The 57,671-nt window shown below is 37.5% G+C and carries 57 protein-coding genes and 2 pseudogenes (1 of these 59 running past the window's edge); 23 read left to right on the forward strand and 36 right to left on the reverse strand.

All coding sequences use genetic code 11. From position 1 onward, the window contains the following. Window positions 1–483: 483 nt before the first annotated feature. The gene (locus IC621_RS18495; protein WP_191160183.1) at window positions 484–1,095 is read right to left on the reverse strand and encodes a CGNR zinc finger domain-containing protein; all 612 of its coding nucleotides are present in this window, start codon (window positions 1,093–1,095) and stop codon (window positions 484–486) included. A gap of 118 nt (window positions 1,096–1,213) precedes the next feature. On the opposite strand from IC621_RS18495, the gene IC621_RS18500 reads away from it, so the two are divergent. Then, a complete protein-coding gene (locus IC621_RS18500) occupies window positions 1,214–1,687 on the forward strand; it encodes a hypothetical protein (protein WP_191160185.1) in 474 nt (157 codons plus the stop codon). Between the two features lie 105 nt (window positions 1,688–1,792). Here the strand turns inward: IC621_RS18500 and IC621_RS18505 are convergent, their stop codons facing one another. The 4 genes from IC621_RS18505 to IC621_RS18520 form a co-directional block, all read right to left on the reverse strand. Continuing rightward, entirely contained in the window at window positions 1,793–2,881 is a 1,089-nt protein-coding gene (locus IC621_RS18505; RefSeq protein WP_191160187.1) for a mechanosensitive ion channel family protein, read from the reverse strand. A gap of 351 nt (window positions 2,882–3,232) precedes the next feature. After that, window positions 3,233–3,340, reverse strand: coding sequence for a YhdX family protein (locus tag IC621_RS18510; protein ID WP_191160190.1), 108 nt, complete (start codon window positions 3,338–3,340; stop codon window positions 3,233–3,235). A 255-nt stretch (window positions 3,341–3,595) separates the two neighbouring features. Further along, on the reverse strand, window positions 3,596–4,996 hold the full coding sequence (locus tag IC621_RS18515; RefSeq protein WP_191160192.1) for a sensor histidine kinase: 1,401 nt from the start codon (window positions 4,994–4,996) through the stop codon (window positions 3,596–3,598). Beyond that, complete coding sequence (locus tag IC621_RS18520; protein WP_191160194.1) at window positions 4,986–5,684, reverse strand: response regulator transcription factor; 699 nt, start codon at window positions 5,682–5,684, stop codon at window positions 4,986–4,988. The genes IC621_RS18515 and IC621_RS18520 overlap by 11 nt, the downstream gene beginning before the upstream one ends. A gap of 431 nt (window positions 5,685–6,115) precedes the next feature. Here IC621_RS18520 and IC621_RS18525 point away from each other — a divergent pair, with 431 nt between their 5' ends. The 3 genes from IC621_RS18525 (at window position 6,116) to IC621_RS18535 (ending at window position 8,695) form a co-directional block, all read left to right on the forward strand. Then, a complete protein-coding gene (locus tag IC621_RS18525) occupies window positions 6,116–6,529 on the forward strand; it encodes a MerR family transcriptional regulator (RefSeq protein ID WP_191160196.1) in 414 nt (137 codons plus the stop codon). 20 nt (window positions 6,530–6,549) lie between these two features. Beyond that, window positions 6,550–7,236 carry a zinc metallopeptidase gene (locus IC621_RS18530; RefSeq protein ID WP_191160198.1) on the forward strand — a complete coding sequence of 229 codons (687 nt, stop codon included), beginning with the start codon at window positions 6,550–6,552 and terminating at the stop codon, window positions 7,234–7,236. 133 nt (window positions 7,237–7,369) lie between these two features. Continuing rightward, the gene (locus IC621_RS18535; RefSeq protein ID WP_191160200.1) at window positions 7,370–8,695 is read left to right on the forward strand and encodes a hemolysin family protein; all 1,326 of its coding nucleotides are present in this window, start codon (window positions 7,370–7,372) and stop codon (window positions 8,693–8,695) included. A 418-nt stretch (window positions 8,696–9,113) separates the two neighbouring features. Here the strand turns inward: IC621_RS18535 and IC621_RS18540 are convergent, their stop codons facing one another. Continuing rightward, window positions 9,114–10,190 carry a copper resistance D family protein gene (locus tag IC621_RS18540; RefSeq protein ID WP_224752639.1) on the reverse strand — a complete coding sequence of 359 codons (1,077 nt, stop codon included), beginning with the start codon at window positions 10,188–10,190 and terminating at the stop codon, window positions 9,114–9,116. Then, window positions 10,191–10,769, reverse strand: a complete 579-nt coding sequence (locus IC621_RS18545) for a copper resistance CopC family protein (protein ID WP_191160202.1) — start codon at window positions 10,767–10,769, stop codon at window positions 10,191–10,193. 222 nt (window positions 10,770–10,991) lie between these two features. Between IC621_RS18545 and plsY the strand changes: the two genes are divergently transcribed. Then, window positions 10,992–11,570: a glycerol-3-phosphate 1-O-acyltransferase PlsY gene (plsY, locus tag IC621_RS18550; RefSeq protein ID WP_191160204.1), complete on the forward strand. Its 579-nt coding sequence runs from the start codon at window positions 10,992–10,994 to the stop codon at window positions 11,568–11,570. An 85-nt stretch (window positions 11,571–11,655) separates the two neighbouring features. Here the strand turns inward: plsY and IC621_RS18555 are convergent, their stop codons facing one another. Next, window positions 11,656–12,387 (reverse strand): nucleotidyltransferase domain-containing protein, encoded by a 732-nt coding sequence (locus IC621_RS18555; RefSeq protein ID WP_191160206.1) that lies wholly within the window; start codon window positions 12,385–12,387, stop codon window positions 11,656–11,658. A gap of 324 nt (window positions 12,388–12,711) precedes the next feature. On the opposite strand from IC621_RS18555, the gene IC621_RS18560 reads away from it, so the two are divergent. Further along, complete coding sequence (locus tag IC621_RS18560) at window positions 12,712–14,202, forward strand: FAD-dependent oxidoreductase (protein ID WP_191160207.1); 1,491 nt, start codon at window positions 12,712–12,714, stop codon at window positions 14,200–14,202. A gap of 28 nt (window positions 14,203–14,230) precedes the next feature. Further along, window positions 14,231–14,830, forward strand: a complete 600-nt coding sequence (locus IC621_RS18565) for a TetR/AcrR family transcriptional regulator (RefSeq protein WP_191160209.1) — start codon at window positions 14,231–14,233, stop codon at window positions 14,828–14,830. A gap of 38 nt (window positions 14,831–14,868) precedes the next feature. On the opposite strand, the gene IC621_RS18570 is transcribed toward IC621_RS18565, so the two are convergent. Further along, complete coding sequence (locus tag IC621_RS18570) at window positions 14,869–15,075, reverse strand: hypothetical protein (protein ID WP_191160211.1); 207 nt, start codon at window positions 15,073–15,075, stop codon at window positions 14,869–14,871. Window positions 15,076–15,159: 84 nt separating this feature from the next. Between IC621_RS18570 and IC621_RS18575 the strand changes: the two genes are divergently transcribed. After that, window positions 15,160–15,420 carry a hypothetical protein gene (locus tag IC621_RS18575; protein ID WP_191160213.1) on the forward strand — a complete coding sequence of 87 codons (261 nt, stop codon included), beginning with the start codon at window positions 15,160–15,162 and terminating at the stop codon, window positions 15,418–15,420. A 244-nt stretch (window positions 15,421–15,664) separates the two neighbouring features. Here IC621_RS18575 and IC621_RS18580 read toward each other — a convergent pair whose 3' ends face one another. From IC621_RS18580 to IC621_RS18590, 3 genes are all read right to left on the reverse strand, one after another. Further along, window positions 15,665–16,429: a DeoR/GlpR family DNA-binding transcription regulator gene (locus tag IC621_RS18580; protein ID WP_191160215.1), complete on the reverse strand. Its 765-nt coding sequence runs from the start codon at window positions 16,427–16,429 to the stop codon at window positions 15,665–15,667. A gap of 908 nt (window positions 16,430–17,337) precedes the next feature. Then, window positions 17,338–18,084: a type I methionyl aminopeptidase gene (map, locus tag IC621_RS18585; RefSeq protein ID WP_191160217.1), complete on the reverse strand. Its 747-nt coding sequence runs from the start codon at window positions 18,082–18,084 to the stop codon at window positions 17,338–17,340. 397 nt (window positions 18,085–18,481) lie between these two features. After that, complete coding sequence (locus IC621_RS18590) at window positions 18,482–18,874, reverse strand: VOC family protein (RefSeq protein ID WP_191160219.1); 393 nt, start codon at window positions 18,872–18,874, stop codon at window positions 18,482–18,484. Window positions 18,875–19,155: 281 nt separating this feature from the next. On the opposite strand from IC621_RS18590, the gene IC621_RS18595 reads away from it, so the two are divergent. The 3 genes from IC621_RS18595 to pepF all read left to right on the forward strand — a co-directional run bounded on the left by IC621_RS18595 (window position 19,156) and on the right by pepF (window position 23,271). Then, window positions 19,156–20,022 (forward strand): cation diffusion facilitator family transporter, encoded by an 867-nt coding sequence (locus IC621_RS18595; RefSeq protein ID WP_191160221.1) that lies wholly within the window; start codon window positions 19,156–19,158, stop codon window positions 20,020–20,022. Window positions 20,023–20,239: 217 nt separating this feature from the next. Next, window positions 20,240–21,100, forward strand: a complete 861-nt coding sequence (locus IC621_RS18600; RefSeq protein WP_191160224.1) for a Cof-type HAD-IIB family hydrolase — start codon at window positions 20,240–20,242, stop codon at window positions 21,098–21,100. 374 nt (window positions 21,101–21,474) lie between these two features. Further along, window positions 21,475–23,271, forward strand: a complete 1,797-nt coding sequence (gene pepF, locus IC621_RS18605) for an oligoendopeptidase F (protein ID WP_191160225.1) — start codon at window positions 21,475–21,477, stop codon at window positions 23,269–23,271. Window positions 23,272–23,387: 116 nt separating this feature from the next. On the opposite strand, the gene IC621_RS18610 is transcribed toward pepF, so the two are convergent. Next, window positions 23,388–24,203: a YihY/virulence factor BrkB family protein gene (locus IC621_RS18610; protein WP_191160227.1), complete on the reverse strand. Its 816-nt coding sequence runs from the start codon at window positions 24,201–24,203 to the stop codon at window positions 23,388–23,390. A gap of 148 nt (window positions 24,204–24,351) precedes the next feature. Beyond that, window positions 24,352–25,539, reverse strand: coding sequence for an MFS transporter (locus tag IC621_RS18615; protein WP_224752640.1), 1,188 nt, complete (start codon window positions 25,537–25,539; stop codon window positions 24,352–24,354). Between the two features lie 269 nt (window positions 25,540–25,808). Here IC621_RS18615 and IC621_RS18620 point away from each other — a divergent pair, with 269 nt between their 5' ends. Next, window positions 25,809–26,129 (forward strand): ArsR/SmtB family transcription factor, encoded by a 321-nt coding sequence (locus IC621_RS18620; protein ID WP_191160229.1) that lies wholly within the window; start codon window positions 25,809–25,811, stop codon window positions 26,127–26,129. A gap of 167 nt (window positions 26,130–26,296) precedes the next feature. Here the strand turns inward: IC621_RS18620 and IC621_RS18625 are convergent, their stop codons facing one another. Continuing rightward, on the reverse strand, window positions 26,297–26,809 hold the full coding sequence (locus IC621_RS18625) for a PCYCGC motif-containing (lipo)protein (RefSeq protein ID WP_191160231.1): 513 nt from the start codon (window positions 26,807–26,809) through the stop codon (window positions 26,297–26,299). 163 nt (window positions 26,810–26,972) lie between these two features. On the opposite strand from IC621_RS18625, the gene IC621_RS18630 reads away from it, so the two are divergent. Beyond that, a complete protein-coding gene (locus IC621_RS18630; protein WP_263575998.1) occupies window positions 26,973–27,359 on the forward strand; it encodes an MmyB family transcriptional regulator in 387 nt (128 codons plus the stop codon). Between the two features lie 297 nt (window positions 27,360–27,656). Here the strand turns inward: IC621_RS18630 and IC621_RS18635 are convergent, their stop codons facing one another. Continuing rightward, window positions 27,657–28,187 carry an SRPBCC family protein gene (locus IC621_RS18635; protein ID WP_191160233.1) on the reverse strand — a complete coding sequence of 177 codons (531 nt, stop codon included), beginning with the start codon at window positions 28,185–28,187 and terminating at the stop codon, window positions 27,657–27,659. Between the two features lie 107 nt (window positions 28,188–28,294). Then, the gene (locus tag IC621_RS18640; RefSeq protein WP_191160234.1) at window positions 28,295–28,624 is read right to left on the reverse strand and encodes an ArsR/SmtB family transcription factor; all 330 of its coding nucleotides are present in this window, start codon (window positions 28,622–28,624) and stop codon (window positions 28,295–28,297) included. Between the two features lie 264 nt (window positions 28,625–28,888). Between IC621_RS18640 and IC621_RS18645 the strand changes: the two genes are divergently transcribed. The 4 genes from IC621_RS18645 to IC621_RS18660 all read left to right on the forward strand — a co-directional run bounded on the left by IC621_RS18645 (window position 28,889) and on the right by IC621_RS18660 (window position 33,329). Next, window positions 28,889–29,851: a cation diffusion facilitator family transporter gene (locus tag IC621_RS18645; protein WP_191160236.1), complete on the forward strand. Its 963-nt coding sequence runs from the start codon at window positions 28,889–28,891 to the stop codon at window positions 29,849–29,851. 400 nt (window positions 29,852–30,251) lie between these two features. After that, complete coding sequence (locus tag IC621_RS18650; protein WP_191160237.1) at window positions 30,252–31,733, forward strand: potassium/proton antiporter; 1,482 nt, start codon at window positions 30,252–30,254, stop codon at window positions 31,731–31,733. 115 nt (window positions 31,734–31,848) lie between these two features. Beyond that, complete coding sequence (locus IC621_RS18655; RefSeq protein WP_191160239.1) at window positions 31,849–32,895, forward strand: NAD(P)H-dependent flavin oxidoreductase; 1,047 nt, start codon at window positions 31,849–31,851, stop codon at window positions 32,893–32,895. A gap of 128 nt (window positions 32,896–33,023) precedes the next feature. After that, window positions 33,024–33,329 carry an MGMT family protein gene (locus tag IC621_RS18660; protein WP_191160240.1) on the forward strand — a complete coding sequence of 102 codons (306 nt, stop codon included), beginning with the start codon at window positions 33,024–33,026 and terminating at the stop codon, window positions 33,327–33,329. Window positions 33,330–33,443: 114 nt separating this feature from the next. Here the strand turns inward: IC621_RS18660 and IC621_RS18665 are convergent, their stop codons facing one another. The 4 genes from IC621_RS18665 to IC621_RS18680 form a co-directional block, all read right to left on the reverse strand. After that, window positions 33,444–34,649: a glycoside hydrolase family 88 protein gene (locus IC621_RS18665; protein ID WP_224752642.1), complete on the reverse strand. Its 1,206-nt coding sequence runs from the start codon at window positions 34,647–34,649 to the stop codon at window positions 33,444–33,446. Window positions 34,650–34,685: 36 nt separating this feature from the next. Then, window positions 34,686–35,564 carry a carbohydrate ABC transporter permease gene (locus IC621_RS18670; protein ID WP_191160242.1) on the reverse strand — a complete coding sequence of 293 codons (879 nt, stop codon included), beginning with the start codon at window positions 35,562–35,564 and terminating at the stop codon, window positions 34,686–34,688. A 36-nt stretch (window positions 35,565–35,600) separates the two neighbouring features. Further along, window positions 35,601–36,497 carry a carbohydrate ABC transporter permease gene (locus IC621_RS18675; RefSeq protein WP_191160243.1) on the reverse strand — a complete coding sequence of 299 codons (897 nt, stop codon included), beginning with the start codon at window positions 36,495–36,497 and terminating at the stop codon, window positions 35,601–35,603. A 265-nt stretch (window positions 36,498–36,762) separates the two neighbouring features. Beyond that, entirely contained in the window at window positions 36,763–38,067 is a 1,305-nt protein-coding gene (locus tag IC621_RS18680) for an ABC transporter substrate-binding protein (protein ID WP_191160245.1), read from the reverse strand. Between the two features lie 239 nt (window positions 38,068–38,306). On the opposite strand from IC621_RS18680, the gene IC621_RS18685 reads away from it, so the two are divergent. After that, the gene (locus IC621_RS18685) at window positions 38,307–39,704 is read left to right on the forward strand and encodes a sensor histidine kinase (protein ID WP_191160246.1); all 1,398 of its coding nucleotides are present in this window, start codon (window positions 38,307–38,309) and stop codon (window positions 39,702–39,704) included. Window positions 39,705–39,737: 33 nt separating this feature from the next. After that, on the forward strand, window positions 39,738–40,421 hold the full coding sequence (locus tag IC621_RS18690) for a response regulator transcription factor (protein WP_191160248.1): 684 nt from the start codon (window positions 39,738–39,740) through the stop codon (window positions 40,419–40,421). Window positions 40,422–40,926: 505 nt separating this feature from the next. On the opposite strand, the gene IC621_RS26900 is transcribed toward IC621_RS18690, so the two are convergent. The 6 genes and pseudogenes from IC621_RS26900 to IC621_RS18715 all read right to left on the reverse strand — a co-directional run bounded on the left by IC621_RS26900 (window position 40,927) and on the right by IC621_RS18715 (window position 46,360). Further along, window positions 40,927–41,454, reverse strand: a complete 528-nt coding sequence (locus tag IC621_RS26900) for a DUF3231 family protein (protein WP_318153086.1) — start codon at window positions 41,452–41,454, stop codon at window positions 40,927–40,929. Further along, window positions 41,434–41,859 (reverse strand): annotated as a pseudogene (locus tag IC621_RS26905) (DUF3231 family protein); the annotation flags it as partial. The pseudogene IC621_RS26905 and the gene IC621_RS26900, both read right to left, overlap by 21 nt. Before the next feature lie 406 nt (window positions 41,860–42,265). Then, complete coding sequence (locus IC621_RS18700) at window positions 42,266–42,895, reverse strand: cell wall hydrolase (protein WP_191160251.1); 630 nt, start codon at window positions 42,893–42,895, stop codon at window positions 42,266–42,268. 235 nt (window positions 42,896–43,130) lie between these two features. Further along, window positions 43,131–44,048 carry a DUF1835 domain-containing protein gene (locus IC621_RS18705; protein WP_191160252.1) on the reverse strand — a complete coding sequence of 306 codons (918 nt, stop codon included), beginning with the start codon at window positions 44,046–44,048 and terminating at the stop codon, window positions 43,131–43,133. A gap of 420 nt (window positions 44,049–44,468) precedes the next feature. Then, window positions 44,469–45,479, reverse strand: a complete 1,011-nt coding sequence (locus IC621_RS18710; protein ID WP_191160254.1) for a bifunctional transcriptional activator/DNA repair enzyme AdaA — start codon at window positions 45,477–45,479, stop codon at window positions 44,469–44,471. 251 nt (window positions 45,480–45,730) lie between these two features. Beyond that, window positions 45,731–46,360, reverse strand: a complete 630-nt coding sequence (locus IC621_RS18715; RefSeq protein WP_224752643.1) for a GyrI-like domain-containing protein — start codon at window positions 46,358–46,360, stop codon at window positions 45,731–45,733. Window positions 46,361–46,463: 103 nt separating this feature from the next. Here IC621_RS18715 and IC621_RS18720 point away from each other — a divergent pair, with 103 nt between their 5' ends. After that, window positions 46,464–46,865 carry a hypothetical protein gene (locus IC621_RS18720; protein WP_191160258.1) on the forward strand — a complete coding sequence of 134 codons (402 nt, stop codon included), beginning with the start codon at window positions 46,464–46,466 and terminating at the stop codon, window positions 46,863–46,865. Between the two features lie 77 nt (window positions 46,866–46,942). On the opposite strand, the gene IC621_RS18725 is transcribed toward IC621_RS18720, so the two are convergent. Both IC621_RS18725 and hmpA read right to left on the reverse strand, forming a co-directional pair. Next, window positions 46,943–48,352 carry a SpoVR family protein gene (locus tag IC621_RS18725; RefSeq protein ID WP_191160260.1) on the reverse strand — a complete coding sequence of 470 codons (1,410 nt, stop codon included), beginning with the start codon at window positions 48,350–48,352 and terminating at the stop codon, window positions 46,943–46,945. 234 nt (window positions 48,353–48,586) lie between these two features. Next, on the reverse strand, window positions 48,587–49,813 hold the full coding sequence (hmpA, locus tag IC621_RS18730; RefSeq protein WP_191160262.1) for an NO-inducible flavohemoprotein: 1,227 nt from the start codon (window positions 49,811–49,813) through the stop codon (window positions 48,587–48,589). 256 nt (window positions 49,814–50,069) lie between these two features. Between hmpA and IC621_RS18735 the strand changes: the two genes are divergently transcribed. Beyond that, a complete protein-coding gene (locus tag IC621_RS18735; protein ID WP_191160264.1) occupies window positions 50,070–50,501 on the forward strand; it encodes an Rrf2 family transcriptional regulator in 432 nt (143 codons plus the stop codon). Between the two features lie 141 nt (window positions 50,502–50,642). Here IC621_RS18735 and IC621_RS18740 read toward each other — a convergent pair whose 3' ends face one another. Then, window positions 50,643–50,978 (reverse strand): DUF3889 domain-containing protein, encoded by a 336-nt coding sequence (locus IC621_RS18740; RefSeq protein ID WP_191160266.1) that lies wholly within the window; start codon window positions 50,976–50,978, stop codon window positions 50,643–50,645. A 212-nt stretch (window positions 50,979–51,190) separates the two neighbouring features. Between IC621_RS18740 and IC621_RS18745 the strand changes: the two genes are divergently transcribed. Beyond that, window positions 51,191–51,442 carry a YhdB family protein gene (locus tag IC621_RS18745; protein ID WP_191160268.1) on the forward strand — a complete coding sequence of 84 codons (252 nt, stop codon included), beginning with the start codon at window positions 51,191–51,193 and terminating at the stop codon, window positions 51,440–51,442. A 289-nt stretch (window positions 51,443–51,731) separates the two neighbouring features. On the opposite strand, the pseudogene IC621_RS27210 reads toward IC621_RS18745, so the two are convergent. Together IC621_RS27210 and IC621_RS18750 are read right to left on the reverse strand one after the other, a co-directional pair. Continuing rightward, window positions 51,732–51,857 (reverse strand): annotated as a pseudogene (locus tag IC621_RS27210) (FMN-binding negative transcriptional regulator); the annotation flags it as partial. 24 nt (window positions 51,858–51,881) lie between these two features. After that, a complete protein-coding gene (locus tag IC621_RS18750) occupies window positions 51,882–52,784 on the reverse strand; it encodes a DMT family transporter (protein WP_191160270.1) in 903 nt (300 codons plus the stop codon). A gap of 160 nt (window positions 52,785–52,944) precedes the next feature. Between IC621_RS18750 and IC621_RS18755 the strand changes: the two genes are divergently transcribed. Further along, window positions 52,945–54,321 carry an aminotransferase-like domain-containing protein gene (locus IC621_RS18755; protein WP_191160272.1) on the forward strand — a complete coding sequence of 459 codons (1,377 nt, stop codon included), beginning with the start codon at window positions 52,945–52,947 and terminating at the stop codon, window positions 54,319–54,321. Between the two features lie 305 nt (window positions 54,322–54,626). Here the strand turns inward: IC621_RS18755 and IC621_RS18760 are convergent, their stop codons facing one another. The 4 genes from IC621_RS18760 to IC621_RS18775 all read right to left on the reverse strand — a co-directional run. Further along, a complete protein-coding gene (locus IC621_RS18760; RefSeq protein ID WP_191160274.1) occupies window positions 54,627–55,160 on the reverse strand; it encodes an NADPH-dependent FMN reductase in 534 nt (177 codons plus the stop codon). A gap of 20 nt (window positions 55,161–55,180) precedes the next feature. Continuing rightward, window positions 55,181–55,819: a response regulator gene (locus IC621_RS18765; RefSeq protein ID WP_191160276.1), complete on the reverse strand. Its 639-nt coding sequence runs from the start codon at window positions 55,817–55,819 to the stop codon at window positions 55,181–55,183. A gap of 17 nt (window positions 55,820–55,836) precedes the next feature. Continuing rightward, window positions 55,837–56,958 carry a GAF domain-containing sensor histidine kinase gene (locus IC621_RS18770; protein WP_191160278.1) on the reverse strand — a complete coding sequence of 374 codons (1,122 nt, stop codon included), beginning with the start codon at window positions 56,956–56,958 and terminating at the stop codon, window positions 55,837–55,839. Between the two features lie 362 nt (window positions 56,959–57,320). Continuing rightward, window positions 57,321–57,671, reverse strand: partial view of a phospho-sugar mutase gene (locus IC621_RS18775; RefSeq protein WP_191160280.1) — the end only. 1,398 nt of this gene lie beyond the right edge of the window; 351 of the gene's 1,749 nt are visible here — the last part of the coding sequence; the start codon falls outside the window, past its right edge; the stop codon is at window positions 57,321–57,323.

A 57,671-nucleotide genomic window follows, 5' to 3' on the forward strand; every position in this document is an offset into this window, starting at 1 on the left:
CCGGAAAACCTCCGCTTATTTTAACTATCACTGGTTCCTCTATTAAGGATAAGACTTCTTATGTTTCAAAAAAACCAAGTGAACCTCATTTTGATGGTGTTGTGGGGAGGCTTCCATCTGTGGGGTCTCCTCAGCCCCACTAATCCTGAAGAAGTCTAAGTGCTCGTGAACGTTACCCATTAAAATTAAATCCAACAATCTTTGTCATCGCAACATAATCCATGTACTAAATCACAAAGAATTCACAAACCCTCTAATAATTATTTCATACCCTGTGATTTCCTATGTGAATTAGGAAATGATAAGCGATGAAAATTCGCCAAACGCACTGTGAATTATATTGTGAATTCAAGTGCGTTTTCCTATGTGTTTTACAATGTTTGCACCTCTAAAGTAAACCCGTCTGTTAACATAGACGGTGTTTTTAATAGTTTTTTAATATCTCTGTATTGTGAATTACATTGCTTAAGTGACCAATATTGGTCACTTATCTTTTTGATAGAAGCGTCGTGCTTTGGCACGGTTGCCGCAATCCGCCATTGAACACCAGCGGCGGCTTCGGTTCCGGCTCGTATCGAAGAACAGCCAACCACAAAGATCCCCCTCGCATCGTTTCACCCGTTTAAAATCACTTTTGGAAACGAGAAGGTCGACTGCTGACTGCAGGATTGGTGGCAGCATACCCTCCAATGGGTTTTTGGAGCACTTGAACTCCAATAAAAAATGATCTTTTTCTTGGGATAGCTGCAGCAATTGATAATATTGACGCACGAACACATTGAACAGCTCAATCTCTTCCTGCAATGGTTCCTGCTCCATTGAAATGGTACGAAAGATCCGGTACATCACTTCACGCAACTCGATCGCCTGATTGAGAACGTGTGCTGATTCAGCGGGTTTCTCCTCAGCTTTTATGATCAATTCTTGTGCTTGTCTCTCTGTTAAAACGTCTGCATGAATGCTCCAGTCCACCAATTTGGCATAACTCGTAAACCAATCGCTTCGTTTCTGTGCGCTTTCCCGCCAACTGACCGTGTTGATGTAATCCATGCATAAGCGCTCACCGACCATCATATATGGGTTGGATTCTGACATTATAAAAACTCCTTTTCTATAACCATCATAATACATATTGACAGTTAGAAACAACTCAATTACAATATAACCATCTAAAGTTATTTTGATAGTTATATATGATTCAGGAGGGAAAGTGATGAACAATCCGATGTTGGAAGCTGTGAAGACGTTGTTGAAGGAAACATTTGAGGGACCGGAAGAAAATGCAAGCTGGTACACAGAAGCAAAGCCTGGTAGCGGTTTGTTTGGGACGCTCAAGCAATTATCGTCAGAAGAAGCCTCAATTTCAATATATGGGACGTCAATCGCTGCACAGACGGATCATACCCGTTATTATTTATGGGTTGCAAACTCCTATCTACAAGGTGACGTACCTGAAAAGGATTGGGAAGCATCCTGGAAAATCACATCAGTTGATAAAATCACTTGGAAGCAATATAATGATGAACTTCAACAAGAGTATCAAACACTTTTCAAAACCATTGATTCACTCGACTCCTTAGATGAACAGACATTCAATGGAATTTTAGGAGCAATCGCTCACTCTGCCTACCATCTCGGTTCCATACGACAAATGAGCAAAGCCATCAAGGTTCCAAGCCAAACATAAGCAAAAAATCTCCAAGGAAATTATTCCTTGGAGATTTTTTTCATTCGAGTTATTATCCTGAATTACCATTACTGCGACGCTTCCGTGCTTTTCTAGTTTTAAGGGTTAGCTGTATTGCCTTTCCTTCTGCTTCTCTTCTTCCTTTACATTCTCTACATAGAGAGTTTGGCTAGGGAACGCAAATTCTACGTTTTCTTCTTTTAAGATCTTCATAATCTCAAAATTCACATCTTGCTTTGCTTTTAAGTGCTCGGCCCATACAGTCGAGTTAGTAAAAAAGTAAAGAAAAATATCTAAGCTGCTTGAATTAAACTTATCAAAGGAAACAAGAATAACCTCGTTATTAATATCCTCATGATCTCTTAGCATTTCTTCTATCCTCTTAACACATGTTTTTACTTTATCCTCAGGAGTGTTATAAGTGACACCAATTGAAAAATTAACCTGTCTTTTCCCCATCTTTGTCCAATTTGTAATAGGTTCTCTTACTAGAGTTGAATTTGGTACGGTAACTAAAGCTTGGGGGAACGTTCTAATCCTTGTGCTTCGAAACGAAATATCCTCGATAACCCCTTCTACACTTGGAGTTTTAATCCAGTCCCCAATTGTAAAAGGCTTTTCCGTAATAATAATAACTCCTCCAAAAAAGTTGCCAATTGTGTCTTGGGCTGCAAGCGCAAAAGCCAGTCCCCCAAGGCCTAGACCTGCAACAAAGCCGTTCACATCATAGTTAAATTCTTGAGCAATAATGCTGAAGCTAAGGGCAAGTATAACAAATCGGAAAACCTTTGATAAGAATGGAGCGACAATATCATCCATTTCTAAATCAAGCCGTTTATTCATCTTTTGAAAGAGCATAGATGAAGATGCTGTTAAATTGTATAGTCCCCAAGTAATCAATAATACTAAAGAGGCTCGATAAAATTGATTAATGACCTTCATTTGCTCATCAAAAAATGGTGAATATCGAATGGCCAAATAGAGCCCGATGAGAATAAAAAACCATCTAAGAGGTTTTTCAAAGGCTAGCAGTACATTTCTAAATAATTCAGTCGGTGTTTTATCACTAAGCTTCATGATAAGCTTAAAAACATATTTCACAAAAATCTTCCTCAACAATAAAAAGACGAGCAGGATCGCGGCACTTATTCCGACTTCTCGTGCCATTTCTAACGTAAACATCGTTTCTTCCATTTCTTTCTCTCCTTTATAGTAGACAGAAACTGATTATACTAAATTGTACGAATAAGTCATTCTCTAAATGTCCTATTTCCCAGGAGATTTTACTCTAATCTTAATGAACCGTACTCAATCTTCAATAGATAGTTGGGAGTTATCATCCCGTAGGCCTCACTGGTTCAAGAGTTTTGGTCATTCATTAGAGAGATAACCTAAAAGCAGGAATGAAGTAAAATTCCCTTGGTACTGGAAGATCCTTTATTTCCACATGGAAGAGCTCTACCGTTTTGCAGTAGAGCTCTTTTTTTCATTCATTTCTATCGTTTTTCTTAGGAGTTCCATAAACCGAGTTTCAGGGCAGCCTAGCTATTTCTCTTTTTCAGATTGATTAGCCTCCATTAGAGTGGCTTCATAGATTTCGTCATCTGTTTCATTTTTAATCCATTCTTCAACTCTAATTCTACCTTTACCCATTATCTCGCCTCCTTTACAACTATGATAATTGTTCTGAATATTTTGTAAACATATCAAAAGTCCCGATTTTGAATTTTGTCGAAAAGTATCGGACATTCAACTTTGTTTGTTCGTTCAGGCAAAGACCATCTTTTCAAGAGTGAGCTCTCCTAAGTGAGAAACTAGCTATGACAAGAAGCAATCGGGGTACCCGCTTACTTTTGATTAAAGGAATCTCATTTGTTTACCGAACAATTTCTTGAAACATTAGAAACTTCATTTCGGCAGCAGAATGATAAACTTTGTACCTTTTCCCTTTTCACTTTCTACAGAAATTTCCCCATTGTGAAGAAGCACAAGCTGCTTTACAATCGATAAACCAAGCCCGAATTCGCCATATAAATTGTTCGATCTGGAAATATCAGCTTTGAAAAATCGTTCCCAAATCGACTCTATTTCCTGCTTGTTCATCCCCATACCAGTATCTTCAATTTCAATAATTGTTCCCTCTTTGTGCATTCGTGCTCTTAACCAAATCTCACCGTGTTCTGTAAATTGAATACTATTTTTAGTAATATTAATAAGAATTTGGATTAACCGATCATAGTCCGCATAAACCTCCACTTCTTTCCCTGCCTCAATGTGCATACGGTTTTGTTTTTCAAGCAGCTGAGACCATAGCTGCTCCTTAATAATTTCAAATGCCTCATCAAGAGCAATCTTTTCTTTATTCAGAGTGATTTGATTGGAACGTATTTTTTCATAATCTAAATTTTCATTAACCAACCGAATAAGCCGCTTCGTCTCTTTTTCAATTAAAGCCATGCTTTTTTCACGGTCAACATCAGGAATCATGTCATTTCTCAAGCCTTCCATCAAACCGCTCATAGTCGTTAAAGGCGTTCGGAGTTCATGTGAAACGTCAGCCATAAACTGCCTCCTGCGTTTTTCCAGCCTTTCGATTTCATCGTTAGAAAGCTTCAGCTTTTCCGCCATTCGATTAAAATCCTTTGCCAAAGCTCCAATTTCATCCCATCCATTTGCCTGAACATCTACATTGTAGTTTCCTGATGCGACCATAGAGGTTGCCTCCCTCATCCTTTGAATTCTTTTTTCATAAAACTTAGACAATACAAAGCTGAGGATAAAGGCAGCCGTTAGAGCTATGATCATTGTAAAGACTAAATACCGGTTAATTTGGTTTACCACATCTTCAGAACCACTAATTGGGGAGATCAGCAGGATCCCGCCGACAAATTGATTATTTTGAAATTGTGGAAGGGCTACAAATGTCACATCTTGTTCATACCTTTTAAAATCACGTTTAATCGTCAGCTTATTGCCTCGCTTTAATTCAGCCCATTCCTCGTTTGTAAAGTTCACAATTAATCTTTGTCTAGTTGGAAAAAGCACCTTGCTTTCATGGTTAAAAATTGCAAATTGAACCTTGCGAGCACTTAGTACCTCATTATAATGATCCAGTTTTTGCATAGAATCAAAATTAAAAGAGTTTAGCTCGTTTAAAATGGACTCACCATGTGTTGTTAATTCTTCTACTTTATTATCAAAAATAAATCCTTGTACAAATTGAGAAAACATGGCAGTTAAGATAAGAAAAGCAATAATAAGAATACTAATATGGCTTGCTAGAAGCTGATAAAAATACCTAATTTTCATTTTGGGACACCGTTTCATCAAATTTGTAGCCTACACCCCATACCGTATGTACAAAAGGCTGTTCCTGGGTCCCGATTTTATTTCGAAGACGCTTCACATGAACGTCAACCGTTCTTTCATCCCCATAAAATTGATAGCCCCATACCCTCTCTAACAGCTGTTCCCGAGTGAATACCTGACGGGGATGCTCGATAAAAAAGGACAGTAAATCGAATTCCTTTGGAGTTAGGTTAGTCACTAATTTTTTATGTAGAAAGACTTCACGGGATTCTTTACGAATATTGAAGGCACCCTCATTTTTCCCTTGAGATTCCTGAGAAGTTTGCTGGAACCTTCTTGCCACTGCCTTTATCCGTGCCATTAAAGTTAGAGGACTGAAAGGTTTGGTAACATAATCGTCCGCCCCCATTTCAAGTCCGAGTACTTGGTCTGATTCACTATCTTTCGCTGTAAGCATAATAATGGGAACCTTGCTGCTTTCCCGAATTTTCCGGCAAAGACTGACTCCATCAAGCCCAGGCAGCATCCAGTCAATGATAAGCAGATCCCATTCCTGCTTTGATTCTGTAAATACTTTAAAGCCTTTAGATCCGTCATGGACAAACGTACCTTCAAATTTCTCTTTAGAAAAAAACATTTCAAGCATGGAACAAACACTTTCATTATCTTCTACTACTAGTATTTTCATCTTTACTCCCTTCTTGATCTGTTCAAATTTCATATATAAACTGCTTTATTAAAATGGATGTAGATCATGATTAATTATAAACAAAATAAATCATAGGGCGAAACTGCTAAGCACTTTCGGATTCTTCTGAGATTTAGTGTGAGTTCCATTTTTCTTCTAATAATATGAATCGTACTGTTAATCAAACACTTTCACAGAAATGTGACCGTAATATGTGTAATTTATTTATAACTTAGTGCTTCTTTAAACCAACTAAAATCAATTCATAGAAGGTAATTAATGATTAAAGGAGGATCGGTTATACTAATGTCAAAAAAGAAAATGTCTTTCAATTTGTGAAACTTTTCTAAACAAAATCTATTTTGCTTGCATAAAGGCTTCCTAATAGAATAAGATTATCTCATATACCATCACGTTATAGTTAGGAGTGATTGGATGGGGCAGAGACGCTGAGAATCGGCGAACTGGCAGTTAAAGCGAATGTAACCAAAAGAACGATTGATTATTATACTAATATGGGCTTGTTGGAAGCGACACGTTCCAGTTCTAATTATCGCTTTTATAATCAGAATGAATTAGATAAATTAATGTTTATTGAAGCATGCAAGAAAAAAAATATGACATTAACTGAGATCAAAGACGAACTTATCAAGCGAAACGAATGCTTGCAAAAGCTTGATGATATCGACCAGCTAAAAGATCAGATCCTTCATTTAAATAAGGATGTTGGGCAAGTCTTAAAAATGATTGAAAATCTTGATCCAGACGAGCGCAAGCTGCTTAGAAAACAGTTAACACAGGATCATTTGGCGCTTATACAGTCATTAGTTCTATTACTTATGTAACTTTAGGAGGAAGATCATAGATGTTTTTTCATCCCATGGATTTTTTAATCCTGATTGCGTTTGGAATCTCGATTTGGGCGCAATTTAGAGTAAAAGGGAGTTTTAATAAATGGAGCGAAGTTCCTACCCGCACTGGCTTAACAGGTTATGAAGCGGCAAGAAGATTGCTCGACGAGAACGGGCTATATAATATCCAAGTTGAAATGGTCAGAGGCAGATTAACAGATCATTATGATCCTATTAATAAAGTAGTCCGTTTATCTGAGCCGGTTTATGCAGGCCGTTCAATTTCAGCCATTTCAGTTGCTTCCCATGAGGTTGGCCATGCGATTCAGCATAAAGAAGCATACGGGGCCCTGACTTTACGGCATAAAATGTTTCCAGTAACCAATATTGCTTCAGGGATCGCACCATTTCTTTTACTTGGCGGATTACTACTTGGACAACTTAACTTAATCGGCTTAGGAATTATATTGTTCTCAATTGCAGTTGCTTTTCAATTAGTAACATTACCTGTTGAATTTAATGCAAGCTCCCGTGCACGCAACTTGATGCTTAGCACTGGAATTTTATACAATGAAGAGGAACATGGAGTAAAGAAAGTGTTAGGAGCTGCAGCTTTAACATATGTAGCTGCTGCATTAATTTCTCTATTAGAGCTTATTAAATTTGTGATGATTTTCTTCCAAGGATCCGGAGAAGAATAATAGGATCCTATTGTTTGACTGGGAATAGGCATGCGGAGCTATATTACAAATGCTTTTCCCCTTATTCATTAAATCAGACATGATTTTGAAATTATTAGGAGGTGAATCCTTTACCTTTTTGGTAAAGGTCTTTTTGGACATAGTTAACCTGTTGCTTGTAGCCGTATTGATTGCTTTAACTGCATTTTTCGTTGCATCGGAATTTGCGGTCGTAAAAATTCGCAGTTCCCGACTTGATCAACTGCTTGCCGAAGGAAATAAAAATGCCATTGCTGCCAAAAAAGTAACCTCAAACCTTGATGAATATCTTTCTGCCTGTCAGCTCGGAATCACTGTGACAGCGCTTGGTATTGGCTGGCTGGGTGAGCCAACGTTTGAGAAAATGCTGCACCCGCTTTTTGAACGATTACAATTAGATGATACTATCGTTACCATTTTGTCATTTGGTATTGCATTTGGTGTTATTACCTTTTTACATGTTGTAGTAGGTGAGCTTGCACCTAAGACATTAGCTATCCAAAAAGCTGAAGCTGTTACATTAGCTTTTGCCAGACCCCTTATTTTGTTTTATCGAATTATGTATCCATTCATATGGGTATTAAATGGTTCAGCAAGATTTCTTTCAGGATTGTTCGGTCTAAAGCCTGCATCTGAACACGAAGTCGCACATTCTGAGGAAGAATTAAGGATTATTCTTTCGGAATCCTTTGAAAGCGGTGAAATTAATCAGTCAGAATTCAAGTACGTTAATAAAATTTTTGAATTTGATGACAGAATCGCTAAAGAGATCATGAACCCGCGGCCTGAGATCGTAAGTATTTCAAAGGATGCTAAATTACAAGACGTTATGGGGATTATCATCGAAGAAAAATATACCCGATATCCTATTGAGGATGGGGACAAGGATAACATCATCGGGCTTATTAACATGAAAGAGGTTCTGACTGCTTCTTTCAGTGATGACTTTGATCCTGAACAAACGGTTGAGGTTTTCATTAAACCAATCATTCATGTGATTGAAACCATTCCTATTCACGATCTGCTTCTTAAAATGCAAAAGGATCGCATTCATATGGCTATTCTTTCAGATGAGTACGGAGGCACGGCCGGCTTAGTAACTGTTGAAGACATCTTAGAGGAAATTGTTGGCGATATTCGTGATGAATTTGACATCGATGAAGTATCAGAAATTAGAAAAATAAATGATCAGCACTATATATTAGATGGAAAAGTACTAATAGATGAAGTAAATGATCTATTGGGCATTGACCTATCGAATGATGTGATGGATACTATCGGCGGATGGATACTTGACCAAAAGTTTGAGGTAGAAGTCGGAGACGCAGTTGAAGAACAAGGTTATGTTTTTACTGTAAAAGAGTTAGATGGTAAACACATTCTCTATGTAGATGTTGAAAAAGCACATGTGGCTGTTAAAGCTGCAGAAGGTGAAGAATAATGAAATGCCCTCTTTTTTAGAGGGATTTTTTTATTTTAGCCAGTATTAATGACCTAAAAACGTGAAAGTGCAAGGACTTTGTTCAGCACATGTCGCTATGCCTAGCGTTTCACACAAAAATTGTGCAATTTAAATGATTTAATACTTTATTTAGCTTAAACTTTGATCCTAGAACGATAATAAACACTATTTTCTCTTGGTGAGCCGACTAATGTTCAAATTTATCTTCGAAATCTGAAATATAATCTTCGATTTTTTAATTTTATCTTCGAATTCGGCTGATTTATCTTCGAAAATTTCAATTTATCGATTATTCGACAAAAGTTGACACATACTAATAAGTGTACGCATATTAATCCTTTAATTAACTTAAACTTTCAAAATTTCTATTTAAAAAAGGACCCAATCCAGGTCCTCTTCACACAGTGATATTCAGCATAATTCCCAAATAAAAAGCGATCATAAAACAAATCCCGAATAAAAGAGCGATACTTGCCTTTGTTTTTTTATAAAAGCTGACAAAAAGTAAGGCAAAGAAAAAGATCGCCATAATACCAACTAAAATTCCTTGCAGGCTAGGTGAAAATTGAATTTGAAAAGGTGCAGTTATTTCTTTGCCAATAAGCGATACTACCCAGCTTGCAGCCCCGTCAGATTGTATCGTAAAGTTTACTTGGTGCGGCGGCTGAAGTGTGCCCATAATTCCTGTAAAGAAGAAGGCAAACATTAAAAATATCGTTTCCGCTTGGATCCATTGCTGCGGCTCGAAATCTTCGTTTTCTTTTATCTTCTTTGCAAGTATTCCATTTATAATCGCAAATGCTAGAATTGGGATAATGCTAATGTGCTTAAGCAATAGCATCTGACCATATGTTAATGCCCAGCTATTCGCATAATCTCGAAAATCCACCATCAGCGACATTACGGTAAGACCGCTTGCCGTTAATAATAGCAAGCAGCCGATTGCGAGTGGAGTAAACCATTTTAGAAACGCACCCCACACCTTTACCTCTTTGGCAATCCATCCAACATGCAGTAGAATTCCTGTCCACAATGTGACCGCAAAGAAGTGAACAGAGTGGGATATAAAACCCGGCCAAAAGGCCAAAGACGCACCATGACTTGCATACCCCACCGCTAATATCATCAGTAGAATGAGAAAGGCCTGAATATATTTTGACCCTTCAACATAAATGGTCATCCAGAGCAAGGTTGCCATAAATCCAATGAAAATCCAAGAAATCCCCACTTCAAATTGTGTAAAAAGAGAAAGAGTTTCTACTCCAAATCCGTCCCCAAAATAGAAGACAACCTGAAGAGCCGGCGGCAATGAAAACACAATAATCCCGAGAGCTGCTAGAAGCAGCACCGGTTTTGGAATTTTAGTAACTGGCTTTTTGGATTTAGGGACAAATTGCAAAGCAACATGCCCTGTTAAAAAAGAAAAAAGGACATACGTAATAAATTCTGTTAATGGAATAATTGATTCTATCATCTATTTCTTCCTTTTAATTAAAACTCCTGCTCCAGCAATTAATACGATAGCTAGAACAATAATTAAAACTGTCGTAAAAAGAGAAGATTGTCCTTCATTCTCGTTAGATTCTTCTTCATTTTCCAAATCGGTTTCCGGCTGTTCCTCTGCTGTTTCATCGGACCCTTCTGCCCGATTTTCATTCTCTGTAGTTTGTTTTTCCTCTTTCTTAGCAGTTTCTTCCTCTTCCTGCTTAGTTTCTACTGAGAAAGTCAGCTGTCCTTCTATCGGATGACCGTCCTCGCCTACAATATTCCAATTTACTACATATGAGCCATTTTCAAGAGGCTTATCTAGCGATCCTGTCATTTCATTATTTTCAACATTCATTTCACTTAACTGGACTTCATTCCCATCTCTTGTCACCGTCATTTTACTTAACTCTTCAATTGGTGTACCAAAAGTAAGAACGATTTCATTTAATTTCTCTTTAACGACCTGTCCCTCTTTGGGATTTGATGTTTCCAAATGTGTATGAGCACTAGTAACAGCAGGAACCATAAGAAAGATTGCTGTTAGCATTACAATAATATTTTTCATATTAAAAACTCCCTTCATAATCCATCATATCACCTTGCTAAAACAATTTTGCTTGTAATTCTAACAATTCTATGAAGGAAAACCATATCACTTCAGTATAGTATATATCATTCCCACCAGAAATTAGTATAATAATATAGGATGTTTCATTTTTCTCTCATTGGATGAATAGCTTCTCTATTTCCTTAATAGTATTAAGAAACCAAACGAGGAGGTGTATGTATGGAAGCTATATGGTATTTACTCGCCTATGGCTTAGGCTCAATTTCTTTTGCAGTTATTGTTAGTCATCACTTTCACAAAACCGATATCCGTACTCTAGGAAGCTTCAACCCAGGAGCAACCAATACTTATAACACATTGGGCAAGAAAGCAGGCTTGATGGTTTTACTTGGTGACCTTTTAAAAGGAAGCATTGCCTTGCTTTTACCGCTTTATTTCCAGGCAGATGTAAATCTTCTATATGTAGGCGCATTTGCCGTTATTGGTCATTGCTTTCCAGTTTGGTGGGGATTTCGCGGGGGAAAAGCTGTCGCTACCACTGCAGGGGTTTTGCTTGTTTATAACCCGCTGTTGGCTTTATTCACTTATTTAGGAGCCACTTTAGTCGTCTTGCTGACAAAATATGTATTTATGGGATCCATTTCTATCGGTATTATTCTATTTTTTTACTCTTTACTATTAGGTGAGTATGAATTATTCTTTGGTATCTTTATCATTCTTCTACTGTTTTTACACCGTTCTAATATTCGGAACTTCAAGAACGGATTAGAGCCGAGGATTACTAAAAACAAGAAATGAATAATGAAGAGCTGATCTTTTTTGATTAGCTCTTTTTTTCCTTACAAATAAAAATTCGACCTTTTATAGTCTCTTATTTCAAATTCTATGAATCACATTTTTTCTTGCCTAGAGAGAATCCATCAAATAAGCGCCCGCCGTATGGCTCCAAGATCTTATCTATTAATTGAACTACCTGGCGCTTCTCCCCTGTTTTATAATATAGATTAAAAGCATCTACGTACTCTTCAGTAAACTCCTCATCAAATTGCTTCAAAGCACTAATAATCCACTTCGAGGCACCTATCCAATGACGATTCGTTCTTAAAACAAATTCGTGGACAAGCTCAGCTAACGTGTTTGCAATAAATATTTCTTCTGCGCGATTATTACATCCCAAAAAATCATCAAGTGCATCCGTAATAAAATATCGTTTTGTACGTATTATTTCCTCTGACCATTCTTCAGGCCCTTTCTCCAATATACTTTTCGCCTCTTGCTTAATAGAATTTAAGATTCCTTCATCTTTCAAAATAATCCCTTCTGAGATCATTTTTGGCATAGAAGGCTTTGCAGCTTTGCAATCCATTTCGAAAAAATGTTTATATGAAGTGAGATTATGGACAAAAACCTCTATCGCCCATCCAAAATCAATCATTGCCTCTCGATAAGATGAAGGAAATCTTTTATCAAAAATAACTATATCAAGATCAGAGGTTTCTGTTTCCTCATCTCTGACAATACTCCCGGCTAAAATGGCTCCTTGACAATCTGGAAAATATTTCTTAACAAATTGTACTGCCGCCTCTTTGGGTTTCATTCTTTTTAACTTAGTCATTACTATCACCTCTGAAAACGTTGATTTGATCTTGATTATTTCTTATTAATTATTCTGAAGCAATTTCAAGTTAATTACTACCAACTGTTTCCCCTCAAAAAAGATTTCATTCATTATCTTCTGCTTTTACTATAAGATTTCCTTTTTCAATGACTGTCAAAGTTAATGCCACTCATTGAATAACTGTTAATTTTTTTGTTGACTTTTTATATCATGCAATTTATTCTATTGATGAGTGAATGGTTCATTCATTTATGAATAATTTCATTACAAGCTCATTTTTTATCACCATTTTGAATGAATAAATTATTGGGGGCGAAAGGTATGAAAACAGGGGAAACATTAACAAACAGGAGTTGGGAAAGAGCAATTGTGATTGGTGGAGGAATGGCTGGATTATTTTCTGCAAGAGTGCTTTCTGAATACTATGAAGAAGTACTTATCGTAGAAAAAGATGATTTACCTGAAAAACCCGATAACCGTGCTGGCACTCCACAAGCTCATCACCCACATCGTTTCACACCTCGTGGTAAGATGATTATGGAACGATTCTTCCCGGAATTTAGTGATGAATTATTGTCTTACGGCGCTCCATCGACACTGAACAAAATGATTCATCAGACCAATCCATATGGAAGTCTTGAAATGCCCAACACCGAAAATGATGTAACATTCAGCCGAGCATTGCTTGAGTGGGGCTGTCGTCAGCGCGTGAAAGGGATTACGAATGTTCGCTTTCTTACAAAGATCGACGTAAGCGGTTTGCTCATGACATCAGATCAGACAGCTGTAACAGGTGTTCATATACGAGAACGCGGACAATTAGATCAGCAGAAAACACTGACAGCAGACATAGTGATTGATACGAGCGGACGTTCCTCTAAACTGGTAAAATGGCTTCAGCACCTTGGGTTCGATATACCAAATCCAGATATCCTTAAAGTTTCACTTGGGTATAGTACTCGGCATTATAAGATCCCTTCAAATTTACCAGTAAAATGGGATGCCATTCGAATTGCAGGAGATCCTTCTAAAAAGACTTTAACTGCGGTATTTTCTGTAATTGAAAATAACATAGCAGAAATTGTGCTTTATAGTCCTGGAGGGCATTATCCTACCACGAACGCTGATGAATATGAACAGGAGGTCGAAAGCCTTGCTAATCCGTTAATTGCAGAAGTGCTGCAAGAGCTTGAACCCATTACAGCTCCTCGAGGTTATAGAGTTTCAGAATTATTCCGTCATCACTTTGAAGAAATGGAGCAATGGCCATCTGGATTGTTGGTTTTAGGAGATGCTTTCTGTAATTTTGATCCGATTTTTGGTCAAGGAATTACAATGGCTGCAATCGAGGCAGAAATGTTAGAAATCTGCTTGCGTGAACAACGGGACCTTCCAAAACCTAATTTTGAAAGAAACGTCCTCCAAAAAATGAATGAAATTGTTGAACCCGCCTGGTGGTTGAATTGTGCTGCGGATCTGCCATGGCAGGGCGTAGAATATGCAGGTAAACCGTTGAAAGGAATTGAATTTGCCCAAAAATACTTTGATTTGTATATTAAACATGCCACGACTAAACGTAATTTTGAACGATATGGTTTGTATTGGGCGGTGAATACATTATTTTTACCACTGGATAAAATAATGAATTCACAAATGGTAGCTGACATTCTTGCATCTGAAGCATCATCTGAAGGAAAAGAATTGCTCAGTGAACTATCAAAAGGATGTGGTCAGACACTTGAAGAACAATTGTCACAGATTATACCTTCCTTTTCCTCAACAGCTTATGAACATTTGATTGCTCAAAAATAACAACAATAATCGTAGGAGTGAACCAACATTGTCACCTTTAAACGAAGAACAGTTGCAGCAAATTCGTGATGAACGAAAAGAACAAATTATGGACGCGGCCCTTAAGGTCTTCGCCAGGCGAGGGATTATTGGTACGAAAATGAGCATGATCGCCAATGAAGCTGGAATTAGTGCTGGGCTTTTGTACCGCTATTTCAAATCTAAAGATGAACTATTTATTACGCTCGTTCAGCAGGCAGTAGACGAATCAATTACCGGTATTAAGAGCATCTATGAACTACCTGGTTCTCCATTAGATAAAATAAGAACGTTGACTGGTGAGATACTTGATGAAGGCTCTCTGCTTTATTTCATGTTGATGCATCACGCCCGTACGTCAGACGAAGTACCGGAGACAGCTAAAAAGCTTATTGGAAAGAATTCAATGAAAACTTACATCGACATATTGGAACCATTATTCATAGAAGGACAGAAGAAAGGTGAACTTGCTGAGGGCAATCCTAGCGAATTGATTTCATGCTATTTATCTGTTCTTTCCGGGCTAATGACGTTGAATATTCACGGAGATGAAAATTACCAGATGCCAGAAGTCGATTTATTATTGAGAATTGTAACGAGGCAAACTTAATTTAAAAATGAAAGCAATCGGTAAATCGCCGGTTGATTTCATTTTTCAAAGGGATCTGCTTTGTTTATAGTAACAATCACTTTGGAAAGAGCTTTTTCCCAAATAAACTGATGATTTTTATTTATTAAGTACTCCACATTCGGGATGACAAAATCAGCTAGCTTTTGCAGTTCTTCTTCAGAGCCGACACCTGATAGTACTCCTATTGCATAGCCTGCCTCATTGTTTTTAGCGGTTTTTTTCAAAATCTATCCCCATTTCCTTTTGCATGAGCTCTCCCCATGTCTTAACTCCCGGCTGTTTTTTTCCGTAATAAACAGAGTTCGTAAATGCCAACAGCTCCCCATCTAAAGAGCAAACCTCTAAACGAAGCCATGAAGAAAGATGAGGAATTTAGCGCAGAAGATTTTGTTCCGACATTTTTACAATTAGGGAAATTAAATGAGAAACTATATGGGTTGCCTGTTTATCGAACTACTCAAGTTATGAGAGCAGGTAACATAAACAGTACGATTATCGGAACTATACTTGCTCTTCGACAATACAAACCGCCTCCCAACCCAAATAACTACACTTTTCAAAATAAATAACATCATTTCCACACAATAATACATAATTATTGTTAATTAATTGTTAATACACAGTAAATATTTGTGTGTTAATTGTTAAAAAACAACTTTCCACCTATTTTTACAACATAAAGAACAAAAGCCTATGACTTAGATCGTTAGGCACAGGTTATGGAAAATCTTCTCCAAATAATTAACTTAAATTGAGCTAACAAAAAAAGAGAGGAAAAGCAATCATAGCCTTCCTCTCAGGAATAATATCCGTTTATTCATTTACAATTTCAATTCCTTCTTTTGTATACTTTTCAAATACCTTATCTAGTAACTTTGAATCGGAGATAATCCGGTCAATTCTATCGAAACTACAAACCTTTAAGAGTGAAGTTACATCAAATTTGCTGCTGTCTGCTAGAACAATACAGTTTCTAGAGTTCTCCAGCATTTTCATTTTCACTTGGTATTCTCCAATTCCGTAATCAGTCAATCCTTCCGATAATGAGATACCGCTGACACTCATAAAAAATGTATCAATATGAAAGCCTTTAATAAAGTCTACTGCCATATGTCCTACCATGCACAATTCTTCATTCCGAAGGACACCACCAGGCATAATAATGGTGTAATTAGGCATCTCAGCAAGTTCATTTGCAATGATTAATGAATTTGTTAAGATTGTAAGCCGATGAAACTTCTCCTTTAAACATCTGGCAAACTCAGTATTCGTCGTACTAACATCTAAGGCAATGGATTGCCCTTCTGAAACATAGCGTGCAGCAATGTGGGCAATCTCAATCTTTTCATTGATGTTTTTTGTTTCCCGAAAAGTAAAGTTCATTTCTTTACTGTTTACATCATCTAATACCGCCCCTCCACGCACCCTTCGCAAATAGCCTTCCTTCTCTAAATACTCCAAGTCTCTCCGTACAGTTTCAGTAGAAACCTCAAACATTTTTGTAGCAGAAGAAACTTTTAACGATTTATTTTTCCTTAACAGCTCCATAATTTTTTCATGACGATCGTGCGCTAACATTACTTTCACCAACTTTATTAATGTGTGTATTTTACAAATAACACATCTTTACACATTATCACAAGTGATTTTAGAGGGAAAATTAAAAATGTTTTATCTTAATAACGTTTTATTCTATTTTAGTTATCAAATAAACCATCTAGCCTTTACTATTTTTCATCCATAAAATAACTTTTAAAAACCTTCTTAAAGATCGTTCGATATTTTCATCAGGAGGGGGGTGCTGCTTCCTTTCAGCGGGTCCATGTTTTCCAGAAAATGCATTATAGTGGCTTTACAGTAAAATAAAGTGTAAAATTACACTAATAGTGAAAAAGTTTTTTAGAAAGGAGAAACAAATGAACTTTTTAGCTTTTACTATGCAACTTGCTGTTAGTCTAATTGGGTTTTTATGTTTTTCATTTTTAGCTGGTATTGTAGGAAGCTACGCAATCGAGTTCAAGAAAAACCCCACTATCATTGATAAAGCGGCTTACGCGTTCAATTTTTCTTCCTATCCTTATATAGCATGTGGGTTTTTGATATGGACGTTCATTATAATTGTCCTGTTCTTGAAGCTAAAAAAGTAGAGCTAAGTTCCATCTGGGGGGTTTTCTCATCTTCACTGATAGTTAGCCTGATACTCACAGGCTGCGGGTCACACTATCAAAGACATCAAGCCGTGGCAGTAATCAGGTTAATTTTGCGCTTATCAAAATAATTGCACCGTCTTTGATTTATTTACACTCTTATCTGAATAATTGCACCTAGAACTCTCCCATATTCTTGTCAGCTCAGTTTGCATGATCTCACAAAAAAAGGCGGCAAAAAGCAGCCTAATCTTGATCAAAGCCAATTGATAAAGAATCATCCTATCTGTTAGCCATCCTCAACTTGATTCAGCACCATAAATGACTGATAAATTACTATTATTGTTGAGTTAGAATCAATGGTCCATTTTTCGTTATAGCTATTGTATGTTCATATTGTGCTGATAACTTACCGTCAATAGTTCTTGCAGTCCAGCCATTTGAATCCATTTTGCTATGCCATGCTCCCTCGTTTACCATGGGTTCAATTGTGATAACCATACCTTCTTTCAGTCTCATCCCTGATCCTTTTGTACCAAAATGAGGTATTTGAGGTTCTTCATGTATGGTTGGTCCAATTCCGTGTGCTGTAAAGTTGCGCACTACAGAAAATCCTTCTGCTTCAACATAGAATTGAATTGCATGCCCAATATCTCCAAGTCGATTTCCGATCAACGCTGCTTCAATTCCTTTTTCCAAAGACTGCTTGGTTACGTTTAACAACTTTCTAGTTTTATCTGAAATGTTCCCAACAGCATAAGTCCACGCAGAATCAGCTAAACCGCCATTTAAATTGACGACCATATCAATCGTTACAATATCACCATCATTTAGAGATTCTCCCCTTGGAAAACCATGACATATTTCATCATTAATCGAGGCACAAGTGGCAAATTGATAGCCATTATATCCCTTTTGTTCAGGCGTAGCACCATGCTTCTTCAAGTATTGCTCAACAAAATGATTAATTTCTAAGGTGGTTATACCTGGTGCAATTAACTTTGCAATCTCTTTATGGCAGGAAGCCAATAATTTTCCAGCTTCATACATTAAATTAATTTCTCTTTCTGATTTTAACGTTATCAATCGTTTCACACCTTTATTTAAATGTATCTGAAACCTTTTACATGAGGCTTGCACCTAATAAAGCTTTCAGTCAATTCTAATACATTTAAGCCACTCACATTTTAATAAATATAGCATATTATCTCATTCTTACTAAAAAATGATAATCAACTATAGAGAGCTCTTCAAAAAATTACTCAACCACCTGGCTTTTTATAATGATCCTTTCAATTCTAACAGAAACTACCTTCAATAACTTGAGGATTCTGACCATTTTAAAACAACTTAGGAACAAACAATAGCAGCAAAAAGGAGAACGACTTAGTTGATTTAGGACTTTTCAAAAGTGCGAAATAATTAAAAAAGAGGTAAGCCAAAAAATTATGGCTTACCTTTTAATTGTCAATCTGTCTAACTGCTACATTTGACTAAGAGCACAAATTGCCCCTTTAGGATATTCAATCACTGCATAGCTGCCGATGCCTGTCCCACTTGGTTCTCTAAGTACCTTGCCTCCAAGTGTTCGACAGGTTGTCAGACTTTCCTGTAAATCGCTTACCTGGAAATAAACGAGCCATACTGGCGGCAGTCCTTCGTTTCCTCCTGCTTGATGACAAACACCCGCTACCGGCTGACCATCTGGGGTTGTCATTAAATAATCTGAATAGCCTCCCATATTTACTTCTGTATGCTCCCACCCAATAACCTGCTTATAAAAGTTACGGACCTCTTCTGCTTGGTTGACAGTCGAATCAGCTGAAATAATTTTCCCTAGTTGTGCAGCTAAGCTGTTTTTTTGATTTTGTTCCATAATCACTTCCTCCTTTTTCTCCAATCGAAAATTAATTATCAATTAAGAATTCGAGACGAAGTTATTTTTTTCCTTTTCAACAAAATATCCTGTACAGCAGGCGGTATTTGAAAGCAAGTTTTCTTTTATCTCCCCTCTTCACCACAATTAAATTTGGAGAATTCAATGGCCTATCCCTTATATTTAACCTGCGGGTGTTAATGGAAAATGGTAAAATTGGTGATAATAGTCAAAGCGTGCGTTAAACCTAAGACGACCTTAAATGTTGGAGGCTTTCCGTGATGGATTATTATGAACAGTCAAAGCAGGCAGAAAGAGGGGCTTGGATAAGTCTCAGTGCCTATATTTTTCTTTCCACTATTAAATTGATCATTGGATTTACGGGTAATTCAGAAGCTCTGCGGGCAGATGGTTTAAATAACGCTACAGATGTTCTTGCTTCTGTAGCAGTCATTATCGGACTCAAAATCTCTAGAAAACCTCCGGATCCTGATCATCAATACGGTCACTTTCGTGCAGAATCCATCTCTTCCTTGATCGCTTCCTTTATTATGTTCATGATCGGATTACAGGTTCTCTTTGAAGCAGGGAAATCTATTTTTGCAGAAGAAATGGCAAAGCCTGATATCCTTACGGGTATTGTGGCATTAGGCAGTGCCGTCTTTATGTGGGGGATCTATGTTTATAATCTGAAGCTATCTCAGAAAACTGAAAGTCACTCCCTGTATGCGGCTGCACAGGATAATCGTTCAGATGCTTTAGTAAGCTTAGGAGCTTTTGTAGGGATAATCGGTGCTCAGCTTGGTTTATATTGGCTTGATCCTCTGGCAGCTTTGATCGTTGGACTCATTATTCTCAAAACAGCGATCGAAATCTTTAGAGATGCCAGCCACTCCTTAACTGATGGATTTGAACCAGGAGACCTCGATAAGTTTCACGAAACCATCCTTTCCGTAGAAAACGTAAAAGAAATAAAAGAGTTAAAAGCAAGGTCTCATGGCAATAAAATACTTCTTGATGTCACTATCCTTGTGGATTCAGGGTTAACTGTTAAGGAAAGCCATGAAGCAACTGATAAAATTGAGGAAAGGCTTGAAAAAGAGCACAATATTATAAATTCACATATTCATATTGAGCCTTATGAATAATAATGGTTATTTATACAGTAACAATTGCCGGCGTTTTTTAAATTATCATGTCCTACCTCTGGTTCGCATTCTTAATTAATGATAGATTATTTTAATCTATCTTTCCTCAAATATTAAGCTTTTGTAAAAATATTTTAATAAGCAGTAACAGATGAAGTGAGGCTTGCTAATATGCTAGAATATTTATTATGAATTAAACCTAAGGAGACCTGAAACAATGAAATTATTTGCAATAGACCTTGATGGCACGCTTTTATCTTCAAAAGTAGAAGTCTCATCTGAGAACAATGCTGCGATTCGTGAAGCCCAAGAGGCAGGGCATAAAATTATGATTTGCTCAGGAAGAGCACCAGAGGATATTTCTAACATCTTGGAACAAGAAAAATTGGATTGCCCTGTAGCAGGCAGTAATGGCACAGTCGTATGGGTGGATGGAAAAGAATTAAGCACGATTTCTTTAGATAAGAAAGATGCAGCTGATGTTTCGAAACAGTTAGATGAACTTTCAATTCCTTATCGTGTTTATACAAATAAAGGCATTTACATACCTTTTTCTTGGATGGACAGAATGACTTCAGCTATTGATCAAAACCCCATCATAAAAGAAACGGTTTCTGCTGAAGAACTAAAAAGAATGACGGAGCAGCCAAAGGAAACAGACACGGTCAAATTATTCGATTCGATAGAAGAACTTTTAAATGACGAAAGTCTAACCATTCAAAAATTTTTCACGCTAACGATTAATGCAGAAGTAAAAAAACAATTAGCTGGAAAACTGCAAGAGATATCCGGTATTGCGATCACTTCATCCGGCCTATTCAATATCGAAGTAATGGACATTAACGGGCATAAAGGAAATGGATTAAAAACGGTTGCCAGCTACTTTGATATTCCTTTAACAGATACTCTTGCGATTGGAGATAACTTTAATGATATCCCAATGCTGGAACAAGCTGCTTTCTCAATTGCAATGGGAAATGCTGATCCCAAGGTTAAGGAATTATGTGACGCTGTTACATTAACAAATGATGAAAACGGAGTAGCACACGCAATTCATAAGTATTTGTTAGAAAAATAAAATAAAATGATTGAAAAATAATAAAGAGTGCTGCAATAGTTCGTTGCAAGCACTCTTTTTTGGGGTCCACACTTTTACCCTGTTGCATGCATTTTTTTCTGTTCCGGGCAATTATCCTGATAACGGCAATTTTTTGTTTCGGCAATTATTCTGTTGAGCGTTTCCCGATGACGGTGTAATTATTGCATGAAACTATTTTCGCCGTGTTGTTTCAAAAATCTTTCCACCTTAACTCCGTTCACTCATTCCACCGCCGCATTCTTCTGCTATTTGTCTGAAAATAACATATCCGATGTATTTTTTAAATAGAAATGGAAATAGCAGCCCTATTTATTTGAATACTCTGATAAAATGGGTACAAAGGAGTGAAATGGATGACCCAGTATCAAAGCCGTGATGATGTCCCTTTAAATGAGAAATGGAATTTACAAGATATTTATTCATCAATAGACGAATGGAACGAAGATTATCGTGCAGCAGAAAAATTAAACACCGAACTGAAAACATTTGATGGAAATATTAAAAATGGTGAGGAATTATATGACTATCTCTATAGATCGGAAGAGTTAACAAGCCGATTTCATAAGCTTTCGGTTTATGCTATGCTGCAAATTGATGAAGATACTAGAGTCTCTTCCTCTCAAGTCTTGCAAAACAGAGTTACTCAGTTAGGGGTCAAAATTACTGCTGCACGTTCTTTTTTTCACCCATTTTTATTAAGTCTTCAAGAAGAGACATTGGAGGGTTACATAAAAGAAGTAAAGGAGCTGGAATATTTTGAAAGGGACCTTTTAGAATCCTATCGGTATCGAGATCATGTTTTATCGAAAGAACAAGAAGAGGTGATCTCACAATTTGGTGAAGCCCTTTCCTCCCCAGGAAAAACGTTTGGGCTTTTGAACAATGCCGATATCAAATTTGGAAAGGTAACAAATGAAGACGGGTCTAAAATAGAGCTGACCAGAGGAATGTACAGTAAATTATTAGAGGATAAAGACCGCACTAAGCGAAAGGAAGCCTTTAAATCTTATTTTTTACCTTATGTTCAATTAAAAAATACGATCGCTTCTACTTTAACGTCTGCTGTAAAAAATAATGCAACTACCTCTAAGTTAAGAAATTATTCTTCCTCTTTGGAGAAAGCTTTATTTCCAGACCTAGTTCCAAAAGCCGTTTATGAGAATCTCATTCAAACGGCCAGAGATCATTTGCATCCACTTCATCAATATATGACAATTCGAAAAAATGCACTTGGACTAGAAAAACTGCGTCAGTATGACCTGAGAGTACCTTTGCTTTCTGAAGCAAGACAAACGATATCGTTTGACGATGCTTATATGTTGATGCTCAAAGGACTGGCACCTTTAGGTGAAGAATATGTTTCCAGATTAAAGGAAATTAAAGATAAACGTTATATTGATATTCGAGAAACACCAGGCAAACGGTCCGGAGCCTATAATTGCGGTCTTTATGGCATACATCCATTTGTACTTTTAAACCATCAAGATGACCTTAATAGTTTGTTTACCCTTGTTCATGAAATGGGACATTGTATGCACAGTTTGTATTCATCAGAAAATCAGCCAAGAATTTCTGCAGGCTATTCTATTTTTGTGGCTGAGGTCGCATCAACAGTCAATGAAGTCCTGCTGATTCATTATTTACTGAAACATACAGATCAGGAATCAATAAGAAAACAACTATTAAATCAATACATTGATCAGTTTAGAGGAATATTCTTTACACAGGTCATGTTTGCAGAATTCGAGAAATGGATGCATGAGATGATCGAGGGGGGAGAATCCCTAACAGCTGAATCACTTTGTCAAAAATACAAAAATCTTTATCAAGCCTACAATGGGACAGAACTGACTTTAGATGAAGAAGTCCAATACGCTTGGGCGCAAATTCCTCATTTCTATCGTCCTTTTTATGTATACAAATATGCAACCGGCTATATTTCTGCCATCTATATTGCTGATCGGCTCCTGCAAGATGATCAAGAAATGCTTACGAATTATTTAGAATTTCTAAAGAGTGGATCTTCTGATTATCCTCTGGCTCTCCTCAAAAAAGCAGGCGTTGACTTAGAAAAACCTGAGCCTTTCGAAAAAGCGTTAGGCACATTTGCTGAAATTGTCGATGAGTTTGAAGAAGCTGTATTAAATTGAGGTTAAACCTTCTTGCAGATTTCAGGTACCTTTTCAGGTGCCTGGCACCACGTGTTAGGAGGTAAAATCGGGGATGCCGCCAGGCACCTGTCTGTATATGGTGCCTGGCACTCCCTTTAATCTATACATTTCTTGCCGATTCTTCTGCATTGTTTGATCGCGTTGATTTCTCCGCCAATGAGAATCGAAAAACCTGATAAATACAGCCATGTCAGCAATACGATTACACCGCCTATGCTTCCGTAAGTTGCATTAAAATTCCCAAATTGTGACACGTAAAAAGAAAATGCCAATGAAATAACCTGCCACAAAACTGTCGCAATTATGGCCCCTAAATATACATCTTTAAACCGCACCTTCTCATTAGGAGCGAAATAATATAAGACCATTAAAACGAAACACATCATTAAAAACGAGAGAATATATCTCATAAAATTAAGAAACAGTTCATTTTCACCAATAATCGGTAAGAAAGTTCCAGCAGATTCAATTAGAATACTACCAAATACAGGAAGTATTAACGTTAAGACAAAGGTAAGAACTAAACCAATTGTCATCACAATTGCTTCTAAGCGAATGATCCAAAAAGGCCGCGTTTCTTCCACCAAAAATGCTTTATTTAAAGCTCGAATAAGAGCATTTGTAGCATTGGATGCTGACCAAAGGGTTCCGATAATACCAAAGGAAAGCAAGCCCCCGTTTGGCTCTTTCAAAATAGTTTCTACATGTTCCGTTAACAATCCACCTGATTCTCCAGGAGAATATTGATCCAAAAACGTTAAAGCAGTACCTATTTCAACCTGAAAATACGGCAGCAACGCCACTAGAAAAATAAGCAGCGGAAATAACGATAAGAGAAAATAATAGGCCAGTACTGCGGCTAAATCGTTCGTTTCATGCAATTGTATTCTTTTTATCAATTCTTTTACCATCAAACTCCCCCTCTCGATAGTACTAATTTAGCCTATTAGCGTTTGCTTGAAACCTTTCGTTTTGACGGATGCATGCGGTACCAGGTACCGTTAAATACTGTAAAATCAAAAAAACCCGATCGTTCATTAAAACGACCGAGGCTTATATTTAAGCGGAAGAAAGGACCAGCTGTTTTTCCTCCACTCTAATGGTAATGACAGTGATCGCAAGTCCAAGAATAGTCATTCCTGCTCCAACAGACGTGAGCGTAAGAAAGCTGGCTCCTTGATCAAGTATAAACGTTCCAATCAATGCGCCTAAGGCATTTGCTAAATTGAAGGCCGATGCAGCGAATGTGCCTGCAAGGGATGGAGCCTCCTGCCCTGCAATGATCATCTTTGCGTTGAGAAGAGGGACAGTCCCAAAAGCGAAAAGACCTAACAAAAAGCTTGCTAAGAATGCTGTCGGAGCAAACTGAGCTAAGAACGTAAATGATAAGATTACTAACGTTAATCCTGCCATTACCATGAGAAGTCTTTTTGTTAATATTTCCGGGCGTACCCTGCCAGAGACGAAGTTGCCAATCACCGCTCCGGTTCCAAAGCAAAACAAAGCACCGGTAACGCTAATCACACTAAAACCGGCAATTTCACGCAGGATTGGTTCTTTAAACGTATAAGTCGTAAAAACACCTGAATAACCAAAAATAACAATCGCCATTACGAGTAAAAGATTTTTGTTTTTTAAAACACGCAGTTCTTTTTTTATAACAGGCACTTCAAGAGGCTTGTCGTTTGGAATAGTTAACATGAGTCCTATTAATGAGATTGTCCCTAAAATAGCGACAAGCCAGAAAACGGAACGCCAGTCTAACATTCCTCCTAGATAGGAGCCGAAGGGAACCCCGACCATAATCGCAATCGTGAGACCACTGTTGACAGCTGCAAGAGCACGTTGCTTTTTTGCCGGCTCGGCCATTTTATAGGCCAGGGCCATACTTAATCCAAAAAAGGGAGCATGCATTGCCGCCGAACAAAGGCGAGAAATTAACAGTACTGTAAAATTCGGAGCTACTGCCGCAATGACATTACTAAGCACAAATATAAACATAAAAGCGACAAGCAATGGTTTTGTTGGCAGCTTTAAAGTAAAAATACGTAGAATCGGCCCGAACACCGCAACACTAATAGCATACACGCTTAACAATAGACCAGTTGTTGAAATCGGTACGTTCAAATCATTAGACAACTGTGTTAAGAGACCTGTAACAACATATTCAGTCATACCAATAGCAAACGTACAAATCATAAAAATAAATAATACCATTCTAGTTGAACCGAGAGACTTAATCATCATTAATAGGCACCTCCTGTAAATTAATTTTTTCAAGCAAATGCGATTTTATGATATTAATAGCGGGATGTCTACCCTTTTTACGTAAAAAAATAGTTAAATTTTAAAGTCTGTTTCCTAACCCTTTTGTGAGGGTAATAAGGTAGGGTAAAATCAAAAAAGTGTGATCATGATGTTAGAGAAAAGGTGGACAATAGAGTGGACATTTGAGCTACCCTCTTGTTTTTCTTATAATAAAATTAATTAGAAGAGATACATTAAAGGAGAAAAAAATGACTGAGGCGAATTCCTATCTAAACGAACATGACCTTGATGAAGAAACATTGTTTATTGTCTCGCAAACTTTTAAGGCTTTGTCCGATCCTACGCGGCTTCGAATTTTAAATTTATTGTTTCAAGGAGAGCATTCCGTTAATGAGATTGCAGATAAGCTTAATTTATTGCAATCCACAGTCTCTCACCAACTTCGATTTTTAAAAAATGTGAGGCTTGTAAAGTTTCGAAGAGAAGGTACAACTATTTATTATTCTCATGATGATGAGCATGTCATCGATTTGCTAAAACAGTCCATCGATCATGCACGTCATATTTAAAGGGCTGACCGGCACATTTTTCTCGGTCAGCCCTCTATTATTTTAAACTTCATTAAGTCCAATTTCAGCACTTAACATTTAAACTATTTTCGATGAACCTTTACTTTTTTATAGCTTCAAAAGAATTCGGCACTCTCGCCAATGTCATTAACACTGGCTTCTATCTTCTAGACCTCTGGTGTCGGAGTAGGCTTGGCATACCCTTTTTTATAAGCCTCGTCTACTTTATCACGAATTTCCTTAATCGACATACCCTCTTTATAATCTAGGACAGATTGAGCAGCAATTTCAAGACAGACTCCGCATTTTGTTCCGTGATCATCCCAAACAACCGCACCGTTTTCTTTATTCTCATTAATAAAGCAATCATAGTTATTTTTGTGATTGGCTGATTCGCCGCAGCCGCAATAACAAGGGATTTTTTCCAAAAGCTCTTGGTGCTTTCCTACCGCACTATAAATTAATTTCATATCCTCTGGCTTGTCATTTAAAAATTTCGGGAGGATTTCATTGCTTGTTGTTTCTTCTCGTATATCACCCGACACATGCTCTGAGTGCTCTTCGTGCCCTGCATGTTGATCATCATTCACTGCTGGCTCAGCCTCTTCTTGTTTCGAACATCCGGCAAAAATCAAAATGGACAGCGATAAAGTACCTGTCAGCATACTTTTCCATTTCATCTTTTCATCTCCTTATTCATATACAAAACCACTATTATGGTGCTAATGAACACAGCTGCTTCTTTCTCCATATAAGAATATTCTCTTATAACCTTCCTTTAATATCAAGGCTTTAGTAAGCTGGAATAAAGCTGCTGCCATGGTTTTCGGAGACTTTAATAATATGGATGACCGGAATCGCAATGCAGTCTGGCGTTGCTTTACCTCAAAAGAATACCGAGCGCTATTTCTTAATTGGGAAGACCATGCACAGCGCTTAATTGCTCAATTTCGCCTAGCCTATACTCGTTTTGTCGGTGATGTGTGGTTTAAAGAAATCATTCAAGAACTTACCGACAAGAGCCCCGAGTTTCGTACTTGGTGGCCAATGCATGAAGTTCTAGGCACTCCTTGCGGCCAAAAAACAATTCTGCATCCTTTAGTTGGAGAAATGATTATGGACCATATTACCCTTCAGGTTTACGATACACCTGAACTAAAATTAACCATTTACCAGCCCAGCCAAGATGGAGAAACAAAGCAGAAAATGAAGCGTTTGTTAGACTGGTAAATAGACCTGCAATAAAAAAGTGGTATTTGAGTATGGAAAATTGCCATCAATCTAGGAGAGGAGCGAAGAGAATTTGATGTCTAAATAAATTCTGTCTGTTGCATACATCATCTTCGTTTATGGAGGTCAGAATTTTAGCTTGATGACGATTGGCTGCACCCTAATGAAATAAAAAATAGACTGAATGTAAAAACCAATCAGTCTATGAATCATGATCTAATTGACTAAAAGAACTCGAAGATCAAAGGCTGCCTGACATCGTTCAGCCTAATTGAACTTTGGCACTAAGTTGTGTAACTACCCTTGCTGGACCTCTTTCAGATGTTCGTCGAGGCAGTCGTAATGTGAGGCAGATCCTTCGACTACACCCATGTCCAATACCTGCTGAAGGGCCTCGATTGAAACGTATTGAGAACGCGAAATGAGTTTCGTCTTCCCTTCATGTTCAACGAACTCCATTGTAATCTGTGTCTCCGGCATTCCATCCACAGCATTTCCTTCCTCATCTGCAAACGAATCAGTGTAGACAATCTTCTCAGGGACGACAATCTCATGATAAACAGCTTTACCCCAAGATTCTTGGCCATACCATTCTCCTTGGTTCTTATCTATACACTTCATACAATAATGCCATACGCCGTTAGGCTTGAACTCAAATTTTCGATTTTCGGTTTGCCATCCTCTAGGTCCCCACCAATTCGCCAAGCGCTCAGGCTCCGAAAATGCTTTAAATACGAGATCCCGCGGTGCATCGAAAATCCTCTCCATGATAAGAACTCGACCTTCTGCTTTCGTTTTCAAATTGGTTGTTGCATTGTTATTGGACATTTCAATTCCTCCTAATTAAAATTATTGTTTTAATCAGATAAAAAGAAACAATCCTCCTCCCATAAAGTTTTGAATAGCACTGCATTTTCTCCACTAAGTACTATTCCTTAGTCGCCATGTTTCTTTTCCTTTCCTTGCAGTCCCAATAGGTAATTGTCCAATCGATCGAATCTTTCATCCCAGATGCTGCGGAAGGATTTCAGCCACCCGTCCAGCTCTATAAACGGCTGAGGCCGCAGCTTGTAGATCCGCCTGTTGGCAATCGGTTGTACCTCAACAAGTTCAGCATCACTAAGTATGCGGAGATGCTTGGAAACTTGAGGCTGGCGAAGCCGAAGTTGATCGGCGATTTCCCCCACTGTTCGGGGGCCATCACGCAAGAGTTCAATGATGTGTAAGCGGTTAGGTTCGGCAAGAGCACTCAATATTTTCTCCATGAGTTAAATATACTCTATATAGAATATTCCAGTCAAGGAATATATTTGTTTCTTTAAAATTAATAACCTGACGTCACTACAGGGGAATTTATACTCTTCTTTGGTTTTAATTAGTTGTTTTCGATTTGTTATCAACCTTCAACAGGGTAACCTGCGTATTGTGTGATCTTTCATTAAAAATTCTAGAAAAATGTGGTATTCTTTTTTATAGAGTAATCGGAAAGAATGTACATAAGAATACAAATAAAGTAAGCAGGTGAATAGATGTCTTTTATAAGTTTATTGAAAAAAGGCAATAAATCTTCAGGGATTGCAGCACTTGGGAATACAGCATTGACTATAGCTAAAGGCACTGCTGCAGCCATCAGCGGGAGCGGAACGATGTTTGCCACAACCCTGCACTCTGCCGCAGATGCCTTGAATCAAGGCTTTGTCTTCTTTGGAAGTGCATTAGCAGAAAAAGAAGCGACAAAAAGATTTCCATCAGGATTTGGCAGGGTTGTGAATTTATTTGTCCTTATTGCGGTTATTGTGATTTCTATCATGGCCTATGAGACGATTCTCAAAGGTTGGGAATTAATTCAACACCCTAAAGCATCTGCTAATATTTTGTTAAATACCTCTATTTTAGTTCTTGCAGTTCTTATTGATGGGGCAATACTTTGGAAAGCAATGAAGGAGATTGCCCATGAAACGAGAAGCGGCGATAAAGGGTTTGCCGTCATGAAAAATGCTTTTAAAAATGTTAATCTTGCTGCGCCGCCGACAAGGCTGGTATTTTATGAAGATATTATAGCTACCTTTGGAGCTCTGCTCGCACTAGTATCGGTTATTGTTGCTTATTTGACAGGCCTCGCTATTTTAGATGGGATTGGAACTCTTCTTATCGGTGTATTGCTTATTGGAATTGCAATTAAAATTGGCTACGAAAATACGTTAGGCTTAATTGGTGTTGCAGCTCCCAAAGTTGTTGAAGACCGGGTAGCAGGTATCATACTAGCTGATCCGGATGTAAGAGATATTAAGCAAATGAGAATTATCCAGGAAGGCAGGAGATACCACGTGGAAAGCTATCTGGAATTAAGAAAAGGATTAACCCTAGCGCTTGCTGATGATATTAAAATAAGAGTAAAAGAAGCTCTTTTAGCCGACCCAGATATCGGCGACGCTACACTTGGAATTTTTGAAACCGATGATATTCAAAATTGGCCGGTAGATAAACAATAGCTTAATAAAGGCTCGGTTAAACTAAATGAATAAAAAGCTCAGGAGTGTTGACTAAATTAGAGGGCAATCACAAAAACTTCCTTGTGAAAAGGCTGTTCCTGCCTTTTTAGGAGAAGCTTTATCTCGTTAATAATATCATTCAAATATCCTAGTGCAGCCACCTGTACTAGGATATTTTCTTTTAAGATTTTTATTTAATAAGGTTTTATTTCTCCCATTCATTATGAGCAGATTACAACATGGAACAGCGTTTTTCATATATACTATACTTAAAAAGTATATTTTCTTCATTCCTTTTTCCTCGACTTTTAAAAAATCCATCATTCAAATTTTCCTTTCCAAAGGAAAACCTGCTATATAAACTCCAAATTATTAATTTCACAGCGAGGTGTTTCATTCATTGGAATTTTCTATTAATGGTATTATTTTTTTACTATCTGTTTTATTAGTCATTGGTGTACTAACAGCCAAATTCTCTTCAAGATTAGGCTTGCCTTCCTTAGTATTCTTTATTGTGGTCGGAATGGCACTTAGCAACTATATCTATTATGATAATGCTGAATTAACCCAGTTGTTTGGGATTATCGCTCTGATCATTATCCTTTTTGATGGGGGGATTCAAACGAAGTGGGGAGATGTCAAAAAGGTGCTGGCCCCATCTGCTTCACTAGCAACAATTGGCGTCGTCATTACAACTGTAGTGATTGGTGTATTTGCAAAATATATACTGGGCTTAACATGGCTTGAAGGATTATTGTTTGGAGCAATCGTTGGCTCTACAGATGCTGCAGCTGTTTTTTCAGTATTGGGAAATAAAAATATCAGGCAAAGATTAACGTCTACCCTTGAAGCAGAGTCAGGTTCAAATGATCCGATGGCCATCTTTTTAACCGTGTCGATTATTCAATTGATTCAGCAGCCTGAGTCGTCTTTTTTCCTGTTAGTTTTAAACTTTTTCTGGCAAATGGGACTCGGATTACTAATGGGACTTTTATTTGGTAAACTTTCTGTCTGGATTATTAATAAAATAAACTTGGATTCATCAGGATTATATCCTGTCCTTTCTTTGTCATTAGCTGTTTTAGCCTATGCCCTGACAAGCTTAATGGATGCAAGCGGGCTATTAGCGGTTTATATTATGGCTGTAATGATTGGAAACGCAGACTTAACCTACCGGCACGCGATTGTACGCTTCAATGAAGGCTTTGCCTGGATGATGCAAATCATGATGTTTATTTTGCTAGGACTCTTGGTTTTCCCAAACCAATTGGTTCACATCACTTGGCAGGGAATCTTGCTCTCATTCCTCCTAATGCTTGTTGCTAGACCTTTAGGTGTTTTCATCAGTATGGCTTTCTCAAAATACACGATGAAGGAAAAGCTGTTTATATCATGGGCAGGCCTTAAAGGAGCTGTTCCGATTGTCTTGGCTACGTACCCAATGATTGCTGGTCTTGAAAACGATACACTTATATTTAATGTAGTCTTTTTCGTTGTCCTGTTATCAGCTTTATTACAGGGTGCCACCATCTCTCCTTTTGCTAACTATTTAAAGCTATCGGAAGGAGACTCAAAATCAGTTCCTCATAGTCTTGAGCTCGTTTCAATGGGAAAGACAAAGAGTGAAATGATTGAAATAGAATTGAATGAAGATGCTGATATATGCGGAAAAGAACTAAAAGATATAGAATTGCCTACAGACACGCTCATCACTGCTGTCATCAGGGGTGATAAGCTGCTGACTCCTCGCGGAGACACCCGCCTTGAAGCAGGCGATACGCTATATATCCTACTATCAAAGAAAAACCGCGAAAGGATTAAAGCTCTCATTCAAAAAAAGAAGCCGGAAGAAAAAGGTCCAAGCTTCGAAAAACAAGCTTAGAAAGATAATAAAAGGAAAAATCAGAAATCTCCTTGAAAATCTGGGGCGTGCACAAGGATTCTAAACTTTAATAAAGAAATTAAACTAATAAACTTTGAAAAATTGGAGTGTTTCCATGAAACCTGATATTAAAGAGATTCTATCGATTAAATATCCTATTATTCAAGCCCCGATGGCCGGAGGAATTACGACTACAGAATTGGTAGCTTCCGTCTCAAATGCAGGTGGATTAGGAATGATTGGGGCAGGATACATGAGCGCCTCTCAGCTGCAGGCACAAATAAAAGAGGTCAAACTTCAAACTTCAAACCCATTCGGAGTCAACCTCTTTATCCCAAATCAATTCGAGAATTCAGCGCAAAAAAATGCGGAAGCAGAAAATCTGCTAAAACAAATAGAAGATGAGCTGAACATTACTGATAAATATGTTGACCTTCCTGCTTTTAAAGAAGAGAGAGAAAGATTTTACAACCAACTACAAATACTTATTGAAGAAAAAGTACCAATTTGTTCATTTACTTTTGGTTTGCCAGAGAAAGGTATTTCTGACAATTTAAAAAAACATGGGATACTTCTAATTGGGACGGCCACTACTGTTAAGGAAGCACAACTGAATGAAAAGAGTGGAATGGATGCTGTCGTCGTTCAGGGCATGGAAGCAGGCGGTCATCGCGGCTCGTTTACCTTAGAAGGCGAAGAGAAATTAATCGGACTCATGTCACTAATTCCACAAGCTGCAGATCACGTAACGATTCCAGTCATTGCTGCTGGAGGAATAATGGACAGAAGGGGTTATCTTGCTTCTTTTTCTTTGGGTGCCCAAGCTGTTCAAATGGGAACCGCCTTTTTATCCTGCAAAGAAAGCGGCGCCCATCTACTTCACAAAAAAGCAATTCTGAATGCATCAGATCAAGATACTGTTTTAACGGCTTCTTTTTCAGGAAAACAAGCAAGAGGGATTCATAATCGATTCATTTCATTACTGCAAAAGCACGAGGATAATCTCCCTGACTACCCTATTCAAAACTCATTGACAAAGAAAATTAGAGCAGCTTCTGCAGCACAAGGTACATCAGAATACATGTCTTTATGGTCAGGCCAAAGTCCAATGCTTGCAAAAGACCAAACTGTTAAGGAACTAATAAACAATCTGATAAGGTAATTCTTCCATCATAGGGAGTTTTCTTCATCCCTTTTGATGGCAGTAACCCCCACCTATCTTAATTTTTTATAGAGCAGGGATTTACTGCCCGTTAATAATGGGATGAATTCTTAAGAGGAGGATACCTATTGACAGCATTCACTGAGAGAGTCATTCATATTATTCAGCAAATCCCGCCGGGAAAAGTGATGACCTATGGACAAATTGCTAAATTTGCCGGAAGTCCGCGAGGAGCCAGACAAGTAGTTCGTATTCTTCATTCGATGAGTAAAAAATATAACCTTCCATGGCATAGAGTAATCAATGCAAAAGGTGAGATTAGCATTAAAGATGAAGAGCTGTTTCAAGTCCAAAAGATGTCACTTGAAAGTGAAGGCATTATGTTTAAAAGTCATAATTGTATTAGCCTTGAGGACTATCTGTATCAGCCATAAGATCCTTTGTATACTTGTGTCATCCTTCCCCACTTTGTCCTTTTGCCCAATGGATCATCCGATCATCCAGAGTGTAGAATTGAAAAGAGGCTGAGTCATTCAGCCTCCCATTCCTTACCAATACATTTTCCAATCTTTCAGAAGCCTTACAAGCGCTTCAAAATAAAAGTAGTCCCCCCAAATGCAGCTTTCATCGACTCCCATATTTCCTGCTTTGTAATATACACCGTGCTTTAATAGTCCATTTGCTTCTGGTTCTTGAGCGGTTGTATAGTACTCAGATAGGGATTGGACGATGCTTAGCGCAGCATTATCATAATACATTTTTAATGAATCTGTAAGAGGCAAGGATTTACTTAATTCCAATAGCCCGCAGGCGCTAATAGCTGCTGCAGAGCTGTCTCGTTCTTCTGTCCCCTCAGTAAAAATAAGATCCCAATAACAAATATGATCTTCAGGAAGTCGGTTCAAGAAATAGTTTGCCAGCTTTTTGGAAAGGGTGATGAATTCATCATCTTGAGTATAAGAGTAACTTAATGGAAAACCGTAGATTCCCCAGGCTTGCCCCCTTGCCCAACAAGAATCATCAGAGAAACCTTGATGTGTGTTGCCGTATAGTGGTCCTCCGTGTTCAGGGTCCATGTAAAACGTATGGAAAGTAGAAGCATCCTTTCGCACAATGTGAGCAGCGGCTTTTTGCACATGCTGATAAGCCATATCATAATAGCTCTGATCCCCTGTGATCTCACTTGCCCAATATAAAAGAGGCAGATTCATATTACAATCGATTATCATCCGTCCTCTTTGCTTCGGATCTGACAAATCACCCCAAGCCTGAATAATACCTGCTTTTTCATAATAGCGCGTACTCAAGTGTTTTGCTGCTCCCAACGCTGCCTCTTTTGCTGTCTCATTTTTTGTCAGCTTATAAGCGCTCACAGAAGACAAAGTATAAAGAAATCCTAAGTCATGATGATCAACATGGATTTTCTTTTCGATTCTATTTTTGAAACTTTCCACGTGTCTTTCTGCCACTTGCTTATATTTCTCATCCTTTGTGATTTCATAAGCAAGCCACAGCATCCCGGTCCAAAACCCTGGTGTCCATTCCACATTTTCTGTCTTAGGATAAACAAGATTTTTACTGCTTGCATCCGGGAACATGTTTGTAAATTCATCTAGATTCTGATCGATTTTCTTCAAAACGTAAGCACATGCTTTCTCTACAAATGCCCTGTCAACCTCAGGTCTAGTTGCATACCTCTCTTTGTTCATCAGCCCTTCATCTGATACTGTTTGAATTGTTGGATTTTGTTGCATGCAATAATCCCCCCTGTTCGAAAAATTTCATAAAATCTATCCTTTAATCCCTGAACTCGCCACACCCTTCACGAAATGATCCTGTGCAAAAAAGTAGACGAGAATCGTCGGCAGGATCGCTGATACAGCTGCAGCCATTAATAGAGCGTATTCCGTGTTATAGGAAGTGACAAAATACTGCATACCAAGCTGTAGTGTATATAGATGGTCAGATGTTAAATAAATTAACGGCCCCAAAAAATCATTCCATGTATGCATGAACGAAAAAATAACTAGAGTAGCAATTGCAGGCTTTGAAAGCGGCAGAATAATTTTAAGGTAAATCCCAAATTCACTTAATCCATCAATCCTCGCAGCTTCAATCAACTCATCCGGAATTGATAAGAAAAACTGCCGGAACAAAAATACACCAAAAGGATTAAAAGCTCCAAGCAGGATCAAAGACCAATGGGAATTCACAAGGCCCAATTCTTTCATCATCATAAACTGAGGAATCATCATCACTTGATATGGAATCATCATCGTTGTTAAATATAGAAAAAACAACTTATCGCGTTCAGGGAACTTGATTTTTGAAAAAGCATACCCTGCAAGTGAACTTGTAATCACGAGCAAAATGGTGGTAAAGACGGCAATTTTAATGGTATTTAAGTAATACAAATGAAAAGGATACCTTGTCCATACTTCTGTATAGTTGCTCCAATAAAAAACTTCAGGGATCCATTTGATCGGAAAACCAAAAATTTCAGATTCAGCTTTCAAAGAAGCAGACAGCATCCAAACAAAAGGCAAAACCATTAGGATGGAAGCGATAATGATGAGAAAATATTTTAAAAAGATGAGAAAATAGGATTTATTTTTATTTTTCTTTGTTTCTTGAAGATAAACTGGCGTACTTTTTGTGGTGATTTCCATTGATCGATCTCCTTTCTAAAGGTTTGCTTTACTTGCTTAATAGTTCACCCATTTTTTCTGTCCTCTGAATTGAATAAAGGAGAACACCATGATTAATAGGAACAAGATATAAGCCATCGCTGAGGCGTACCCGTATTCATATTGTTTAAATGCGACATTATAGATGTCGTAAACAAGTACACTTGTCGACCGGCCCGGTCCCCCTTCGGTTAGTACATAGATGAGGTCAAACACCTTAAACGAGTTAATAACGCCAATAACCATTGTAAAGAAGATAATTGGCGATAATGTTGGAATTGTGATATAAAAAAACTTTCTAATCGGACCTGCACCATCCAGCTCCGCGGCTTCATACAAGTAATCCGGAATATTTTGCAGTCCTGCTAAATAGAGAACCATGTAATAGCCAATGGAATGCCAAATGTAAACAATGGAGACGGAGAAAAGGGCCCATTGAGGAGAAGATAGCCACTCTGGAGGACTAGTGAATCCAAAGCTCATTAATGCTTTATTAATCGGTCCCATTGTCGGGTTAAAAATCAGCTGCCAAACAGCTGCGACGGCAATTGTTGCCGTTACGTACGGCAGGAAAATGGCCGTTCTGAATACTTTGACAAACCGGACTCCTCGATTAAGAAGAGATGCACAAAGTAAAGAAAGAAATAAAGTAACCGGTACAGAGATCAGTGTAAATAAAATACTATTTATAAATGAAATGATGAAATTAGTATCACTAAGCAAAGCGATATAATTATCAAGAAAAACAAATTCAATTTGCCCAAACCCGTTCCAAGACGTAAAGCTCATTAAAAACGAAGCAATGACCGGAAATAAAATAAAACAGAAAAATCCGAGAATGCTTGGCAATAAGAAGGTATAAGCAATGATTCGATTCCTCTTAATAAGAGGAGAGCTTTTTTGAACTCTCGGCATGAATAACACTCCCTATCGTTAACATTGGCAGGAAAAAGGCATCTTCAGCTCATGCAAGCATGGAACGATGCCTCCCCGATTACAAGAATCTTTTTTTCAAAAACAGGAAAACTGTTTGTGTCGCCTTTTACATATTCCTTTTAAACTTTTTTAGAGTCAGCAACTAAAAACAACGAGTGCTGTTTCTAATTACTCAGTCTCACATTTGACCACTTACCTCATGGCAATGTCTTAACTTGCGAAGTGGCAGTCTATCACGAAGAGATTATTTTCCTACTTCGTATTTGCCGTCATATTTACTAGCCCACTCATCTTTCACACGTTTTTCAATGTTATCAATTGCCTTGTCAACCGACTGTTCTCCTAAGAGGGCGAGTTCCCCTTCTTCCTGATAAATCTGTGACAACACAATGCTTCTGACACCAGGAATCATTGGATACTCAGGGTATTCTTTAGTTTCAAAGAAGTAATGAGCATTTTCAGGTTTTAAGGATCCATCTCCTGCATATGCTTTTTTCACTTCTTCATCCATGTACCCTGTCAAATAACCATCAGATGCAAATTTAACTGCTCCTTCTTTTCCAGTAATATAGCTTAGGAATTCAAATGCTTCGTCCTTCGCTTTACTATTTTTGTTCAAAATCAAAGATACCGGCAAAGCAAGGGAAGTGTTTTTTGCAACTCCTTCAGGGTGAGGAATCGGTACAACATCCCAATCGAAAGAAATTTTCCCTTCTTCTTCAGCTTGTCTGAGCTGGACAACATGCCAGTCACCAATTAAATTCATGGCTACATTCCCTTTTTGGAATGCCGCATTATAGTGAGCCCCTGTTGAAACCTGTTCAGACCATTTCATAATAGAACCGTCTTTTTCAAGATCAATCCGGTATTGAAGGGCGTCTTTAAAAGGCGATAAATCTTTATCGACAATCGTTGATCCATTTTGAACTGCTTGCATGTACCAAGTTTGCGGCCATTGCTGTATATATGCACCGTAAACCTTATTCTCCCCTTGTCCGCTTGTCATTTTCTTGGCAAGCTCGCGGAAGTCGGCCCATGTCATATCATCACTTGGATACTCAATCCCTTTTTCATCAAATAGATCTTTATTGTAGTACAGCATCCAATTCGATTTACGATAAGGCAGGCCGACAACATCACCATTTACTTTCATGGCATCATACATCGGTCCAAATCCTGAAATATCTATACTTGATTCTTTAATTCTGTCATTCAGCGGCTCTGCAATCCCAGTATCAACCAAGGAATCAATTTGTCCTGCTACAAGATCATAGCCTTCTCCGCTTGAGAGCTGCAGGCGGACTTTCTCATAGTATTGTTCCATTGGAAAGGAATCAAATTTGATGTTAATGTTCGGATTTTTTTCCTTGAAATCCTCATATACTTTTTCAAATGTTGGCAGGTCAGCAGGGAAAACTGCTACCTTTAAATCGACTGATCCAGACCCAGATTTTTCTTCTTGTTCTGTTGTTCCAGTTGACTGATTACAAGCAGATAGGACTCCAATCAATAAAAATAATGCGAAAAAACAGGCAAAAAACTTTTTCATTTTTCCATCCCCCTTTTTAGTAAAGCCTGTATAATATGATTGTAAGTGCATTCATAGAATGATATAAGTCGAAAGTTTTATACCCCCTTTTTTAGATTTTTCTGAATTTTCATGAGGTGATAGCGATTATTTTTTTCTCAGTTGTTCTATTATTCTTATTTTTATCCGTTTTTTTCACCTATAAAAAAATTAATAGTCTCTCAGTTTGTTTTGTAAATGGTATAATCTTAGGATTAATAATGTCCTATATTGCGTTTATCCTCTATCTAAGTAAATTTAATTACTACTATAACCTAGTTAACCCGTTCTTTGATATCAGCCCCGGTACCTGGAATAATCTTGTCGTTCTTAATTTGCACCCTGAAACAATTATCCGCTTATTAAATGGAGGAGTTATTCTATTTCTTTTTTCCTTTATCAGCTTTGTGATTTCGTTTACGACCAGCCGAAAGAAAACGAAAAAAACAATCCATTGGATTATTTTCTTTGGGACGATTTTCTTATTACAGTTTTTATATTACGATCCGGCAATGAACCTGTTTTTGCAGGACTACACCTTTGAAACCGGCTCAATCACAGCTTATCAAACATTCAGCCAAATAGGTGATATCTTTTTTCAATTTTATAATGCCTGCTGTCTTCTCATCGGGCTATTGTTAATGGTCTTTTACTATTTCCGCTACTCCCATATCCGTTTCATGCGAAATTATACGTTGTTTAGCCTCCTTAGCTTGCTGCCTCTAGCAATTATTCATTATTTGCTGTTTTCATGGGCGCCGGAAAATTTAGTGAAAACCACTTACAGCATGCAATTTCGTAACTATTTGCAGCCAGACTTTAAGCTGTATCTGGTTGAACTGCAGCTTTTCCCTTTTGTCACTTTGCTCTCTTTAGGATTTATGATCTTTAATGTTTACAAATATAATTCGATTGAAAGCTATCATCGTGATTTAAATGTCCTTATCAACCGGAAAATTGACACAGCATCTCTTGGCATTCGTGCATTCACTCACTCTGTCAAAAATCATTTGCTGGCCATCCAATCTGAAACTGAATTCCTGTATGATCGCTTCAAAGATGACGAAGAAGCTCTATATAGTTTGTCACTTATTCAATCTTCATGTGAACAATCGTTTCAAAGCATCAATCATTCAGCCGAGATGCTAAAACATATTACCTTAAACATGAAACCCTCTTTGCTGGATGTACCTGTTGAAAAAGCGATTAAGGGTTTTCAGCCTTTAAAGAAAAACATTCGAATCTATTTAGAAAAGCCTCAAAAATCTATTAAAGTCTATCTGGATGAAAAGCTTATAATTGAAGTCATTCATAACATGATAAAAAATTCGATTGAAGCAATTGGAGACAGGAATGGAGCCATTTATCTCGAAATAAAACAAGTAGATGACTGGGGAGTTCTATCTATTACAGATGACGGTCCCGGGATTGAAACCGAAAATCTTAATGAAGTCTTTACTCCTTTTTATTCAACTAAATCACCTGTCACCAATTGGGGAATCGGCCTTTCATTTTGCCACAAGATCATTACTGCTCATGATGGAAAAGTCGAGATTAATAGTCAAAAAGGAAAGGGAACTCAAATTAACATATTTTTTCCGCTTCCTTTTATTGAATAAATATCTTTTTTAAAATTTTTTAGGAGGAGAGTTATGGAACCTATACGAATCTTGATTGTTGATGACATGGAAGCCCATCGCCGCCGGCTCGAACGCATCATCAAAACTGAAGAAAGCTTCTCCTTGGTTGCATCTGCTTGCAGCGGCTCCGAAGCAGTGGACCTAGCAATAGCTAATCAACCAGATATCATCCTAATGGATATTGAAATGGAGGATCAGCTGGCAGGAATAAAAGCTGCTTCTGCGATTAATCAAAGGCTACCAGAAGCAAAAATCATTATCCTGACGATTCACCAGGATAGTAATATTATTTTTGCCGCTTTTCAAACCGGGATCGTCGATTATGTTATGAAATCCAGTAAACAAGAAGAGATTATTGATGCGATCTATGCAGCTTACAACAATCGCTCTCCTATTCGGCCTGTTATTGCTGAAAAAATAAGGCATGAATTTGCCAGGATCAAGCGGGCAGAAGATAACTTCCCTCATATCTTTAAAATCATGACCACCTTAACACCTTCAGAAATAGAGATATTAAGATTGCTATGCGGAGGAAAAAAACGCAAGGAAATTGCAAAAGAAAGAAGCGTTGAGCTCGAAACCATCAAAAAACAAATTACCAATATTTTAAAAAAGTTTGATAAAAAAAGTACTCGCGAAGTCGTCCGAACAATTAAAGAACTGGGAATCTTTGAAATGATCAATCAAATATCTTAAAAGAAAAACACTGCGTGACTTTCTAGAGATCAGAGATGATTTGATGATATCAGCGAACGATCTTATTTCACCATCTTATATCCATTTAGCTCTTAAATGAACTTATACATTTTATTCTCCTAAAGAAAGGCTTCGCTGATTGGCGCAGCCTTTCTTTAATTGGATGCTTTTGTACAGTAATCAGATTAATTGCACGGCTAATGAAATAATTGCGGTAGTATCGGAATATTTGCATCTTTATCCGAGTTTTTGCACCGTTATCTAAATATTTGCACTGTTATCCGATTAATCGCCCCGATACTGAATTAATTGCCTACAATAGTGACAAAGGTGCGGACTCACCATACTCTTATTCTGATGTTTCAACAAATAGCGCAGGGAGCCCGCCTATCGGCGACAAGCACTTGGACGAACGGTCAAGAAGGTTGTTCGTTAATCTTCTTGACGATTGGCTTGTGACCTCAGACGGGCTAATCGCTGGACAACGACAACCTTCTTTTTCCACTTATTGGGGAGGCTGTTCCATCCATCCATTTTCAATCATAATTTTTGCTCCTTCTTTTGCAAATGAAAAAATATCGTTTGCCATGTTTAACATTTTTAAAGGCAAGTCCGGACGTAAAGTAAATGAAGTGCCCAGTGCGTTACTTGTTAAACTAAAATTACTGAATAAATTAATTAAATACATCATTAATTTATCAGAAAAAGGTGGTTGAGAAGAATCCAATGGGACACCAAAAGATTCTCCCGGAATTTTTAAATCACTTTTAATCATTAACTCATTAAAGACCATCAAAATTTGTTTTGATAATTCTTTTCCTTTTATAAAGTATTTTTTTACCTCTTCATTTTCTGCCACTTGAGCAAAGCCTGAAATCATTTGCATGCCAAATGAATTATTTTCAATCCCATGATAAAGTAGTGATATTTCTACCGAGTTCAATTTTCTTTTATTAAATTGGATGCCTGATATATATTTTTCATGCTTTACATAGGCAGTTTGCTTAGGGAGTGGAATAACAGGAGGACGCACCAAAACCCCTACTTCTAATAATTTTTCTGTGCACATACTATACACTTTATTGGAATGAGCTGAGGATCTACTTAAAAAATCTGTCATATCACTTCGATAGGCCATACTTAAATGGACAGCATTTAAGGCAATTCCAAGCTTCATTACCATTCTTAAGAAGCGAAGATAGGAATAATCATCAAAAAACGCTGGTGCACCTGTCTTTAAGTCTTCGCTCGTAAAGCCGTTTGGAGGAACTGATTGTGCATTTCTAAAAATTTTATCAATTTCGTCTACAAATTTCTTCTCAGCCTGGATTGAATATGTGAAAATTTGAACTAAATCCTCTTGGGTCACAACTTCAAGCATATGTTTTAAAATTTGAATAAGCATCGTTTTCTTTTCATACGTACTCCATAGGTTTGCAGCCTCAGAGGCCTATAGAGGTGGCAATTGCAAAATGATTCCCTCTTTTCTTGTTTTAGTGATATGACTAGTTTCCCAAAAATTTCATGAATTATGAGGAGCAGACAAAAATATAAATTCTTAGATGCGGACAGTAAGCTTTCAGATAAAGACAGTATTCTCTTGAAATTCCATGGATAAGACAGGGTCTGGATAGTTACCATCATGTATTAGCTCATATCCCACAGTTTCAGTATAAATCGTGCTACTTTTGTAAGGTGCCTCTCTTTTTCCCTTAAAAGACCTAAACAAATAGGACTATAGGACTTTATCTTTCATACATCCTCCAGAATGAGCTGAGAATAAAATAGGAAAAGGAGATCCAAACTCGGGATCTCCTTTTCTTCGACAAATATTTTAATATCTTTTAATTAGCAAATACATGGCCATTAATAGTAAGAAGTGGCTGTCTGCTAAATATCCACTTATCAGTTACCAAATCAGGATTATAATAATAAGTTGCGCCCCTGCTTGGATCCCAGTCTTTTATTGCTTCAATGGCTGCTCTATAGGCTGTTTTATTTGGGGTTAAATAATATTGCCCATCATTTATTGCAGTAAAGGCATTTTTCTGGAAAATGACTTCTGATACAGAGTTAGGAAATTCATTTGATTCTACTCGGTTCAAAATAACCGAAGCGACTGCAACTTGTCCTTCGAATGACTCTCCTCTAGATTCCCCATATACAACTTTTGCCATCATATGTATTTCATTCAATTTTGCCAATGTGGCTGGACCGGCAACACCATCTGCTAACAAACCTGTTTCTAATTGAAATTGTGTTATTGCATAATCAGTTAAATCTCCATAATACCCTGTTGGCTCTACTCGTAAATACCCCATCTGATAAAGATGTGACTGTGTTTCATAGACCTCGCCGCCTTCACTGCCTTTTTTGAGGAGCTCTTGTCCTTTAGTTTTATCAACAAAATAAACATTTCCTGCAGTTAGAACAAGTAGGATTAATATTAGATACTTTGGTAAGCTCTTCAACATATTCACCTCTCCACTTTTACTAATAAAAATAGTATCAAAAGTGAGGAGATTTTTCTTTAGAAAAACGAAAAGATGATTAGAAAAGCCCAGGCTTTAAAAAATTTAAGGGTATTTTTCCATGTCTTTTAATGATTATTTATACCTTAAGTTGGATAAATGTGCGATTTATGCTGGATAGCATATGAGCTAGTTGGTGAAAAAGACCTTAACCTTCAATTGATAAAGTAAATAATTATTATCTATGTAAATGAACTCCTCCAACCCACCAATCAATACCGACTACGTCCATGCGGTTTCGCCTTCCTTTTAAAACGTCTAAACCCGCAGTGGTTATTTCCAGCTCAGCATTTGATTCAGGTATGCTGAAATTTGGCAATTTCTCATTACTAACTAATAATGGCTGTTCCCCCCTCATTAGTTCGTTTAAAATGGCTGCAAAATGCAGATCACTCAACCCGTCATTTATTCTTCTTTCCGTTATCTTTTTAAACAGTTCCTTAAACTGATCGATACCTTGTTGAATCAAATAAAGGGCTAAAAACTCAACTTCATTTAACCCTGTTTTACTAGAGGGAAAATAATTTCGATAATTTTTCATTGTTTGAAGCAAGTAAGGCAGAGAATGATTTTCCGTTACAATCCACTTTTCAATATCATTTGCATCCTTCGAGTTATACGCATGCCATCCTGTGATTGCTTCCTTTACTTGTTCTGCAGAGATTCTCTTCCTAAGATCAACTAGGCCTTTTAATTGATTAGAGGAGAGCCTGCCTAAACCATAAAATGGAGTAATTCCAGGATACTGATCTATACTTACCATTGATAACTTTCTAAAGCCATTTGACATTAATTCCTCCAGCAAGTACATAAGCATCGTTTGGTCATAACGGTCATGCTCAAACCAAAGAACGATCTCTTCAGTTCTTGGCAAATCACGAAGTAATCGATTTTGAGCCTGACAGTTCGTTATAAAAAATGAAGATGGAATGCAAAGCTTTTCTTCAAAAAATTCAGCGCGCTTTTTAATAAACTCTTCCTTTGACCAAGACAATCCTAAAGGACCAAAATCATACATTTCTCTCCAAACGATGAGGTCACCTTCAAGGTCCACAATTTTATTGCCCACCACATCCCCATTCACAATATGAATCATGAGCTCACTCCTCGATCCCAATTCTTATTGTTGTACGTATAAGCAACCGAGACCCCATAATACTCTCAGTAAACACGAACATACATTCTTTTTTATTATAGCCCGTCTGCTAATAAATTTCCATAACTGATCTTTTTCTTTGTAACTTCAACAAAAAGCATACCTATGAAATCAGCCAAGGTATGCTAATTCTAATTTTATTTTGGTCTTCACGCTTTAAACCTTTGATTTGGTTAGTCACTCCAAACGGCAAATCGATAAATTTTTTTACTTACTCTTGAAAAAACTTTACGTCCAGCCTCCTTTAATACATTCATCAAATGAAAATAAGGATGAGGTCCATAGCTAATACGTGAAACTCCCAACTCAGCAAGCTGACGTATCGAAGACATTATGTTTTTCATGGTTAATGAGCCATTTTTATCGTGTCAGTCCGCCGCCATATCCTCCAAGCTCACCATTTGTATTGATGACCCGGTGACATGGGATTATAATGGCGAGCTGATTTGCTCCATTTGCTTGGGCGACGGCACGGAAGGCAGATGGCTTTCCAAGCTCAGCAGCTATACTGGAATATGATCTTGTTTGACCATATGGAATATTTTTCAACTCTTCCCAGACTTGCTTTTGAAAAGGAGTTCCAAGAAAGGCAGCAGGGGTTTTGAAATCTTTTAGATTTCCGGCAAAATACTCATTAAGTTCCTCTTCAATTGAAAGAATCGGCTCAGTTTGACCTGGAATAATAGCAGCTTTTGTTTTTCGTCTAAGACGTTCAACCTCGCGTTCCAGACCTCGGCGGTCCACGAATTCTAAAAGATATAGGACTTCTTCGTCCGCAATGGTTATCATCGGTCCTAATCTCGTATCAATCCACGATGTTTTTAGAATCTTACTGTTACCCGCTAAAGTAGGTGCCGCACCCATAATACGGGAAAAAGCATCTCTGAAGCCGCTGCTGGATTCATATCCAGTTGAAAGCTGGGCATCAATCACTGGTAAACCGGCTCTGATCTGTTTCATTGCAAGCCCCATCCGACGTGCCCTGGCATATTCCACAAAAGTCATGCCAAATCGTTTTTTAAACTGGCGCCGTGCTGTTGAAGCATCAATGGATAATTCTTGAAAGTCTTTATCCTTCCACCGCTTCTCCGGATTTTCTTCAACTGCTTCTACAAGCTTTTGGACAAGCTCTGACACATGATTTGGATGTGAAAGCGGTCGACATCGCTTACATGGACGGAAAGAAGCCAAAAGGGCTTGCTGGGCGGTCTCAAAGAATTCACAATTCTCAAACTTTGGCTTCCTTGCTGGACAAGTAGGACGACAAAATACTCCAGTTGTCTTAACTCCTACATAGAACACACCTTCATATTCTTTTTCTTTATTAATCAATGCTCTGTAATATTCTTTATTACTTTCGGCTGTTATCATTCCTTGCCTCCCTTAAGTAAGTCTTACTTGTTACTCTAATTATAACGTTTACAAAAACAGACGAAGCCGAAAATCAGGCATTAATTTTTTATAGTTATCCTATAAACAGGTTTCTTTTGTGGATGCCTCTTATGAGCGAGAAAATTGATAGTTAAGTAGCCCGATCTCCACACATTTAAATCAGTTTAGGTGTTCTTCTTTTTTACATAAAAAAACAGCATTACTTAAAAGCAACATTGTGTATTCCCAAATTATTCATCAGTTTTTACCTGTATCCTTAGAACTGTCTTTAGTTTGGCAGGGTCTGTCTTTCTCAGATCGGAAATATAAATTTCCCGGTGTCTTTTATCAACTCTGGTAAAACCATTTTCTTCACAGTATTTTGCCATTTGGGTGAAGGATCTTTCTTCTTCATCGTAGCTGCCTATATGGAGCATTTGCAAGCATAGTCCTTCCTCAATCTCTTCAAATTTTATTTTATTATGCATAGGGTTAGGCTTTTTCTTTTTAACATCATCAACTATTGATAAAAATAAGGCTTCCGTTAAAAAGTCAGGCTGTCTAATCATTAATTTGTAAACTAAGTGGTCCTTTTCAAGGTAATTCAATTTCCTTCCTTCTTCATCTAAGTCCCAAACGCCTTCTAAAGGAAAGACGACATAATCAAAGTAGCCCTCAGGTGGATTCCCTTTCTTATGAATCATTTTAATAGCATAAGACAGAGAATATAGTGCTTCGACAGCAGTCTTAAAAGGTTCGCAGTTAGGGTTCCCAGCACCGACAAGAGTAAGATATTTCATCGATTCAACTTTTATAATACTTGGCTTAGATTTTGGTAAATATAGATCTTTATCTTGCTTTCTCCATTCGTACTTTTTCAAAGAATCTTCCATCCTTTCTCATTGTCCTTTACCCTTTACAAATAACTCCCTTTGCTGGCCGGTTATTCGAAATCTAATTCATGAATAATTACACAAGGAGTTTATGGTACCTAGTCGCTTACCTTTCCGTGTTTATTTATTAACGCAGAGCAGAAAAGAACAGGTTTATGTATTTAATGGTTATTATAGTAGAGCTTCGCTGACAATTACAGTCAGTGAAGTCATTTGTCTTTTTTTCATTACATTTATTATGACTGTATTTCTAAGCGTACTTTTGCCCGAAGCACTGCCACCGCCAATAATGTGTACCTCTGGTGAGGACTTTCCTGAAGCACCTGTCGCTTCATTTAGAAATTTTTTCAAAATTTCATTTGCAGTCTTAGACGCTAAGGAGGATAGTTACTTCCTAATTGTGAAGGTATTTCCTTTGTTTGCTTACGAGGCAAAATATTTTTACGGAGATTTAGAAATGAAAACCGTAATAAGTTCATGCGATCACCTATAAAAGACTATGCTGTAAAACATTCTTTTAAACATGTAAATTTTAGAGCTGCTGGACCTCCAGCAGCTCAGGGTTTCTTCTTATAAATACTTCCGACTCACACTCTTCCCTTCATACGTAAACAGAACTTCTTTCCCTTCCAGAACAGATTCCATATGGACCGGTCTTCCCCATAATTGAAATAGATAAGGAAGCACTTTTTCCAAGTATTTAAGGTCAAGCTCAATTCCTTCGTACCAATGCTTAAGATAAAGCTCGTTGTTTTTCATATAATCTCCGTCATTGACAGTGATATAAGGAAAGCCGCCATTCACCCTCATGTTTACAAGCTGATCACGGACACCTTCCCATTCCTTGTCGACAATTTTGTAGTCACGGCCTTGCTTTTGGAAAAGATACAAATCTTCTCTCATGACAAGGTCTTTCGTTAAATAATTTCGAATGAACGAAATATCTGACTCAACTTCACGGACTTCAAACATTTTTTCTCTTCCAGATCCAGGAGTGACGCCAAGTTCCTTCATTTCATCGGTCGGGTTGTCATAGCGCTCTTCAATATCCTCAAAGATTTTAAGTCCTAAATAATAAGGATTAATACTTGTTTTTGATGGCTGAACAACCCCTGCATTTAATTTTGCATATTCGAGAGACTCATCTGAATTTAAATCAAGTTCTCTCATAATTCGTTGATGCCAATACGATGCCCAGCCTTCATTCATAATTTTGGTTTCCAGCTGCGGCCAAAAATATAACATTTCTTCCCGCATCATCGTTAAAATATCTCGCTGCCAATCATCAAGTTCCCTGCTGTATTCCTCAATGAAAAGCAAAATGTCCTTTTCAGGTGCAGGCGGAAGTTTTTTTCTTTTTTTCTTTTTCGGTTCTTTTTTCTCATTCTTTGTCTCAAGGTCCCAAAGATCATCATATGGGGTTGGTTTTTTGAATTCTTCTTCTTCCTCTTCCTCTAAACTCCACGTAAGCTTTGGTCTCATGAGAGATGGATCGATATGCTCTTGAATGGACAGAACAGCATCTAGAAACGTCTCTACCTCATGCCTGCCGTATAATTGATCGTATCGTTTCACTCGTTCTGCTGTTGCAGACATACTTTCTACCATGTCACGCTTTGTATTTTGGAATCGACAGTTATTTTTAAAGAAATCACAATGAGCCAATACGTGGGCAACAATAAGTTTGTTTTGTACCAAAGAGTTGCTATCCAATAAAAAGGCATAGCAGGGATCTGAATTAATAACAAGCTCATAAATCTTACTTAAGCCAAGGTCATAATGGAGCTTCATTTTATAAAATTGTTTACCAAAGCTCCAATGTGAGAAGCGAGTCGGCATACCGTAAGCCCCAAATGTATAAATAATATCAGCTGGACAGATTTCATATCGCATCGGATAGTAATCGAGCCCAAACCCATCTGCAATTTCAGAAATCTCCTCAATAGCATATTTTAAAGCCTTGTGATCTGCTTCGTTCAAAGTAGTCCCCCCTTGAATATCTCTTAAGACAATGTATGAACAAGACTGAGAAATGATGAGGCTATTTCTCTGTATTTTTGTACAAATCACCCCCACCCTAGTTTGGAAAAAATGAAGTGTAATAAGTATGCAGATCAAATAAGTAGGGAAGCCCGCACAATGTACATCCAAAGAATGCAAAACAAGCTTAATAAAAAAAGAGAAAGGAGCTTGTTCCTTTCTCAAAAAAAGTGCTTATACAAACTGTTTTTCTTTTAAATTTAACGAGGGGCCAAAAAATTCGTAATGGATATTTGCTTCTTTTATCCCGAGCTGTTCAAGGTTTTCAATCATTGCTTTCATAAATGGCACTGGTCCGCAAATATAAAACTTTGCATTTGGGTCTTTGATTATCGTTTCTAAAAAGGCAAGGCCTATGAATCCCTGATGATCAAAACCACCGTCTTGACGATCTATTGATGTTGGATTTTCAAGAAATAAGTAAGACTCTCCATTTGGCAGGGAATCCATCTTTTCCTTTACCTCATTCCGAAACGCGGTCATTTCTCCATTTTTTGATGCTTGAATGAAGACAGTTTGCCTTGCTGACTTTTTATTTGCCAAATCGTTAAGCATACTCATCAGCGGTGTAATTCCAACTCCCCCGCCTAATAAATAAACTGGAGAAGTTCCTTGATCAAGCACAAATTCTCCTGCTGGGGCACTTACCTCAATTTCGTCCCCAATTTCAACATGATCATGAAGATAATTTGATACTTGCCCATGAGGAAAATGTCCATCTGCCTCCCGTTTTACAGAAATTCTAAAATAACCTTTTCCTGGAGAGTCTGACAATGTATATTGGCGATTAAATAAATACGCCTCTCCCTCTATTTGCAAACGAACGGAGATATACTGTCCTGGCAAGTAATCAGGGACATTACTTCCATCTGCCGGCTTTAAGTAAAAAGAAGTAATCACAGAGCTTTCTATTTCTTTCTTAACTACTTTAAAGGCTTTAAAACCTGCCCATCCGCCTGTTTGTTCTTTTGCTTCAAGGTACATCTCTTTTTCAATATCAATGAAGGCCTGAGCGATGACCCCGTATGCTTCTCCCCATGCTTGGATGATATCATCTGTTGCTGCATGGCCTAATACTTCTTTAATTGCTGCTAGTAGGTTTTCACCAACAATTGGATAATGCTCAGGTTTTACACCAAGACTGCGATGCTTATAAGCAATCTGCTTAACAGCGGGAAGTATGACTTCTAAACGGTCGATGTGCTCGGCAGCTGCATAAACAGTATTGGCAAGAGCTGCTTGCTGGCGCCCTTTCTTTTGATTAGCATGATTAAAAATGTTTAATAATTCAGGATGCTTTTCAAACAGCCGTTTGTAAAAAACGGATGTAATTTCAACACCTCTCTCTGCGAGGATTGGTGCAGTTGATTTCACAATATCAATCGTTTTTTGGGACAACATGTTTTTCTCTCCCATTCAAAATAAAGTGGTATTTTAAATACATCTTTAATTTATCTCTTTCTAGTCTTTAAAGCAATATGTAAAATACATGTTTTAAATATTGCCACAATCTTATTACAATATTTTGAACGATTTAAGCTAAGCCTTAAAAGAGGGCCTAATAGTAGACTAGATGGTATGAGATAAGATAATCTTAGGATTAAGAAATTGGGTTTTGACAAGAACATAAAACCCATATGAGATGAGGTTTATACAGATGAGATTAACCAATTATACTGATTATTCGCTAAGAGTTTTAATATATTTGGCAACAAGAAATGATAAAGAATTATCGAATATAAAAGAAATTGCCGAGATTTATCAAATTTCCAAAAATCATTTAATGAAAGTAACATATGAGCTTGGGAAAATGGGATATGTTGAAACAATAAGAGGGCGGAACGGTGGGATTCGTCTCGCAAAAAATCCGTCTGAAATAAATATCGGTGAGGTTGTTAGAAAAACGGAGGATGATTTCAACATTGTGGAATGCTTTGATCCCCAGCTTAATAAATGTGTTATTTCACCGGCATGCACCCTTAAAAACGCCCTGAATCATGCACTTCATGCTTATTTAAATGTGTTGGATCAATACACGTTAGAGGATTTAACGAAAAATCAACAAACATTAAGGGGGTTGTTACGTTAAGTTTTTACTAAGAGAGATGTTAAAAAAGGGCAATCTGTGTACCTCCAATTGCTTCCAGTCTCACATCTCCCCTCAAGATGCAACATTAATTTTGAAGCGATTGCTGTTGTTTCAATGCTGCAGCTCTCCCCTTAATGTTTTTTACTCTGGCAGCCGGTTGATCTTTACGTTTAAAAGCTCTTCTGTTTTTGGATTAAAGAAAACCTCAACTCTTGCAGTGAAGCTTTCACCGTTTTGCTTCACCTTAATTTCGAATGTATCCTTTGATTGGTTTTCATTTACTTTTTCTTGTCCTGCAAATTTAAGATCGGTAAGCTCTGCTTGTGGATATTCCTTTTGAACAGAACTTATGGCTACCTTGCTCCATTTTTCATAATCCACGTCTTGCTGCCCATATACTTGATTAGCATACGCAAGAATTAGTACAGCTGAAAAAAAGACAACCAAAATTTTAGATAGATGTTTCGATTGGTCCATTATTTATTCCTCCAACTTAAGTCGTTTGCTTTTAGCTTCTCCCTTGTTCTTGCTTTTATTAATTTTTTTCCTGATTTTGTTCTCGCTATAGAAGAAAAATATACAGGTGAAACTCTCCCACCCATTATTAATAAGCTGTCCAAGTTTTACACAGTAATTATGTAATTGTCCCGTGCAAACTAAAGTTAACTCCTAAAAAAGGGGGAACTTAAATGAAACCAGTCGATTATGATAAAGCATTGTACTATACACACCGTTCCCAATGGGATAACCTGCTTATTCTTATGGTGCGTACAAAAGATGATTTTCTTTCAAAAAAAATTGAACATTTTCTACACGCCTATAATTTTGAAAATGATTATACCGTGATTGAGAACAATTTATATTCTTTATTAAGATACATTGACCATGCTTCAGAATTTGATGCAGATGAGTTTGAAGAGCAGACTGTTTCAATAACTTAAAAAATGCAAGAGCCCTTTTCTAAATAGCCAAGAAAATCAGGTCCACATTTTTTTGCTTTCAAATTATAGGTCATCTATTATTTTTGGATTTACAAACATAACCCCGTTCGGACTTTAGGACGGGGTTAAAATAAAGCCGTTTAATTTTTGAAGTAAAATTCTTTACTGCACTTAAACATAACAATAAAGTCGTTTAAATCTAAGTGTTATTGCACAACGCGCCTGATTGGTGAAGATCATTGTAAAGTCTTATTGAAAAAAGCATCCGTTTGGGCAGTAACCTTCAACGTTATATTTTTAAGTTTGCTTTCATTAATAATGAAATCTGTTGCTCATTTGTATGTGAAATCTGTTCCAATTGATTAACAATTAACCTTTGTCGCTGCGATGAATGATTTTGACTTAATTTTGCTTTCCGCTATTCCAATTGAACATGCAGTTAGTTTTTCTCTGATACAGATCTTTTTTTTGATACGGGAGCATTTTTGCCTAATATAACAGAAAAAACAACAATCACTGCTATTACAAGAGTAAATACTGTAATGGATTCATCAAGAAATACCGCTGCAAATAGAATCATCAAAAATGGTTGTAAGTATTGAATCTGACTAACTCTTGCTATTCCGCCCATAGCCATTCCGCTATACCAAGCAATATATGCAAGGAATTGACTAACCACTGCAAGATAAATAAAACTAACCCAAGCATGTATTGGGGCATGGAGCATTTCAGTTGTAACGTTTAGCCCAACTGGAATAATGAAAAATGGAGCACCGATCAAAATTGCCCAAGCAATCACTTGCCAGCTACCTAATTCATTCGCTAATCTCCCACCTTCTGCGTAACTAAGTCCAAGTACAATCACTGCTGCTAGTAAAGCTAAATCGGCAAATTGTAATTGACCGAATCCAAGATGAAGTGCATACATAATAACAGCTATAGAGCCGATTATACTTGAAATCCAGAATTTGAGAGAAGGGATTTCACCTGCTCTACACATAGCAAATCCGGCTGTTGCTAATGGTAACAGGGCTAATTCCACAGCCCCATGAGAAACAGGCAAGGATTCCATTGCCCAAGAAGTGAGGAGAGGAAATCCTAAAACTGCACCAACAGAAACTATAAGTAGACTTTTGAATTGGCGAGGAGAAGGTAGTTTTTCTTTTCGAACAATCAATACCACAGCAACTAATATAGCGGCAACAACTGTTCTTCCTAAACCGACGACCGTAGTCCCAAAATACTCTACTGCAACACTTGTAGTAGGGAGCGTTAAGCTAAAACAAATGACACCTGCTAATCCCAGCAATAATCCAAATTTCTCTCTGACTTCTCTCTGCATCTTATCCTACCTGCCCTTTTTACTTCGTATAATATCTGTACCACTTTCTGCTTTTCTTAAAAAACAGTTCTGATATAATTAAAATATTAATTGGTACACACAATAAAAATAAACCATTTTTTTACCCATCTGTACCGGTACAGTTAAAGGGGCTAAATGTATGAGCTCAAAATATATCAAAATAATGGAAGAAATTAAGCTTCAGCTAGCAGATGGATCCCTCATTGCAGGTAGTAAACTTCCTTCTGTTCGTCAGTTATCTGAGTATTTTTCATGTAGCAAAAATACGGTCATTAAAGCATACGACGAACTAGAAAAAGAGCATTTAATTTATTCTGTTCCTAAAAGTGGCTACTATGTTGTGAATGAATTACAACATGCGACGAAAGAAAATGAGGTGATTGATTTCTTGTCTGCTGGTCCAGATAAGAACGTTATGCCTTATGTTGAATTTCAACATTGTATGAATCAAGCAATTGAACAATATAAAGAAGAGCTTTTTACATATTCTGATCAGCAAGGGCTTTACTCATTACGAGTACAGTTAGTGAAATATTTGCAGAATTTACAGGTGTTCACTCAACATGAAAGAGTAGTCGTTGTATCTGGCTCGCAGCAAGCCCTTAATTTATTGGTTTCTATGCCGTTTCCAAATGGAAAAAACAATATTCTAATTGAGCAGCCTACATATTTCGGATTTATTGAGTCCATCAATCTGCACCAAGCTACTACTTTTGGTATTGAGTTATCGATGGGAGGTATTGATCTTGATCGTCTGGAATACATTTTTCGAAATAACGATATAAAATTTTTCTATATTATCCCGAGATTTCACAATCCACTTGGACATTCTTATACGAATAGTGAAAAGAAAAAAATCGTTGAGTTAGCTGAAGAATACGATGTATATATAGTGGAAGATGATTTTTTAGGAGACCTTGATCCAAATGCAAAATCAGATCCTTTATTTTCTTTTGATCCTTCTGGGAGAGTGGTTTATATTAAAAGCTTTTCGAAAATATTTCTCCCAGGATTAAGGATTGCTACTGTCGTTCTTCCTGCATTAATGATTAACAATTTTTTACGATATAAATTTAGTTCGGATTATAATAGTGCAGCACTTTCTCAAGGGGCGCTAGAAATCTATTTAAAAAGTGGTATGTTTAATAACCATCTCAAAAAAATAAAAGAGGTATACCGTACTAAAATGCAAATCCTTCAAGAAGCATGTGAATTATTGCTGCCGTCTAATACTCATTTTTCTAAACCGACTTCAGGATTCTATCTATCCATCAGTTTGCCCGAGAATGTGACAGCAAAACAGGTAGTTCATATGCTAAACGAGCAGCATATATATGTTGATGATGCCTCTAGAATGTTTTTGCCAGAATATAAAAAGGAAAATCTCCTTCGATTAAGCATCTCTCAAGCGGACGAGAGTCAAATTAAACTAGGGATTGAGCGATTGGCTCACTGTATTGCTTTAATTGACAGTAGAAAAAATCATATTACTCCAAATAACTTTTTACTTTTTTAGTATGGGTAAATTTATATAGAGAGCACAACCAGGATTATGCGGATTTTAAATGCTAAGAAAATATGCTCAAAACGGTTGTTTCTTAGAATTTGAGCAATCATTTGAGACATATTTCCTCTCTCCAAATCTACAAACTTTTAATGAAATAAAACAAGCCCTCCATACACAGGAGAGCTTGTTTTATTTAAGTAAATGGATAAAATTGCCAAATGATGAGATTTCAATATATGCACTGGCGCTATGCCCGAGGGTTCAGGCAATTATGAGAAAATTTCAATAGGCTGAAGAAAGCTTCCCTAAAAGCTTTAGTTCTTATTTTCCATTTGCATATGAAGTTTGACATACATGATAAGCTCTTCCATTAATTGTTTAACCAATAAGGTTGATTCCTCAATAAGAGAATCGTTTTCGTAGATAAAACAATGCGGATCTAAGACTAGCTGCTTAGGAATTACATTGGAATAAACCCCTCGCATAACCGTTCTCATATTTGTTAAAGCATTGATGCCTCCCTTGCCTCCGCCTGCTACAGCAATAATTCCTACCGGTTTGTGGGCAAAGTATTCACTGTTCAGGAAATCAAGCATATTTTTAAGAGCTCCACTCATCCCGCTGTGATATTCTGGAGATAAAAGGACAACTCCATCTGCTTCTTTAAAAAGCTTTTTTAAATGACGAACAGATTCGATTGAACTTTGGTCTTCTTCCCCTGTAAAAAGCGGAAGTCCATGATCACTCAAATCAAGCAATTCTGCGTTATATAAATTGGAGATGTACCTTGCGGCAATTCCCGTTCTCCCTTTTTTCCTTGGACTTCCATTTACAACTACTAATTTCATATCTTTTTCAACCTCTCTTTTTATTCTAGTCCGTTTTTAACCGCATAAAGTGCTGCTTGTGTGCGGTCAGATACGCCTAATTTTGATAAAATATTTGAAATATGTGTTTTCACCGTTTTCTCGGTAATAAAAAGCGATGCTGCAATTTCTTTATTACTCTTGCCTTTAGCTAGTTCCTTTAGTACCTCTTTTTCCCTATTCGTTAGGTCATCCAGCTTTGTATTCTCTTGTCTATTTGATTCGGTAAAATGATTCATCACATGAGAAGTTACCTTTGGATGAAGCTTGCTTTCGCCTTTTAGCACATCTCTTATCGCAGTAACTAATTCATCTGGCTCTACATCCTTTAATTGGTATCCAGAAGCACCAGCACGCAAGGCTGGGATCACATGATCTTGATCAGAAAAACTTGTCAGCATGATCACTTTTATAGCAGGATGGGAATCGATAATTCGTTTTGTTGCTTCGACTCCATCCATTACTGGCATTACCAGATCCATTAGTATCACATCTGGTTTATAGACGTCAATTGACTCAACTGCTTCTTTGCCGTTTGCTGCCTCACCGACAATATGAATATCCTCCTGAGTTTTTAAAAAAAACATCAAACCCCTGCGGACGACCTGGTGATCATCCACTATCATCACTTTAATACTCATCTATATTCTCCCCTCACTTAAATCGGGATTGTCACTTGAATCGTTGTTCCCTTGCCATTTTTTGTTTTCACATAAAACGTCCCTTTATGTTTTTCAGCTCTTTCTTTCATTCCTCTTAGACCAAATGAAGGGATTTTGTTTTTTTCATGATATTGAAAACCTGATCCACTATCAGAAATAATAAGCTGAACCTTTCCTTCTGAACGATCCAAGCTAATAAAAGCCTTCTTTGTATTGGCATGTTTTTTTATGTTATTTAAAGCTTCCTGCCCTATCCTCCATAATGTTTCCTCTACATCTAATGGCAAAGCTTTAATTCCTTTTACTTGTGAGTCAATTTCAAGTGACAAAACTTTTCCATAATTCAAGAGAGCGGCTGCAATTCCTTCTTCAATCCCTTGAGGGCGTAACTGCCAGATGAGCGCCTTCATCTCAGTTAAAGCTTCATGTGACAGCTCTTGCATATAAACGAGCATTTCTTTCACTTTTTCATCAGTGGTTATTTCTTTTGTTCCTCTTGCCGTCAGCATTAACGAAAATAGCAATTGGCTGACTGAATCATGTAAATCCTGTGCAAGACGATTTCGTTCTGCTATAAGTGCAAGCCTTTGTTCATTTTCAGCCAAGGTTATTCGTTTTATTGCTGAGCCGATTTGAAAGGCAACAGCTTCAAGTAATGTCAACTCCTCATCAGAAAAGTGTGTTTTATGAGGCGAGGCGACATTTAGTAATCCGAACTTTTCATTTCCTGCTCTTAAGGGAACGGTGGCATGATGGGTAATGTTTTGTGTATCCCCCCAATTGTGTTTAATGGCTTTTTCAATTCGCCTGCAATTAATGATATTGGTTGCCTTTTCTAATCTCCCATCTTGATAACGATCTAAGCACCAACAGCCCCCTTGGCACATAGGCATTTTGTCCTGAAAACATAAACCTTGGGGTAAGGAGTAATCAGCAGCTAACTTATATACACCTTTATTATCGATTAGAAAAATCCATCCTGATTTAAGTCCAGTTACATTTAGCAATTTTTCCAACACCTTATTTAGCATGGTGGAAAGGTCGCTTCCTTGATTCAACGTTTCGGCAATGGTTTTCAAGGTGAGTAATTTGTGTATCCTCTTTTCATTTTCTTCCATTTCCATACGACACCTCTGCTCTCATACTCCTATTATAACAAGGTTCTCCCTGAGTAACCTTATCGATAAGACCGAACTTCACTCCTACTTTTGACTGAGATCTTGTCGAACTTTCCCGGGAAATTGTGTCGAACCTTATTTTGTTAGGAAGCACAGAACAGCAACCCATCGGCGAAAGCATATAATTGAGCTTTTATTTAGGGAAGAATTGGATTGTGCCTAAAGCGTTAGGTTAAGTGCTTGAGCTTTATTTATTTTTTGAAAAAGAAAAAAGCACGGCAGCTCTTGCACGGTCTTTTCCTCTATTTAAGAGGGGTTTTTTGCCAAGAGAGCAGTGCTTCTTAAATTTAGCTTTTATTTATTCATTTATTTGCTGACAAATTAATCATCTGATTAACTTTATCCATTAACGAGGTGGTCAGCCTTGCCAATTTTGCTTCACTATCTGACAGTGACTCTCCCTTAACAGCGATATAAAATTTCACTTTCGGTTCAGTACCCGATGGTCTCAGACAGAACCAGGAACCGTCTTCTAAATAATATTTTAAAACATTTGATTTTGGAAGGTCGATTTTTTCTGTCGTTTTTGTGCTCACATTTGACCGATCGCTAATTTTGTAGTCCTCAATCACCGAGATTTTTTCGCCTGCCATTTCTGTAGGCGGCTGATTTCTAAAGGAAGCAAGGATTTCTTGAATTTGCTCAGCACCTTG

Origin of the sequence: Metabacillus arenae (assembly GCF_014773385.1) — a bacterium.
Lineage (GTDB): Bacteria > Bacillota > Bacilli > Bacillales > Bacillaceae > Metabacillus_D > Metabacillus_D arenae.

Excerpts from the sequence above, each read along its gene's own strand:
- IC621_RS18495 (WP_191160183.1), bottom strand. The coding sequence starts at position 1,095 with ATGTCAGAATCCAACCCATATATGATGGTCGGTGAGCGCTTATGCATG.
- IC621_RS18500 (WP_191160185.1), top strand. The coding sequence starts at position 1,214 with ATGAACAATCCGATGTTGGAAGCTGTGAAGACGTTGTTGAAGGAAACA.
- IC621_RS18505 (WP_191160187.1), bottom strand. The coding sequence starts at position 2,881 with ATGGAAGAAACGATGTTTACGTTAGAAATGGCACGAGAAGTCGGAATA.
- IC621_RS18510 (WP_191160190.1), bottom strand. The coding sequence starts at position 3,340 with ATGGGTAAAGGTAGAATTAGAGTTGAAGAATGGATTAAAAATGAAACA.
- IC621_RS18515 (WP_191160192.1), bottom strand. The coding sequence starts at position 4,996 with ATGAAAATTAGGTATTTTTATCAGCTTCTAGCAAGCCATATTAGTATT.
- IC621_RS18520 (WP_191160194.1), bottom strand. The coding sequence starts at position 5,684 with ATGAAAATACTAGTAGTAGAAGATAATGAAAGTGTTTGTTCCATGCTT.
- IC621_RS18530 (WP_191160198.1), top strand. The coding sequence starts at position 6,550 with ATGTTTTTTCATCCCATGGATTTTTTAATCCTGATTGCGTTTGGAATC.
- IC621_RS18540 (WP_224752639.1), bottom strand. The coding sequence starts at position 10,190 with ATGATAGAATCAATTATTCCATTAACAGAATTTATTACGTATGTCCTT.
- IC621_RS18545 (WP_191160202.1), bottom strand. The coding sequence starts at position 10,769 with ATGAAAAATATTATTGTAATGCTAACAGCAATCTTTCTTATGGTTCCT.
- plsY (WP_191160204.1), top strand. The coding sequence starts at position 10,992 with ATGGAAGCTATATGGTATTTACTCGCCTATGGCTTAGGCTCAATTTCT.
- IC621_RS18555 (WP_191160206.1), bottom strand. The coding sequence starts at position 12,387 with ATGACTAAGTTAAAAAGAATGAAACCCAAAGAGGCGGCAGTACAATTT.
- IC621_RS18560 (WP_191160207.1), top strand. The coding sequence starts at position 12,712 with ATGAAAACAGGGGAAACATTAACAAACAGGAGTTGGGAAAGAGCAATT.
- IC621_RS18575 (WP_191160213.1), top strand. The coding sequence starts at position 15,160 with ATGCCAACAGCTCCCCATCTAAAGAGCAAACCTCTAAACGAAGCCATG.
- IC621_RS18580 (WP_191160215.1), bottom strand. The coding sequence starts at position 16,429 with ATGTTAGCGCACGATCGTCATGAAAAAATTATGGAGCTGTTAAGGAAA.
- IC621_RS18590 (WP_191160219.1), bottom strand. The coding sequence starts at position 18,874 with ATGGAACAAAATCAAAAAAACAGCTTAGCTGCACAACTAGGGAAAATT.
- IC621_RS18595 (WP_191160221.1), top strand. The coding sequence starts at position 19,156 with ATGGATTATTATGAACAGTCAAAGCAGGCAGAAAGAGGGGCTTGGATA.
- IC621_RS18600 (WP_191160224.1), top strand. The coding sequence starts at position 20,240 with ATGAAATTATTTGCAATAGACCTTGATGGCACGCTTTTATCTTCAAAA.
- pepF (WP_191160225.1), top strand. The coding sequence starts at position 21,475 with ATGACCCAGTATCAAAGCCGTGATGATGTCCCTTTAAATGAGAAATGG.
- IC621_RS18610 (WP_191160227.1), bottom strand. The coding sequence starts at position 24,203 with ATGGTAAAAGAATTGATAAAAAGAATACAATTGCATGAAACGAACGAT.
- IC621_RS18615 (WP_224752640.1), bottom strand. The coding sequence starts at position 25,539 with ATGATGATTAAGTCTCTCGGTTCAACTAGAATGGTATTATTTATTTTT.
- IC621_RS18620 (WP_191160229.1), top strand. The coding sequence starts at position 25,809 with ATGACTGAGGCGAATTCCTATCTAAACGAACATGACCTTGATGAAGAA.
- IC621_RS18625 (WP_191160231.1), bottom strand. The coding sequence starts at position 26,809 with ATGAAATGGAAAAGTATGCTGACAGGTACTTTATCGCTGTCCATTTTG.
- IC621_RS18630 (WP_263575998.1), top strand. The coding sequence starts at position 26,973 with ATGGATGACCGGAATCGCAATGCAGTCTGGCGTTGCTTTACCTCAAAA.
- IC621_RS18635 (WP_191160233.1), bottom strand. The coding sequence starts at position 28,187 with ATGTCCAATAACAATGCAACAACCAATTTGAAAACGAAAGCAGAAGGT.
- IC621_RS18640 (WP_191160234.1), bottom strand. The coding sequence starts at position 28,624 with ATGGAGAAAATATTGAGTGCTCTTGCCGAACCTAACCGCTTACACATC.
- IC621_RS18645 (WP_191160236.1), top strand. The coding sequence starts at position 28,889 with ATGTCTTTTATAAGTTTATTGAAAAAAGGCAATAAATCTTCAGGGATT.
- IC621_RS18655 (WP_191160239.1), top strand. The coding sequence starts at position 31,849 with ATGAAACCTGATATTAAAGAGATTCTATCGATTAAATATCCTATTATT.
- IC621_RS18665 (WP_224752642.1), bottom strand. The coding sequence starts at position 34,649 with ATGCAACAAAATCCAACAATTCAAACAGTATCAGATGAAGGGCTGATG.
- IC621_RS18670 (WP_191160242.1), bottom strand. The coding sequence starts at position 35,564 with ATGGAAATCACCACAAAAAGTACGCCAGTTTATCTTCAAGAAACAAAG.
- IC621_RS18675 (WP_191160243.1), bottom strand. The coding sequence starts at position 36,497 with ATGCCGAGAGTTCAAAAAAGCTCTCCTCTTATTAAGAGGAATCGAATC.
- IC621_RS18680 (WP_191160245.1), bottom strand. The coding sequence starts at position 38,067 with ATGAAAAAGTTTTTTGCCTGTTTTTTCGCATTATTTTTATTGATTGGA.
- IC621_RS18685 (WP_191160246.1), top strand. The coding sequence starts at position 38,307 with ATGTCCTATATTGCGTTTATCCTCTATCTAAGTAAATTTAATTACTAC.
- IC621_RS18690 (WP_191160248.1), top strand. The coding sequence starts at position 39,738 with ATGGAACCTATACGAATCTTGATTGTTGATGACATGGAAGCCCATCGC.
- IC621_RS18700 (WP_191160251.1), bottom strand. The coding sequence starts at position 42,895 with ATGTTGAAGAGCTTACCAAAGTATCTAATATTAATCCTACTTGTTCTA.
- IC621_RS18705 (WP_191160252.1), bottom strand. The coding sequence starts at position 44,048 with ATGATTCATATTGTGAATGGGGATGTGGTGGGCAATAAAATTGTGGAC.
- IC621_RS18710 (WP_191160254.1), bottom strand. The coding sequence starts at position 45,479 with ATGATAACAGCCGAAAGTAATAAAGAATATTACAGAGCATTGATTAAT.
- IC621_RS18720 (WP_191160258.1), top strand. The coding sequence starts at position 46,464 with ATGGTACCTAGTCGCTTACCTTTCCGTGTTTATTTATTAACGCAGAGC.
- hmpA (WP_191160262.1), bottom strand. The coding sequence starts at position 49,813 with ATGTTGTCCCAAAAAACGATTGATATTGTGAAATCAACTGCACCAATC.
- IC621_RS18735 (WP_191160264.1), top strand. The coding sequence starts at position 50,070 with ATGAGATTAACCAATTATACTGATTATTCGCTAAGAGTTTTAATATAT.
- IC621_RS18740 (WP_191160266.1), bottom strand. The coding sequence starts at position 50,978 with ATGGACCAATCGAAACATCTATCTAAAATTTTGGTTGTCTTTTTTTCA.
- IC621_RS18745 (WP_191160268.1), top strand. The coding sequence starts at position 51,191 with ATGAAACCAGTCGATTATGATAAAGCATTGTACTATACACACCGTTCC.
- IC621_RS18750 (WP_191160270.1), bottom strand. The coding sequence starts at position 52,784 with ATGCAGAGAGAAGTCAGAGAGAAATTTGGATTATTGCTGGGATTAGCA.
- IC621_RS18755 (WP_191160272.1), top strand. The coding sequence starts at position 52,945 with ATGAGCTCAAAATATATCAAAATAATGGAAGAAATTAAGCTTCAGCTA.
- IC621_RS18760 (WP_191160274.1), bottom strand. The coding sequence starts at position 55,160 with ATGAAATTAGTAGTTGTAAATGGAAGTCCAAGGAAAAAAGGGAGAACG.
- IC621_RS18765 (WP_191160276.1), bottom strand. The coding sequence starts at position 55,819 with ATGAGTATTAAAGTGATGATAGTGGATGATCACCAGGTCGTCCGCAGG.
- IC621_RS18770 (WP_191160278.1), bottom strand. The coding sequence starts at position 56,958 with ATGGAAGAAAATGAAAAGAGGATACACAAATTACTCACCTTGAAAACC.